The sequence below is a fragment of the Ramlibacter sp. GCM10027632 genome (assembly GCF_042675325.1).
In the GTDB taxonomy this organism is placed as follows: domain Bacteria; phylum Pseudomonadota; class Gammaproteobacteria; order Burkholderiales; family Burkholderiaceae_C; genus Ramlibacter.
In genome coordinates this window covers 161194-215978 of the sequence record NZ_JBHTGW010000005.1, presented here as the reverse complement: position 1 = coordinate 215978, position 54785 = coordinate 161194, and the positions used below count along the sequence as shown (strand labels likewise).

Genomic DNA, 54785 nt, shown 5'->3' with positions numbered 1-54785 from the left:
ATTATTTCCGGTCCCGCAGCTCCCGGCGCAGGATCTTGCCCACGGGCGTCTTGGGCAGGTCGTTGCGGAACTCGATGACCTTGGGCAGCTTGTAGGCGGTGAGGTTGGCGCGGCAGAACTCGCGCACCCGCTCCTCGGTGAGCGCCGGGTCCTTGCGCACGATGACCAGCTTGACGGCCTCGCCGGTCTTCTCGTCGGGCATGCCGACCACGGCGCTCTCCAGCACCCCGGGCAGCTGGCCCACCACGTCCTCGACCTCGTTGGGGTACACGTTGAAGCCGGAGACCAGGATCATGTCCTTCTTGCGGTCGACGATGCGGAACCAGCCGCGCGTGTCCATGATGCCGATGTCGCCGGTCTTGAAGTAGCCGTCGGCCGTCATGACCTTGGCGGTCTCGTCGGGCCGCTGCCAGTAGCCGGCCATGACCTGCGGCCCCTTGATCACGATCTCGCCGGCCTGGCCCGGGGGCAGCTCGTTGCCGGCGTCATCGATGCACTTCATCCAGGTGGAGGGGATCGGCACGCCGATGGTGCCGGTGAACTCGGTGCTGGTCACCGGGTTGCAGCTGGCCGAGGGCGCGGTCTCGGACAGGCCGTAGCCCTCGCAGATGGGGCTGCCGGTCTTCTCCAGCCACAGCTTGGCCACCGCGCCCTGCACCGCCATGCCGCCGCCGACCGAGAGGGTCAGGTTGCGCCAGTTCACGGTGTCGAACTGCGGATGGTGGGCCAGGCCGTTGAACAGCGTGCTGACCGCGGGGAAGACGTGGAAGGTCTCCTTGGACAGGGTCTTGAGCACCCCCGGCAGGTCGCGCGGGTTGGGGATCAGGATCACCTTCCCGCCCAGGCGCATGAACAGCATCATGCAGACCGTGAACGCGAAGATGTGGTACAGCGGCAGCGCGCAGACCACGGTGATCTGCTCGTTGGCCGGCACCTTGCTCATGGCCGGGTGCTTCCAGGCCTGCGACTGCAGCACGTTGGCCACGACGTTGCGATGCAGGAGCACCGCGCCCTTGGCGACGCCGGTGGTGCCGCCGGTGTACTGCAGCAGCGCGATGTCGTCGGGGCCGATGGCCGGCGGCGAGAAGCTGCGGCGCTGGCCCAGCGCCAGGGCGTCGTTGTAGCGGACAGCGCCGGGCAGCTCGAAGGCCGGCACCAGCTTCTTGACGTGGCGCACCACGTAGTTCACCAGAGCGCCCTTGAGCAGGCCGAGGCGGTCGCCCATGGCGGCGAGCACCACGTGCTGCACCTGGGTGTTGGCGATGCAGGCCTGCAGCGTGTGGGCGAAGTTCTCGATGATGACGATGGCCCGGGCGCCCGAATCGCGCAGCTGGTGCTCCAGCTCGCGCGGGGTGTACAGCGGGTTGACGTTCACCACCACCAGGCCGGCGCGCAGGATGGCGGCCACCACCGCCGGGTACTGCGGCACGTTGGGCATCATGATCGCGACGCGGTCGCCCTTGGCCAGGCCCAGCCCCTGAAGGTAGGCGGCGAAGGCGCGGCTGTCGGCGTCGACCGAGGCGTAGTCGTAGGCCTTGCCGAGGAAGCTGAGGAAGGGGCGCGCGGAGAACTTCTGGAAGGCCTCCTCCATCAAGGCCACCAGCGACGGGTACTGGCCGGGGTCGACATCGGCCGGGACACCGGGGGGGTAGGACTCCAGCCAGGGGCGCTCACTCATTCTTTTGTCTCCTGCTTGCGGGCCCGCCGCGCGGGGCGCACCACGGGCTGATTGTGGTCCCGGGCCGCGCCTGCGCGGCCTCTTGTTTTCCCTGAAGGCGGCGGCATCGAACGCTTACTCGACGGCCTTGCCCATGTCCTCGACGACCTTCTTCGCGTCGCCGAAGACCATCATGGTCTTGTCCATGTAGAACAGCTCGTTGTCCAGGCCGGCGTAGCCCGCGGCCATCGAGCGCTTGTTCACGATCACCGTCTTGGCCTTGTAGGCCTCCAGGATCGGCATGCCGTAGATGGGGCTGCCCTTCTGCAGCGCCGCCGGGTTCACCACGTCGTTGGCGCCCAGGATGATGGCCACGTCGGCCTGGCCGAACTCGCCGTTGATGTCCTCCATCTCGAACACCTGGTCGTAGGGCACCTCGGCCTCGGCGAGGAGCACGTTCATGTGGCCCGGCATGCGGCCGGCCACCGGGTGGATCGCGTACTTCACGGTGATGCCCTTGTGCACCAGCTTCTCGGCCAGCTCCTTCACGGCATGCTGCGCGCGCGCCACCGCCAGGCCGTAGCCGGGCACGATCACCACCGTCTCGGCGTTGCCCAGGATGAAGGCGGCGTCGTCGGCGCTGCCGCTCTTGACGGTGCGCTGCACCGCCGCGCCGGCCTGCGCCGCGCCGGCCTCGCCGCCGAAGCCGCCCAGGATCACGTTGAAGAACGAGCGGTTCATGGCCTTGCACATGATGTAGCTCAGGATCGCGCCCGAGCTGCCCACCAGCGAGCCGGCGATGATCAGCATGGAGTTGTTCAACGAGAAGCCGATGCCCGCCGCCGCCCAGCCCGAGTACGAGTTGAGCATGGACACCACCACCGGCATGTCGGCGCCGCCGATCGGGATGATGATCAGCACGCCCATGACAAAGGCCAGCGCCAGCATCGCGAAGAACGCGCTCCAGTTCTCGGTGGCCATGTAGGCCAGCCCCAGCCCCAGCGTGGCCAGGCCCAGCGCCAGGTTCAGCAGGTGCTGGCCGGCGAACACCACCGGCGCGCCCTGGAACAGGCGGAACTTGTACTTGCCCGAGAGCTTGCCGAAGGCGATGACCGAGCCGCTGAACGTGATGGCGCCGATCGCCGCGCCCAGGAACAGCTCCAGGCGGTTGCCCTTGGGGATCTCGCCCACCGCGGGGGCGATGCCGAAGGCCTGGGGCTCGGCCACCGCGGCGATGGCGATGAACACCGCGGCCAGGCCGATCATGCTGTGCATGAAGGCCACCAGCTCGGGCATCTTGGTCATCTCCACGCGCTGGGCCATCACGGCGCCGGCGCCGCCGCCGACCACCAGCCCCAGCAGCACCCAGGCCATGCCCGGACCCGTGCCGCCGGACAGCTCCACGATCAGGGCCGCGGTGGTCAGCACCGCGATCGCCATGCCGGCCATGCCGAACAGGTTGCCGCGGATGGAGGTGGTGGGGTGCGACAGGCCCTTGAGGGCCTGGATGAAGCACACCGACGCCAGCAGGTACAGCAGGGTGACGAGGTTCATGCTCATGCTGCATCCCCCTTGGCCGCGGGCGGGGCGGCGGGCTTCTTGTCCTTCTTCTTGAACATCTCCAGCATCCGGCGCGTGACCAGGAAGCCGCCGAAGACATTGACCGCCGCCAGCGCCACGGCCAGCACGCCCATGGTCTTGGCCAGCCCGCCCTCGGTGAGCGCGGCGGCCAGCATGGCGCCGACGATGACGATGGCCGAGATCGCGTTGGTCACCGCCATCAGCGGCGTGTGCAGCGCGGGGGTGACGGTCCACACCACGTGGTAGCCCACGTAGATGGCCAGCACGAAGATGATCAGGTTGATGACGGTGGGCGACACGACATCCATGGCTCATTTCCTCCGCAGTTCACCGTTGTGGGTCATCAGGCAGGCGGCGACGATGTCGTCGTCCAGGTCCACCTTCAACTGGCCGTCCTTGTCGATCACGAGCTTGAGGAAGTCCAGCACGTTGCGCGCGTAGAGCGCGGAGGCGTCGGCCGCCACCAGCGCGGGCAGGTTGGTCTCGCCCACGATCGTCACGCCGTGCTTGACGACGGTGCGCCCGGCTTCGGTCAGCGGGCAGTTGCCGCCCTGGGCCGCGGCGAGGTCGACGATGACCGAGCCCGGCTTCATGGCCTGCACCATCTCCGGGGTGACGAGCACCGGCGCCGCGCGGCCCGGGATCAGGGCGGTGGTGATCACCACGTCGGCCTGGGCCACGCGCTTGGCGACCTCGGCCTTCTGGCGGTCCAGCCAGCTTTGCGGCATGGGCCGGGCGTAGCCGCCCACGCCCTCGGCCGCCTCCTTCTCCTCGGCGGTCTCGTAGGGCACGTCGATGAACTTGGCGCCCAGCGACTCGACCTGCTCCTTCACGCTGGGGCGCACGTCGGAGGCCTCGATCACCGCGCCCAGGCGCTTGGCCGTGGCGATGGCCTGCAGGCCCGCCACGCCCACGCCCAGGATCACGACGCGGGCGGCCTTCACGGTGCCGGCCGCCGTCATGAGCATGGGGAAGAAGCGCTGGTAGCGGTCGGCCGCGATCATCACGGCCTTGTAGCCGGCGATGTTGGCCTGGGAGGAGAGCACGTCCATGCTCTGCGCCCGGGTGGTGCGCGGCGCCGCCTCCAGCGCGTAGGCCGTCAGGCCTGCGCCCGCCAGGCCCTGCAGTCCGGCGGCATCGAAGGGATTGAGCATGCCCACCAGCGTGGTCCCCGCCCGCATCAGCGCAAGCTCGCCGCCGGAGGGAGCCCTCACCTTCAGCACCAGGTCGCTGCCGAAGGCCCCGGCCGCATCGGTGATCTCGCAGCCGACGGCTTCGTACGCCGCGTCCGGCGCGCTGGCCGCCAGGCCGGCGCCCGACTGCACGCGCACCGCGTGTCCCTGGCCCTTGAGCTTCTTGGCCGTCTCCGGAGTGACGGCAACGCGGGTCTCTCCCGCCGTGGTTTCGGCGGGTACGCCAATCTGCATGGATCTCCTCCTCGCAACAGGGGTGGCGGTAGCAACTGCTTACTGACCCGCAGCTTACATGAAAGCTCGGCGGGGTCACCCCCCTGCGTCGGACGGGAACCGGCACGCAGGCGGGTCCGCGTCCTACACGGATGAGCTGCCTCGAGGTCAAAAACTGCACAGATGGCACGTCCGGCATCCTTCTCATCCGCGGCTAACGGCCCGCGGGCAAGCAACGTGAACTACCTGGGCGCGTCACGCGCACGGCGCAAGTTCGAGCTCTACTACCCCGAAGGTTTCGGGGATGCGGCCTACCTGGTGGCCGAACGCTCGATGAAGGAGCGTGCCCACCTGGAATGGCAGCGCGACCTCGGGCCGGAGACCTGGCGCAAGCTGCTGGCGCGCGGCGAGTACCGGCAGATCGCCGACACCGCGCTGCGCATCGAGGCGCGCACCAACCTGCTGTTCTCGTTCGAGAAGATGGCGCTGCGCGAGGCCTTGCGGCCGGCCGCCGGGGCGCGCCTGTTCGCACACGAGCTGCATTCGTTCGTCTGGGGGCGCGGCCCTGCGCAGCGCCGCTTCGAGGACTGGAGCCAGGCGGTGGCCGAACTGCCGCAGCCGCGCGGGCGCGTGCGCAGCTGGCCGGTCGTCACGGTCTTCGGCTTCCTGGCCCGGCCCGACAAGCACCTGTTCCTCAAGCCGCAGGTCACGCGGCGCGCGGCCCGGGCCTATGGCTTCGACCTGCCGTATGACGCGACGCCGGGCTGGAAGGTGTACGAGGGGCTGATGACGTTCGCCGCGATCATCCGCCGCGACCTGGACCGGCATGTCGGCTTCCACGCGCGCGACATGATCGACGTGCAGTCCTTCATCTGGGTGCAGGGCGCGCAGGAGTACGAGGCCTGATCGGCGCCTGGCCGCCCCGCCCCGGGCCGCTCAGGGCCGCTCAGGGCAGGAACGGCGGCGACAACAGCCGCACGCCCAGGGACATCCAGCGGTTGGAGGTGCCGGGCTGCAGGCGGCTGCCGAGGGTGGCGTCGACCTGCACGCGATCGGGCACCACCCACCAGCGCAGTCCGCCGTGCACGTGGGTGCCGCTGCGGTTCTCGCCGAAGGCCTCGGCGATCAGCTGCACCTGCGGCGCCAGCCGGATCTCGCTGCCCAGGCCCCAGGTGCCGAAGCTGCGGCGGGCCGCGCGGTCGTCGCGCATGCCGAGGTTCAGGTGCAGGACCACGTCGTCGCCCCGCATCGCCCAGCTCGCCGGGACGTAGAAATAGTTGCTGGCCACGGCGGGTGAATCACCCGGCAGGTCGTGGCTGCGGCCCACGGCCAGGCCGATGCCCCAGCCATCCGGCGTCAGCGGCCTGATCAGCGTCTTTCCTTGGAACAGGTTGGCGACGAGGCGGCGCTCGCCGGGGCGCGCCTCGGTCGCACCGAAGCCGCCACCGACCGACAGCTCCAGGTTGCCTGTGGGGTTGCAGGCCGGCACCGCCCAGAAGCGGTTGGGGCCGTCGCGGTTGATCCGCTGCCACGACTCGACCTGGCACGCCTGGGCATCGACGATGCGGGCGTCGTCGGTGATCATGGGCCGTGCGGCCAGGGCGGGCGGGGGGGTGGCGGCAGCGGCGAGGAGCAGGCCAAGGGACCCGGTCAGGGAGGCAAGGCGGCGTGCGAAGGGCATGGCGAGGGCGGAGGGAGCGTGGCGTGGCGTGGCGTGGCGTGGCGTGGCGTGGCGTGGCGTGGCGTGGCGTGGCGCGCGATCCTACCCGCTGCCGGTGACGCGGTGGTGACCCCTATGATCGGCCGATGGACACCCGATGGAAACCCAGCGTCACCGTGGCCGCCGTCATCGAGCGTGACGGCCGCTTCCTCCTGGTGGAGGAACACACCCCCGAAGGCCTGCGCCTGAACAACCCGGCCGGCCACCTGGACCCCGGCGAATCACCCGTGGCCGGCTGCGCCCGCGAGGCGCTGGAGGAGACCTGCCACGCCTTCGAGCCCACCGCCCTGGTGGGCGTGTACCTCTCGCGCTTCCGGCGCGAGGCCACCGGCGAGGACATCACCTACCTGCGCTTCGCCTTCTGCGGCGCGCTGGGCGAGCTCGACCCGGCCCGCCGCCTGGACACCGGCATCGTGCGCACGGTCTGGATGACGCCCGACGAAGTGCGCGCCAGCGCCGGCCGCCACCGCAGCCCGCTGGTGCTGCGCTGCATGGAGGACTACCTGCGCGGGCAGCGCCACCCGCTGGACCTGGTCTACACCGACCCCAGCGTGGCCGGGCTGGGATAATTGCCCCCCTTATGAGTTCGAAGCAGCGCATCGTCGTGGGCCTGAGCGGGGGCGTGGATTCCGCCGTGTCCGCCTACCTGTTGAAGAAGCAAGGCCACGAGGTGGTCGGCATCTTCATGAAGAACTGGGAAGACGACGACGACAGCGAGTACTGCTCCTCGAACGAGGACTTCGTCGACGCCGCCAGCGTGGCCGACGTGATCGGCATCGAGATCGAGCACGTCAACTTCGCCGCCGAGTACAAGGACCGCGTCTTCGCCGAGTTCCTGCGCGAGTACCAGGCCGGCCGCACGCCCAACCCCGACGTGCTGTGCAACGCCGAGATCAAGTTCAAGGCCTTCCTGGACCATGCCATGCGCCTGGGCGCCGAGAAGATCGCCACCGGGCATTACGCCCGGGTTCGCTGGTGCCCGGCGAACCCGGGCGAGCCCGATGGGCCGTTATGGAAATCGCACGCTGGCGCGTGCGATGCGCCCGGGTCGGGAGGGCACTACCAGCTACTGAAGGGCCTGGACCCGGCCAAGGACCAGAGCTACTTCCTGCACCGCCTGAACCAGGCGCAGCTGCGCAAGACGCTGTTCCCGGTGGGCGAGCTGCACAAGACCGAGGTGCGCCGCATCGCCGAGGAAATCGGCCTGCCCAATGCGAAGAAGAAGGACTCCACCGGCATCTGCTTCATCGGCGAGCGGCCGTTCCGCGAGTTCCTGGGCCGCTACCTGAGCAAGGAGCCGGGCCCGATCAAGGACGAAAAGGGCCGCACCCTGGGCCAGCACCAGGGCCTGTCCTTCTACACGCTGGGCCAGCGCCAGGGCCTGGGCATCGGCGGGGTGAAGGCCAAGGGCGCGCAGAAGGGCGCGGGTGACCACGCGCCCTGGTTCGTGGCGCGCAAGGACATCGAGAAAAACACGCTGTACGTGGTGCAGGGGCATGACCACCCCTGGCTGCTCTCGCAGGCGCTGGAAGCCACCGACCTCAGCTGGACCGCCGACACGCCGCCCTCCGCGGGCGCCTACGCCGCCAAGACCCGCTACCGCCAGGCCGACGCGGCCTGCACGCTCTCGCTGCCGCGGGACGGCGCGATCCGCCTGCAGTTCACCGATCCGCAGTGGGCGGTGACGCCGGGGCAGTCCGCCGTGCTGTATGACGGCGAGGTCTGCCTGGGCGGCGGCGTGATCTGCGCGCGCGACTGATCTCGCGGCCCCGGCCGACTTGAATTCGGCCCCGTGATCGACTGAACTTCAGCCTCCCCTTTTCCGGAGGCTCGCCATGCTGATCGCACGCTGGAGCATCAATGCCCGCTTCGGGCACAAGCAGGTCGTCATCGACGCCATGCATCGCTGGCTGGCCGACATCGGGCCGAAAGCCGGCGTCGAGCCGCAACGCACCCGGCTGCTGACCGGGTCCATCGGCGCCCTCGAGGCGACGGTGCAGACCGAGCACGAGGTCGACAGCCTCGCACAGCTCGAGGCCGTGTGGGCCGAGTTGCCCAAGATCCCCGAACACCTCCAATGGAGCAAGGACCTCGAGCCCTACGTGGTCTCGGGCACCAGCCGCTGGGAGATCCTGCGGGCGCTCTGACGCGGGGCCGCGCGGCACGGGTGCGTTGACGTGGGTCAAATAAGGTGCATCTCAAATGCATATTCTGATGACACACACATCGCACCGAGGAACCCGAATGAACGCCGTGCTCGAACCCGCCGTCCCGGCCACCCTGCTGCAGCCCGCCGCCACGCTGGGCGAGATCGCCGCCCGCGTGCCGGGCGCGACCGCCGTCTTCCGCCGCCACAAGCTGGATTTCTGCTGCGGCGGCAACGTCGCCCTGGACCAGGCGGCCCGGGCCAAGGGCCTGGACGCGCAGGCGCTGCTGGCGGAACTGCGCGAGGCCGCGCCGGCCCCTGACGGCCAGGCCGTCCCGACCGAAGCCGGCGCGCTGATCGACCACCTCCTGGCCCGCTACCACGAGGTGCACCGGCGCCAGCTGCCCGAGCTCGAGCGCATGGCGCGCCGGGTGGAGGCGGTGCATGCCGACCACCCGCAGGTGCCCGCCGGGCTGGCGCAGCACCTGGAGGCGATGCAGTCGGAGCTGCTCTCGCACATGGAGAAAGAGGAGCAGGTGCTGTTCCCGGTCCTGCGCCGGGGCGGCCACCCGATGGCGGCCCACCCGATCACCATGATGCGGCACGAGCACCTCGAGCACGGCCAGGCCCTGGAGACGCTGGACCGCCTGACGCAGGAAATGACCCCGCCGCCCGGCGCCTGCAACACCTGGCGCGCGCTGTACACGGGGCTGGCCCAGCTCAAGTCCGACCTGATGGAGCACATCCACCTGGAGAACAACTGCCTGTTCCCGGCTTTCGAGGGCCAGTCGCCGGGGGAGTCGCAGGGCGGCTGCGGGTCAGGCGGGGCCTGCGGCTGCGCCTGAAACGACAACGGCCACCGAGGTGGCCGAAGGGGAGGTCCGGTGCCCGCGGCGCGGGGCGCAAGCCCTGTCGCCGCACAGGCGCGCCAGCGGCGCGGCCGGGCGGGGATCAGAACGGGATGTCGTCGTCCATGTCGTCGAAGCCCGAGTTCGCCTTGGGCGCCGGGGCCGGACGCGGAGCGGCCGCGCGGGGCGCGGGCGCCGGGGCGCGGCGCTGGGGAGCGCCACCGCCGTATTCGTCGTCGCCGCCGCCACCGCCGGCGCCGCCGCCCATGCCTTCACGGCCACCCAGCAGCTGCAGCTCGGTGGCGATGATGTCCACGGTATTGCGCTCGATGCCGTCCTGGCCGGTGTACTTGCCGTACTTCAGGCGACCCTCGACGTAGAGGGGGCGGCCCTTCTTCACGTACTCGCCCGCGATCTCGGCCAGGCGGTCGTAGAAGGTGACGCGGTGCCACTGGGTGTCTTCGACCATCTCGCCGCTGTTCTTGTCCTTGCGGCGGGTGGAGGTGGCAACACTCACGTTGGCCACGGCCTGGCCCGAAGGCAGGTAGCGCATTTCGGGGTCGCGGCCGCAGTTGCCGATGAGGATGACTTTGTTGACGGATGCCATGGGGTTTCCTTGCAGATATCGGCTCGATTATGTCGCCTGCGCCTCGCTGGCCAGGACCTCCGGCGCCGGCCGGGAGGAGGCCGGCGCGCGCATCGGCCAGGCCACCACCAGCCACACCGCCATCAGCGCGGCGCACAGGCCGAAGACGCCCGGCGCGCCGGCCTGCTTCACCAGCCAGCCACCCACCGCGCCCCCGGCGAAGAAGCCCAGGGACTGCAGGGTGTTGTAGACGCCCAGGGCCGCCCCGCGCGCATGGGCCGGGGCCACGCGCGAGGCCATGCTCGGCTGGCTGGCCTCCAGCACGTTGAAGCCGCAGAAGAACAGGAACAGCAGGGCGCCCAGCGCCGCCAGCGAGGGCTGGCCGGCCACGGCCAGCAGCCCCAGCTGCACCAGCCCGATCACACCGACCGAGGACAGGAAGACGGCGCGCAGGTAGCCGCGGCGCTCCAGCGGGAACAGCACCCCGCCCATGACGACGAAGGACCCCAGCATGGCCGGCAGGTAGACCTTCCAGTGGTCGGCCTTGGCCAGGCCGGCGGCCACCAGCAAGGCCGGCACCGCGACCCACATGGCCAGTTGCACCGCGTGCAGCACGAACACGCCCACGTCCAGCCGCAGCAGGCCCGGGTGCGAGAGCACCTCGGACAGGCGCCCGCGCGGCTGGTCCTTGTGCTGGACCGGCTCGGGCGGCGTCCACCACAGCACCACGGCGATGCAGGCCAGGGCCAGGAAGCCGGTGGCGGCGAACAGGCCCGACAGGCCGACCTTCGCCGCCAGCAGGGGCGCGGCGACGAGGGAGACGGCGAACATCAGGCCGATGCTGGCGCCCACCAGGGCCATGGCCTTGGTCCGCACGCTGTCGCGGGTCTGATCGGCCAGCAGGGCGGTGACGGCGGCCGAGACCGCGCCGGCGCCCTGGAGCGAGCGGCCGGCGACCAGGCCCCACAGGGAGGTGGCCGCCGCCGCCATGAAGCTGCCGGCGGCGAACACCAGCAGGCCCAGCACGATCACGCGCTTGCGGCCAAAGCGGTCGGAGGCCATGCCGAAGGGGATCTGCAGCAGGCCCTGGGTCAGGCCATAGATGCCCATGGCCAGGCCGACCAGGGACGGGTCGTCGCCGCCGGGGTAGCGGGCCGCCTCCAGGGCGAACACGGGCAGCACCAGGAACAGGCCCAGCATGCGCGCGGCGAATACGCTGGCCAGCGAGCCGCTGGCCCGGCGCTCGGCGGGGGTCATGCGGCTGGAAGTCGGGTCGGAAGGGGTCACGGGGCGGCTGGAGCGGTCGCGGGCGCGGACGCCCGCGCCTGAAAACCCTGCATTGTCCCGTATCCCGCCCGGGGTCGGGGCCGGCCGGTCAACCCGCCAGGTTCTGGATGCTGTATTCCAGCTGGTACAGCTCGCGGATCACTTCCGCCTTCGCCCCCAGGGCCACCAGGCGCGGGGTCGACAGGAACTGCTCGCCGGCGGCCCGGACACCGTCGGCGCTGGAGCCCTCGATGAGGACGACCAGGTGCGGCAGGGTGATCACGCGCCCGCGCTGGTTGCCCGAGTTGCCGCCGGTGAGGGAGGGGTCGTTGCGCACGAAGTGGGCGGCGGTGACCCGCGGCGCCTGGACCACCGGCGGCATGACCTGGTCGCGCAGCGCCTCGACCAGCGCCGCCTCGCGGCCCGGCTCGGCCTCGAAGCGCAGGGTCAGCACGAAGCCGCCCATGGCGCAGCCCCCGGTGAACTCGATGCGGCAGGCGCCGCGCACGTTGTTGCGAAAACCCGGCAGCGTGGCGGTGGACCAGGGCGTGGGGTGGGTCAGGCGGGTCAGGTAGGCCTCGCTGGTGAGGACGTCCGCGTCCCGCACCTCGTACAGCGTGAGGAATTCCGTGCCCGGGTCGACGGCGACGCAGCGGCGCCCGCGCAGGAAGCCCGGGATGCCGAGGCGTTCGACCATGTGCTCGCGGGGGTGCCATTCGAAGAAGTCCTCGCGCTTCTCGGGCGAGATGTCGTTCCAGATCGCGACCAGCGCGTTGCCGGCGAGTGCCATGCGGGTGTCTCCTGATGGAAAGGGGTGAAACGGACTCAGAGGCCGGTGATGGCGGGCGGAGCCACCGGCGGCAGCGGGCGGGCGCGCAGGCGCGGCGGCTGGCCGGCGAGCCGGTAGGCCTCCTCCATCACGCGCAGCGTCTCGAGCTGGTCGCGGGCGCTGGTCCAGAACGCGCCGCCGGCGCGAACCTGGTCGGCGAAGTGCTGGACGGAGGCGTCGAAGCAGCCCTGGCGCACCTGCGCCTCGTCATACGTGATGCGCGCCTGCTCGGCCCCGGTCAGCGTGAGCACCGCGCCCTCCAGCAGCACGCTGCAGCGGGTGCCGGCGATCTCGAGCCGGTCCGGCGCGCGGGTCTCATGGCCGGCCGCGGTCATGACGCCATCGATGGTGACCGGCACGCCGGCGGCTGAACGCAGCAGGATCATGGCGCTGTCCTCCCCCACGATCTCCTCGCAGGTCTGGGCCGTGGCACAGCCCAGGACCTCGAGCTCGCCAAAGAGCGCGCGCACCACGTCGATCTCGTGCACCAGGGACTCGGCGATCAGCACCCGCCGCTCGCGGGCCAGGAACGGCTGGCGGGTCAGGGAATGGATGCGGCCGTCCTCCGCTCGCGGCAGCATGCTCGATCGCCACAGGCCGATGCGCACCTGGGTCACCGCGCCCAGGCGGCCCTCGGCCAGCCACTGCGCGATCTGGCGGAAGTAGGCGCGGTAACGCCAGTTCTCGTTGACCATGACCCGGATCCTGTCGCCCACCTCCTCCACCAGGGCCACGGCCTCGGCATGGGTGGGACACAGCGGCTTCTCGCACAGCGCATGCACGCCGTGCCGCGCCGCCAGCCGCACCAGGCCGGCATGGGTCTCGCGCGGCGTGATGATGTCCACCATGTCCAGCGCCTCGGCGGCCAGCAGGGCCTCGGGCGAGGTGTAGGTGGCGGGGATGCCGAACTCGGCGGCGCGGGCCTGCGCGCGCTGCGGGTCGGGGTCGCATACCGCCACCACCTGCGCGCCGATGCAGCGGGCCCAGGCCCGGAAGTGGTCGGCGCTGATCATCCCGCAGCCCAGCACCCCCACGCGCAGCAGGCGGTCGGCGGTCATGCGGCCTCCTTCGCGGCGCGGTGGCGGGCGTAGGTGGCCATGAAGGCATCGGCATCCGCGCGGGCCGCGCGGGCCTTCTCGGCCGGCGTGCAGTCCGCCAGGTCCTGGCGGGCCACCTCGTACTCGATCTCCAGGCCCGGCGGCAGCGCGTCGAGGAAGTCGAACAGGGGCAGCTCGCCGGTACCCGCCGGCAGGCGCGCGGTGCGCGCCTCCTGCAGCAGGGCCTCGTCGCTGGGGCGAGCCGCGAGCCGGCGGGCGTCGCACAGCTGCGCGAAGACGATGCGGGCCGGGTCCAGCGCGGCGAGGTCGGCGGGCGTCGCGCCGGAGCGGTCCAGGTGCAAGGCATCCAGCAGCAGGCCGGCGTTCGGCGCGCCGGTGGCCTCGACCACGCGGGCTGCGGCCTCGAGCGAGCGCACGGCGCTGTAGGGGAGGAACTCCAGTGCCACGCGGATGCCGGCCTGCCCCGCCAGCTCGCAGTAGCGTGCGAGCAGGTCGGTGAAGGCCGGCAGGTCCGGGTCGAAGCCGTTGGCCACGACGATGGGCGCGCCCAGTTCGTGGGTGGCCTCGATCGCCGGGGCGATCTGGTCCCAGGTCACGTCGGGATAGAACTGGTAGGCCGAGACATTGGACAGGCGAATGCCCAGGCCGGCGGCGCGGGCCCTCAGCTCGCGGGCCCGCGCCGGGTGACCGACGATCGCGTCGCTGAACGCATCGCCCGGCTTGCGGCCGCAGATGCGAAGGCCGACGGCGCTGAAGCCTGCCTGCGCCGCGGCGTCGAGGGTCAGTTCGGGCGTGGTGCCCAGGCTCAGGTGGGCAAGGGTCAGGGGAGAAAGGGTGGCCATCGTTCAGTGGGAGGCAGGGGATTCGCAAGCGGCTTGCAGGACGGCCGGCACGGGGACATCCAGGCGCCCAGCGAGCGCGCGCAGGTCGGCGGCCACGCCCTGGGGCAGTTCGATGCCCAGCGCCTGCTGGCGCTGCTGCGTGCGCCAGGCGCGCTCGCCCGGCACCAGGATCTCGCGCGCGCCGGGCACCAGCGGCGTGGCCTTGAGCATCGCGACGATGGCGTCGACCCGCTGGCGGAAGGCCGCCGGGTCCACGAAGCGGGCGATGTCGATGGCGATATGGATGTGGCCGTTGCCGATCGCCTGGCTCGTCTGCTGGAACCAGGCCGGGATCTCGCCCAGGATGCGCGAGCCGGTGAGCGCGCCGCACAGGATCTCGCCGAACACGGCCAGGCCGTAGCCCTTGTAGCCCAGGGGCATGAGCGCGCCACCCGCGGTGAGCGCGCCGGGGTCGTCGGTGGGATGGCCCTCGGCATCGACCAGCCAGTCACGCGGGATCTTCTCGCCGTTCTTGGCGGCCAGGCGGACGCGGCCGCCCGCGGCCACGCTCAGGGCCATGTCCAGCACGACAGGGCCATGGCTGTCGCCGGGCGCGGCCATCGCGATCGGGTTGTTGCCGATGGTGTTGCGCCGCCCACCCCAGGGCGCCATCCCCGGGAAGCCATTGGTCCAGGCCAGGCCGATCATGTCGCGCGGCAGGCCCTGCATCGCGTAGTGCGCGCAGGCGCCGATGAAGTCGCTGTTGCGCGCGGCCACCAGGCCCACGCCCTGCGTGGCGGCCTTGTCCAGGGCGAGCTGCATGGCCTGGGTCGCAGTGATCGCGCCAAGGGCGCGGCCGCCATCCAGCAACGCGGTCGCGGGGGACTCCTGCACGACGACAGGCGCGGCATCGGCGCGGGCGCCTCCCTGCAGCAGCCGGTCCACCAGAAACGGGGCGCGCACCACGCCATGCGAGTGGGTGCCGCGCAGGTCGCTCTGCACGAGGCTGTCCGTCACCGTGGCCGCATCGGCCGCCGTCAACCCGGCGCGGGCGAACAGCGCACGCACGAAGGCGGCCAGCTCGCCCTGCGGCACGCGGCCGGTGGGATCATCGTCCATCGCCCACCTCACTCGGCGCGGATGTTGGCGCTGCGGGCGACCTTGCCGAAGGCCTCGTAATCGCTGGCGATGCGCGCGGCGAAGGCCTGTGGCGTGTCGCCGATGGCCTGCACCGCCATCTGCTGCAGGCCGGCCTTCACCGCGTCGGTCTGCAGGCTCTCCACCAGGGCCTTGTGGATCCGCTGGACCACTGCATCGGGCGTGCCGCGCGGCGCGTGCAGGCCGAACCAGTTGCTGCACGCCTCCATCGGGGCGAAGCCGGCCTCGGCGGCGGTGGGCACGTCGGGCAGCTTCGGGTGGCGCTTGCGCCCCACGATCATCAGCGGCCGCAACTTGCCCTGGGCGATGTGGGGCTCGACCACCGAGGGCGCGTTGAGGCTCATCTGGACCCGGTTGGACAGCAGGTCTGGCATCAGCGGGCCGCCACCGCGGTAGTGGACCGACTGCATCTGGATGCCCGCCAGCATCTTGAAGTACTCGAGGTACAGGTGCTGGTTGCCGCCGGCGCCGGCGTCGCCGGTGAACATCTCGTTCGGCCGGCGCTTGGCCAGCGCGATGAACTCGGCCAGGTTGCGTGCCGGCACGTCGGCGTTGATGTTCAGGATCTGGTCGCCCTCGCCCACCATGGCGATGTGGACCAGGTCGGTCAGCGGGTTGACGCCCACGTTGGAGGTATGCGGCAGCACCACGATCTGCCCCACGCCCGAGGCCAGCAGCGTGTAGCCGTCGGCCGGGGACTTGGCCACGAAGGCGGTGGCCAGGTTGCCGGCGGCGCCGACCTTGTTCTCCACCACCACGGGCTGCCCCAGGCGTTCGGCCATCGGGCCGGTGAGCAGGCGAGGCAGGGCGTCGGTCAGGCCACCGGGGGCGAAACCCACGACGAGCTTGATCGGCCGGCTGGGCCAGGACGGGCCCTGGGCCAGGGCAGGCAGCGCCAGGCCGGCGGCCAGGCCCGGGGCGGCGGCGAGCAGGCGGCGGCGGGAGAGGGGGTGCGTCATGGGGACCTCAGGCGTCGGCGAGTTGGCGGGGACGGGCGGGCGGCACGCCGCCGTGCACCAGCCACCCGTTGGTGGCGAGCACGCCGGCGTCCACGGCGATGTTGGCGCCGGTGATGGCGCTGGCGCGATCGGACAGCAGGAAGGCGATCGACTCGGCGACCTCGGCGGGCTCGACCAGCCGGCCCAGCGCGCTCACTTCCGCGGGCGAGATCGCGTAGCGCTTGCCCTCCTGGATGTTGGCCACCATGCGCGGCACCGCGACGAAGCCGGGGCTGACCGCGTTCACGCGCACGCCGCTGCGGCCCCACTCGCCGGCCATGCCCTCGGTGAGCATGTTGACCGCGGCCTTCGCGGAGTAGTACGCGTGGCCGTGGTTGGGGCGCTGGCCCACCATCGACGAGATGTTCACGATGGCGCCGGCGCCGCGCCCCGCCATGCGCTGGCCGAAGGCCACGTCGCACAGGTAGGTCCCACGGTAGCCGGAGTGGACGATGCGGTCCCAGTGCTCGATCGGCAGCTTCTCCGGCGCCATCTGCGGCTGGAAGATGGCCGCGGCGCTGACCATGGCGTAGACCGGGCCGAAGTCCTCGTCGATGCGGCGCGCGGCCTCGTGGATGGAGTCGGCGTCGAGCACGTCGACGCGCAGGGCCATGCCGTCGACGCGGGCCGCGGTGGCGCGGGCGGCGTCCAGGTCGATGTCGGCCACCGCCACGCGCCAGCCGCGCGCATGCAGCAGCTCGCAGGTGGCGGCGCCGATGCCATTGGCGCCGCCGATCACCGCAGCGACGCGGCCGCGGCCTTCCGTGTAGTCAGTCGTCATGGCGTCGTCCTCGCGCTGGGTCAGTTCACCTGGATGCGGGCGGCACTGGCCACCTTGGCGAAGGCCTCGTAGTCGACGGCGATGCGGGCGGAAAACGCGGACTCGCCGTCGCCCACCGGCCGGATCGACTGCGCCGCCAGCGCTGCGCGCAGGGCATCGGTCTTGAGCGCGTCCTGCACCGCCGCCTGGATGCGGCGGCGCACCGGCTCGGGAAGGCCCTTGGGCCCATGCAGGCCGAACCAGTTGGTGCAGGCCTCCAGCGCCTTGAAACCGGCCTCGGCGGCAGTGGGCACCTGGGGCAGCTTGGGCTCGCGCTGGCGGCCTACCACCATCAGCGGGCGCAGCTTGCCCTGCTGGATGTGGCCCTCGATCGCCGGGTAGGCGTTCAGGCTCATCTGCACCTGGTTGGCCACCAGGTCCGGCAGGAGCTGCGCGGTGCCGCGGTAATGCACACCCGTCATCTGCAGGCCCGCCAGCAGGTTGAAGTACTCCATGTACAGGTGCAGGTTGCCGCCCGCGCCGGAGTCGGCGAAGAACAGCTTGCCGGGGTTCTTCTTCACCAGCGCCACGAACTCCTGGATCGTGTTCGCCGGCACCTGGGCGCTCACGGTGAGGATCAGGTCGCCCTCGCCGATCATGGAGATGTGCGCCAGGTCGTTCTTCGGGTTGACGCGCATGTCGGTGTACGTGTGCGGCGACACCACGATCTGCCCCACCGAGGAGAACAGCAGGTTGTAGCCGTCGGCCGGCGCCTTGGCCACGAACTCGGTGGCCAGGTTGCCGGCGGCGCCGGTCTTGTTCTCGACGACCACGGACTGGCCGATGGCGGTCCCCATCGGGGTGGCGAGCAGGCGGGCGAGCACGTCGGTCAGGCCGCCGGCGGAGAAACCCACGTTCAGCTTCAGCGGGCGGGCGGGGAAGTCCTGGGCACGGGCCAGTCCCGGAAGGGCCAGGGCGGCCGCCGCGGCGCCGGCGTGGCGCAGCCAGTGGCGCCGGCTGCGGTCGGATGTCTCCATGTCGTTCTCCTGTTCGCCGGCTCGCGGGGGCTGGCGTGGCATGGATTACAGCGGGCCGCGGCGCCCGCGTCCAAGACCGTTGGTGTCGGCCTGTCCGAAGTTTTTCTTGGGTCCGACCGCAGCCGCCGCCTCAAGGGCGGGCCGGGGCCGGCGCGGGGTGGGCCGCCGCGAGCAGGTCCTCGGGCGTGGCCAGGGCCTCCAGCGGCGCGGCCAGCGGGCCCAGGCGCTCGGCATAGAGGCGGCACACCTGGGACATGAGCCGCAGCACGCCGGCCTCGGCCTGGAACGGCGCGCGCTTGTGGGGCCGCACCAGGTACAGGGTGCGGCGCAGGGGCGGGTTGACGATGCGCCGGCCGCGGATGCGGCCCGAGGCGATGTCCTCGGCCACGTTGCCATAGGGCATGACGGCGCAGGCGTCGCCCATGGCCACCATGTTCTTCATCATCGAGATCGAGGAGACGTCCAGCGTGACGTTGAGGTCCACCGCCAGCCGCCGGGCGGTGGCCAGCACCTGCTGGCGCACGCCGTCACGCGGCCCGGGCATGACCAGGGCATGGCGCGCGATCTCGCTGAACTCGATGGAGGGGACGGACTGCAAGGGCTGCACGTCGCCGCCCTCGCCCCGCGAGACGAACAGCGTCTCCTCCTCAAGCAGCGGCACCCGCAGCAGGCCGGGGCGCTCGTGCACCTCGTAGGCCAGGGCGATGTCGATCTCGTGGCGCTCCAGCGCGTCGACCAGGACCACGCTGCGCTCCTCGACCAGGCTGAGGGAGACATCGGGGATGTCCTGGCGGGCCTGCTGCACGAGGTCGCGGCCGACCACGTTGGCGAACCCGTTGGTCAGGCCCAGGAGGATGCCCTCGCGCTCCTGGCGGCCGGCGGCGATCACCTGGCGCTCGGCCTCGTCGACCAGGCGCAGGATCTCGCAGGCCCGCTCGTACAGCAGCCGCCCGGCGCGGGTGGGCTCGACCCCGCGCGAGTGCCGGTGCAGCAGGCTCACCCCCAGCGCCTCCTCCATCTGCTTGATCTGCAGGCCGAGGGCCGGCTGCGCCACGTACAGCTGCTCGGCGGCGCGTGTCATGTTGCCCGTCTCGACGATGCGGGCGAAGTACTGGAGCTGGCGGAAGTTGATGGGAGCCTCGATGCGGTTCGCGGTACCTGTGACCATTATCCGGGCCCGGTCGCGCCCCCGCTGTCACCCCTGCGCGAACTTGACGTGGATGTTCTTCTGCTGCGTGAAGGCCAGGAGTTCCTCCAGGCACTCCTCGCGCCCGATGCCCGATTGCTTGATGCCGCCGAAGGGCGCGCCCAGGAAATGCTTGCTGACCTCATTGATCCAGACGTAGCCGGCCTGCACGGCATGGGCCGTGCGCAGCGCCGCATGGAGGTCGTTGGTCCAGATCGAGCAGGTCAGGCCGACGTCGACCGCGTTGACATCGCGCAGGAGGGCCGCCTCGTCCTCCCAGCGCAGGACGGACAGCACGGGTCCGAAGATCTCCTCACGCGCGATGCGCATCTGCGGCGACACCTGCGCGAAGACCGTGGGCTCGATGAAGAAGCCCCCCGGCAGGCCGGCCGGCGCGCCGCCGCCGCACACCAGGGACGCGCCTTCGGCCCGGCCCGACTCGATGTACGACAGCACGCGGTCGTACTGCGCCTGGCTGATGATCGCGCCCATGGTCGTGTTCCAGTCGTGCGGGCGGCCGGGCCGGAAGGCGCGGATGCGGACCTTCAGGGCCTCGAGCACCCGGTCGTGGAGGGACGCATGCAGGAAGGCCCGGCTGCAGGAGCCGCAGGACTGTCCGCACCAGGCGAAGTTCATGCCCGCGACCATCGCATCGGCGACCGCCTCCGGGTCGGCATCGGGGAACGCGATCAGCGCGTTCTTGCCGCCCAGCTCCAGCATCACCGGCTTGACGGTGTCGGCCGCACTCTTCATCACGGCCCGCCCGGCGCCGACGCTGCCGATCAGGGCCACCATGTCGACGCCGGGATGGGCCACCAGCGCGGCGCCCGTGTCCCGGCCCGCGCCGGTGACGACGTTGAAGACGCCAGGCGGGAACAGCCCCTCGACCAGCTCCGCGAGCCGCAGCGCGGACAGCGGCGCCTGCTCCGGCGGCTTGATGACGATGGTGTTGCCCGCCGCCAGGGGCGCGGCCGCCTTGCCCGCCGCGAACATGAAGGGGTGGTTGAAGGGGATGACGCGGGCCACCACGCCCAGGGGCTCGCGCACCGAGACGTTCATGCGCCCGGGGCCCATCGGGATCGAGTCGCCCTTCATCTCGGTGACCAGGCCGGCGAAGAAGTCGATCTGCGAGGCGGCGATCTCGGCGTCGCCCACCATGGCGCGCACCGGGTTGCCGCAGTCGATCGCGTCGAGCATCGCCAGCTCCTTCGCGTGCTCGCGGACGATGGCGGCGAAGCGGCGCAGGAGGGCCGCGCGCTCCAGGGGCGGCAGGTCGCGCCAGGCCGGGAAGGCGGCGCGCGCGCTGGCGACGGCTGCATCGACATCGCGCGCGTCGCCGTCGGCCGCCCGGCCCAGGGACTCGCCGGTGCCGGGGCTCGACAGGTCGAAATGGCGGCCCGCATGGGGCGGATGCCAGGCGCCGCCGTAGTAGTGCGCGCGGTGGGTCGGCAGCACGGCGGCCGCGTCGAAGAGGGTGTCGCTCATGGTCGCTGCGGGCTCAGGCGCGGGGCGCATCGAACGGGGGATCGAGCAGCAGCTTCATGGCATCGATCGCGGCCAGCCAGCCGGCGGCGCCAAAGCCGAAGATGACGCCGGTGGCCACCGGCCGCACATGCGACAGCTGCCGGAACTTGCGGTCGGCGTAGCGGTAGGAGTTGTTGAAGTGCAGTTCGATGATGGGGCACTTCAGGATCCGCAAGGCGTCGGGGATGGCGATCGAGGTGTGGGTGTAGGCGCCCGGGTTGATGATCACCCCGTCGATGGCGGGATAGGCCTGCTGGATCCAGGTCACCAGCTCCCCCTCGTGGTTGGACTGGCGGAAGTCGATGGCCAGGCCCAGGCCCGCCGCGCGCTCGCGCACGGCGGCTTCGATCTGGGCCAGCGTGGTGCGCCCATAGAGCTCGGGCTCGCGCACGCCCAGCATGTTGAGGTTGGGCCCGTTGAGGCACAGGAGGGTGCGTTGGGACATGGTGCTCAATGACTCTGGGAAAGGTGGGGGGAAACGGGGGCCGCGCGCCGCGCGCGCGCCTCGGTGAGGAAGCGCCGCGTCGCCTCGCCCGCCCGGCGCAGGCGCTCGGCCACCGGCAGGTGGGCCTGGTGGGCATGGGGCGCTTCCAGGCTGACGGGGATGCCGGCCGGCAGGGCGTCCATCAGCGCCTGGATCGGCAGGCCGCCCTCGCCGGGATAGAGGCGGCCCTGCCGGCTCTCCTCGGTCAGCGCCTGCAGCGGCGGGTCCGGCGCATCGCACAGCTGCACGTAGGCGATGCGCGCGGGATCGACCGCCGCCACCTGGGCGGGCGTGCCGCCCGAGCGCGTGAGGTGCAGGGCGTCGACCAGGATCCGCGCGTTCGGGTGGCCGACCTGGCCGATCACGCGCAAGGCATCGGCCAGCGACTTCATCGGCCGGATCGGCATGAACTCGATGGCCATGCCCAGGCCGAAGCCCTGGGCGGCCTCTGCGAGTTCGGCATAGCGAGCGGCGAGGCGGCCCTCGTCGGGGTCGATGCCGCCCGAGACGATGAAGGCCGCGCCGAGCGCGGCGGCGGCCTCCAGCGCCGGCAGGTAGTCGGCGACACGGGTGTCGGCGTCGATGCCGAAGGACTCGGCCTCGAAGATGCGGATGCCCTGGTCGTCGGCGCGCCGGCGCAGGGCGGCGATGCGGGGCCGGTCGCCGGCGATCACCGCAGTCGGCGCATGCCGGGGCGGGATCACGCGCAGGCCCACGCCGTCGAAGCCGGCCGCCGCCGCGGCGTCGATGAAGGCCTCGGCAGGGGCGTCGATCGCGGTCAGGTGGGAGACGCAGAGCATCAGGTGTCGATCTTGATGTTCGCGCCCTTGAAGATCTCGCCGTAGAGCGCGAGGTCGGACTCGATGCGCTCGGCGAAGGCCTGCGGCGAGCTGGCGATCGGCCGCTGGCCGCTGGCGATGACCTTGTCCCGGAAGGCGTCGACCTTGTAGGCGGCGACCAGGGCCTCGTGCACCTTCTGGATGATGGGCCGGGGCGTGTTCTTCGGCGCATGCAGGCTCAGCCAGAAGGTGATCTGGTCGAGGTCCTTGACCCCCAGTTCAAACGAGGTCGGCACGTTGGGCAGTGGCGCCACGCGCTGCTTGCCCAGGACCATGAGGGCCCCCACCCGCCCCGACTTGATGTAGGGCTCGGCCAGGCCCACCGAGGCGATGGTCAGGTGGACCTGGTTGGCGAGCAGGTCGGGCATGAGCTGCCCGGAGCCGCGATAGTGGGCCGTGATCATCTTGATGCCGGTTCGCAGCGACAGGAGCTCGCCGGCGATGTGGTTGGCCGAGCCGATGCCTGGCGTGGCGTGGATCAGGCTGCCCGGCGACTTCTTCGCCAGCGCGAGGAAGTCCTGGTAGTTCTTCGCCTCCAGCCCGGGGCTGGTGATCAGGACGAACTCGCTCTCGACCGCCATCGTGATGGGCGCGAGGTCCCGCACCGGGTGGGCCGGCATGCGAGGCGTGGCATGCGGCGCGGCGACCACCGCGGAACTCGTCGACAGCAGCAGGGTGTGGCCGTCGGGCCGGGCCTTCGAGACGAAGTCGGTCGCCAGGTTGCCGTTGGCGCCCGTCTTGTTCTCGATCACGATCGACTGCCCGAGCTTGTCCGACAGGTAGGGCGTGAGCAAGCGCGCATAGGCATCGGCGCCGCCGCCCGGGGGAAAGCCCACGATGATGCGGATCGGGCCCGTGGGGAACTCCTGCGCCCGGGCGCCCAGGGGCAGCGCCGTGGCGGCGGCCAGGCCGGCGGCCTGGCGAAGGACCTGTCTGCGGGACGGGCTGGATTTCATCATCGCGTGTCTCCTGGGGTTTCGGGTTCTGGGGGACTCACTCGCCGAGCAGGTCGGCGATGCGGATGGCGCAGCCCGTCGCGGCGGACTGCCGGATCGCCAGCGTCGCGGCGAGGGTGCGGGCGGCATCGGCCGCTGTCACCCGCGACGCGCACTCGCCGCGCAGGAGGGCGGCGAAGTGATCGAGCTGGCGCGTGAAGGCATCGGCGGGCACGTGGTAGAGGCGCCGGCGAATCAGCGGCGCGTCGCGCCCGCCATTGGGCTCGTTGGTCCAGGTCTCGAGCGTGGGCACGGTGATCGAGCCCTGCGTGCCGCAGACGAGGTAGCAGTCCTCGGGGATGGTCGCGAAGCGCGGATCCTCCTGCGAGGTCATCTCCCAGCACCAGGGCGCGGTGGTGGCGTCGGAGACGGTCAGCGTGCCCAGGGCGCCGCTGGCGAAGCGCAGGGTCACGGCCGCCGTGTCCTCCACGCCCAGGCCCCGCGTGGCGTTGGAGGTGACGGCCTGGACCGATTCGATCTCGCCGCACAGCATGCGCAGGCAGTCGATGTCGTGGATGGTGTTGATCAACAGCACGCCCCCGCCCCGGGCCGGGTCGAGCTTCCACAGGTCGCTGAAGTACTCGTCGGGCTTGCGCCGCAGCCACAGGCCGACGACGGCCACCACCCGGCCGATGCCGCCGGCGGCGATGTGCTGCGCCGCCTTCTGCAGCAGGGGGTTGTGGCGGCGGTGGTGGCCGACCAGCACCGGGACCTCGGTGGACTGCAGCACCCGGACCAGGTCGAGCGCGCGCTCCACCGAGTCGGCCACGGGCTTTTCGATCAGCACGCCGACGCCGCGCTCGATGCAGTCGATCGCCGCCGGCACGTGCAGCGAGTTGGGCGTGGCGATCACCACCGCGTCGGGCCATGCGGTGTCCAGCAACTCGAGGTGGCTGGCGAAGGTGGCGATGCCCTGGGCGGCCAGCGGCGCCCGGGCCTTCTCGAAGGGGTCGGCCACGCCCACGACCTCGAAGGCCGGGTGGCGCGAGAGGATGTCGAGATGGGCGCGGCCCATCGCGCCGGCGCCGATGATGCCGATGCGGCAAGGTGAGGTCATGGCTTCTGTCCGCTGGAGTGATTCAGGGCCGTCACCATCGCGGGCGTGTAGCCCGGCTCGGTGATCACGTCGACCACGGCAATGCCGCCGGCGTCCACATGCGCGAGGGCCTGGCGGAAGGCGGCCACGAGCTGGTCCGCGCTCCTGACCGGGCCGATGCCCAGCGCGCCCTGCGACCGCGCCATGCCGGCGATGTCGACCGCCGGGTCGTCGATGCGCTGGCCGATCCACTTGTTCTCGACCGGCCGGCCCCGCAGGCGGGCGACGCGCTCCTGGTGCACCTCGTCGTTGAAGAACGACTGGTTGTTGGCGACGATGTACAGGAGCGGGATGCGGTAGTGGGCCGCCGTCCAGATCGCCGTCGCCCCCATGAGGAAGTCGCCGTCGCCGCCGATGCAGACCGGGATGCGCCCGCTGCCCTTGAGGGCCAGCGCCGCGCCCACCGAGATGCCCGGGCCGCCGCCCACGCCGCCCCCGCCGTCGGAGCCGAGGAAGTCCAGCGGGTGGGTGAAGTCCCAGAACTGGCCGTCCCAGCCCAGGGGCAGGTGGACCAGCGAGGTCTCGCGGGCGCCCACGGCCTCGCGCAGCCCGGTCGCCAGGTGGGCCATGGTGATGGGGCCGTGGCCGAGCGCCGGCCCCTGGAACGGGGGCCGCAGGGAGCCCGGGTCACGCGGGGCCCCGCCGACCGCGTCGGCCAGGGCGATCGCCACCTCGTCGGGGTCGGCCGCGAGCATCAGGTCCACCGGCGGCAGCCCCTGGTAATCCATGCTCCAGCCGTTGTGGAGCGTGTGGTCCTGCGACACCTGGATGATGGTGGCGCGGGGGTCGCCCGGGCCGAAGGCGGCGGCCAGGGTGCCGGCCAGGTCGACCCAGTCGAGCGACAGCACCACGTCGGCGGCGGCGATCGCCTCGCGCGCCTGCGGCGTCGCATAGATGCCCGGCGCGCCGGCGTGGAGCGGGTGGTTCGTCGGGAAGGCGGCGCCCACCTTCAGGTCGGTGACGACGCGGGCCCCCAGGGCCTGCGCCAGCCGCACCCGCGCCTGCCAGGCCGCCTCGCTGCGGGAGGCGCGGCCGGCCAGGATCACCGGCCGCTGCGCCGAGGACAGCAGGCGCGCGACCTCGGCGACCTGCCGGTCCGAGGCGGTGGCGGCCACCGGCGGCATGTAGCGGCGCGGGTCGATCGGCGCCAGCGGCTCGGCCAGGGGCGCCTCCTGGAGCTGGACGTCGAGGTTGACGTAGACCGGCCCCTTGGGCGCGGTCTGCGTGATCCAGCCGGCCCGCAGCAGGGACTCGCGCGCGGCGGCGGGCGAGGCGGGCTGGTCGTCCCATTTGGTGTAGTCCCGCAGCATCGCGCCCTGGTCCCGCGCGGTGTGGATCCACTCGATCCAGGGGCGTCGCTGGGCCGCGTCGAAGGGGCCGGTGGCCCCGATCAGCAGCAGGGGCATGCGGTCGCACCAGGCGTTGAACACCGCCATGGTGGCGTGCATCAGTCCGACATTTGAGTGCGCGGCGGCGGCCATCGGCCGGCCCGTGACCTTGGCGTAGCCATGGGCGATGGCCACCGCATGCTCCTCGTGCAGGCACAGCAGCATCTGGGGCTGCTCGTTGCCGAGGTAGTTGACCAGGCTGTCATGGAAGCCCCGGAAGCTGGCGCCGGGGTTGAGGGCGATGTAGGGAATATCCAGGGCGCGCAGCGCCTCGGCGATCGCATCGCTGCCGAACAGGGCGGTCGGCGGCGCGACGACAGGACGCTCGATCGGGGCAGCGCCCGTGGTGGCCGGGGACAGGTCAGGGAGATCGCGCGAGTCGTTCATGGAGCCGTCGGTGCATCAGGGGACGGCTGCCCACGCAGCCGGGGACCCGTATCTTGTTGATGCACGGCGGCGAAGGCCAACACCGTGTTCTTATGCCTGTCCAAAGAAGAATGTATGGCGGGCGGCCCGCGCCGCCGCCATCCGCCGCCAGGCCCGGGTTGCCAGCCCCCGGGTGCCACGACCTATGATGGCGGGTTGACTTCGACCGCCCCTGCCTTGAACACCGAGACCGCCGGCCAGTACCTGGGCGCCGCCCTGGCCGCGTCGCGCATCGCCATCCGCGGCGCGCGCACGCACAACCTCAAGAACATCGACCTGGACATCCCGCGCAACCAGCTGGTGGTGATCACCGGCCTGTCGGGATCGGGCAAGTCCTCGCTCGCCTTCGACACCCTGTACGCCGAGGGCCAGCGCCGCTACGTGGAAAGCCTGTCGGCCTATGCCCGCCAGTTCCTGCAGCTGATGGACAAGCCCGACGTGGACGTGATCGAGGGCCTGTCGCCCGCCATCTCCATCGAGCAGAAGGCCACCAGCCACAACCCGCGGTCGACGGTGGGCACGGTGACCGAGATCCACGACTACCTGCGCCTGCTGTTCGCCCGCGCCGGCACGCCCTACTGCCCCGACCACGGCCAGCCCCTGGCCGCCCAGACCGTCTCGCAGATGGTGGACGCGGTGCTGGCCCTGCCCGAGGAGACCAAGCTGATGGTGCTGGCGCCGGTGGCGCGCGAGCGCAAGGGCGAGTTCGAGGAGCTGTTCGCCGCCATGCAGGCCCAGGGCTACATCCGCTTCCGGGTCAACGGCCAGAGCTACGAATTCGACCAGCTGCCCAAGCTGAAGAAGAACGAGAAGCACGACATCGACGTGGTGATCGACCGCCTCAAGGTCCGTCCCGACGCGCAGCAGCGCCTGGCCGAGAGCTTCGAGGCCGCCCTGCGCCTGGCCGAGGGCCGCGCCATCGCGGTGGAGATGGACAGCGGCCGCGAGCACCTGTTCAACGCCAAGTTCGCCTGCCCGGTCTGCAGCTACTCCATCAGCGAGCTGGAGCCGCGCCTGTTCTCCTTCAACTCGCCTGTGGGCGCCTGCCCCGCCTGCGACGGCCTGGGCCAGGGCGAGGTGTTCGACCCGCAGCGCGTGGTGGCCTTCCCCTCGCTGTCGCTGGCCTCCGGGGCCATCAAGGGCTGGGACCGCCGCAACGCCTACTACTTCAGCCTGGTCGAAAGCCTGGGCAAGCACTACGGCTTCGACCCCGAGGCGCCCTTCGAGCAGCTGCCGCCCGCGGTGCAGCACGCCATCCTGCACGGCTCGGGCGAGGAGGAGATCCGGTTCTCCTACACGATGGAGTCCGGCCAGTCGTCCGGCCGCAAGGTGACGAAGAAGCACCCCTTCGAGGGCGTCATCCCCAACATGGCCCGCCGCTTCCGCGAGACCGAATCGGGCGCCGTGCGCGAGGAACTCGGCCGCCTGCGCAGCCTCCAGCCCTGCCCCGAGTGCGCGGGCTCGCGCCTGCGCCGCGAGGCGCGCCACGTGAAGGTGGGCCAGGGCGAGCAGGCCCGGGCCATCTACGAGATCAGCCGCGTCACGCTGCGCGAGTGCCTGGGGTATTTCCAGGGCCTGCGGTTGAAGGGCGCGAAGGCCGAGATCGCCGACAAGGTGGTGCGCGAGATCGGCAACCGCCTGAAATTCCTCAATGACGTGGGCCTGAACTACCTGAGCCTCGACCGCAGCGCCGAGACGCTGTCCGGTGGCGAGGCCCAGCGTATCCGCCTGGCCAGCCAGATCGGCTCCGGCCTGACCGGCGTGATGTACGTGCTGGACGAACCCAGCATCGGCCTGCACCAGCGTGACAACGACCGCCTGATCGACACCCTGCGCCACCTGCGCGACATCGGCAACAGCGTGCTGGTGGTGGAACACGACGAGGACATGATCCGCGCCGCCGACCACGTGATCGACATGGGCCCGGGCGCCGGCATCCACGGCGGGCGGGTGATCGCCCAGGGCACGCCAGCGCAGGTGCAGGCCAGCGCCAGCTCGCTCACCGGCCGCTACATGGCCGGCACGCTGAAGATCGAGGTGCCGAAGCGGCGCACCGCCTGGCTGCCGGTCGAGGGCGGCCGGCCCGGCGAAGTGCAGCGCCTGCGCATCACCAACGCGCGGGGCAACAACCTCAAGGGCGTCACCGTCGATATCCCGGTGGGCCTGCTCACCTGCGTGACCGGGGTCTCCGGCTCGGGCAAGTCCACCCTGGTGAACGACACGCTGCATGCCGCGGCGGCGCGCAGCCTGTACCGCGCCCATGAAGAGCCCGCGCCCTACGACGAGATCGAGGGCCTGGAGCACTTCGACAAGGTGATCGCCGTCGACCAGTCCCCCATCGGCCGCACGCCGCGCAGCAACCCTGCCACCTACACCGGCCTGTTCACACCGATCCGCGAGCTGATGGCGGACACCCACACCGCCAAGGAGCGCGGCTACGGCCCCGGGCGCTTCTCGTTCAACGTGCCCGGCGGGCGCTGCGAGGCCTGCGAGGGCGACGGCGTGGTGAAGGTGGAGATGCACTTCCTGCCCGATGTCTACGTGGCCTGCGACGTGTGCCGCGGCATGCGCTACAACCGCGAGACGCTCGAGGTCCAGTGGAAGGGGAAGAACATCGCCCAGATCCTGGACATGACGGTGGAGGCAGCGCACGAGTTCCTCAAGCCGGTGCCCGCCATCGCCCGCAAGCTGCAGACGCTGCTGGACGTGGGACTGTCGTACGTGAAGCTGGGGCAGGCCGCCACCACGCTCTCGGGCGGCGAGGCGCAGCGGGTGAAGCTGGCGCTGGAGCTGTCCAAGCGCGACACCGGCCGCACCCTCTACATCCTGGACGAGCCCACCACCGGCCTGCACTTCGCCGACATCGACCTGCTGCTCAAGGTGCTGCACCAGTTGCGCGACGCGGGCAACACCATCGTCGTTATCGAGCACAACCTGGACGTGATCAAGACGGCCGACTGGCTCGTCGACATGGGCCCCGAGGGCGGCGCCGGCGGCGGCACGGTGGTGGCCACCGGAACGCCCGAGGCGGTCGCCGCGAACCCGGCGAGCCACACCGGCCGCTACCTGGCGCGCCTGCTCTGAGCCGCTGAAGCCCCGCGGGCCGCCGCGGGGCGGGTCGGGCCGCTGTCCCCGGGGATGCATTCGCGCGCCAAAAGCGCGACGATGCGTGCGTGCGCAAGGACCGAGGAGCCCGCATGACCCCCGCCGCCACCGGCCCCACAGCCCGCCTGCCCGATCCCTACCGCCCCGAGGCCCAGGTCCTGGCCGACCGGCTCGCGCGCCTGGAGGGCGCGCTGGACTGGTCGGCCGTGATGCGCGAGGCCACGCCCTGGGTGCAGGCCGTGCGCAGCCACCCGCCGCCGTTCTGGGCGATGGAGAGCCTCCTGCGCGAGTACCCGATCTCCAGCGCCGAGGGCCTGGCCCTGATGCGCCTGGCCGAGGCCCTGCTGCGGGTGCCCGACATCGAGACCGCCATCGCCCTGGCCGCCGACCAGCTCGGGCAGGCCGACTTCGCCGCCGCCGGCGACAGCACGCTGGCGCGCCTGTCCGGCGCCGTCATCGCCCTCTCCCGCCGGCTGCTGCCGGCCGATGGCGAACCGGACGGCCTGTGGGAGCGCCTGGGCGCGCGCACCCTGGTGGCGGCCGCCCTGCGCGCGGTGCAGCTGCTCGGGCACCAGTTCGTGATGGCGCAGGACATCCACCAGGCGCTGGCGTCGGCCTCGCGCCATGGCGGAGGCCTGCACTCGTTCGACATGCTCGGCGAGGGCGCGCGCACCGCGGCCGACGCGCGGCGCTATGCCGACGCCTATGCCCAGGCCCTGCAGGCCATCGCCGCCCGCGCCGAGCCGGCGCGCGGCCCCGGCGGCAACGACGGCCTGTCGATCAAGCTCAGCGCCCTGCACCCGCGCTACGAGGACGCGCAGCGTGACCGGGTGCTCGCCGAGCTGGTGCCGCGCGCCTGGGCGCTGTGCGAGCGCGCCGCCGCCGCCAACCTGAACCTCACCCTCGACGCCGAGGAGGTGGACCGCCTCGAGCTTTCGCTGGACGTGTTCGAGGCGCTGGCGCTGCAGGTGCGCGCGCACTGCCCGCAGTGGTCCGGCCTGGGCCTGGCGCTGCAGGCCTACCAGACCCGCGCGCTCGACCTGGTGGAACAGGTCATCACGCTGGGCCGCCGCCTCGGCCTGCGCTTCACCTGCCGCCTGGTCAAGGGCGCCTACTGGGATGCCGAGGTCAAGCGCGCCCAGGAGCTGGGCCTGCCGCACTACCCGGTGTTCACGCACCGCGCGCACACCGACGTCTCCTACCTCGCCTGCGCCCGGGCCCTGCTCGACGCGGGCGACGTGGTGTTCCCCCAGTTCGCCACGCACAACGCCGCCACGCTCGCGGCGGTGGCGCGCCTGGCCGCGGGCCGGCCGTTCGAGCTGCAGCGGCTGCACGGCATGGGCGAGGGCGTCTACCGTGAGGCGCTCAAGGACGGCGCGCTGCGTTGCCGGGTGTACGCGCCGGTGGGCCGGCACCGCGACCTGCTCGCCTACCTGGTGCGGCGGCTGCTGGAAAACGGCGCCAATTCCTCCTTCGTGCACCAGCTCGCCGACCCGGCGGTGGACCTGCCCGCACTGCTCGCCTCGCCCATGGCGCGCGCCCGCGCCTTCCTCGCCGCGCCGGCGTCGCTGCCGGGCCTGCCGCTGCCGCGTGACCTGCTCGGCGAGCGCCGCAACAGCGAGGGCGTGGACCTGGCCGTGCCCGCGATGCGCGAGCCGCTGCTGGCGGCGCACGCGCGCCTGCAGGTCCCCTTGGTGGCGCCCGCCGACCCGGGACAGGTGGCGGAGGCCGTCGAGCGCGCGCGCGCCGCGTTTCCCGCCTGGGAGGCGATGCCGGTGGCCGAGCGCGCCGCCATCCTCCTGCGCGCCGCCGACACCCTGCAGCAGCGACTGCCCCCGCTGGCCGCGCTGCTGGTGAAGGAAGCGCGCAAGACCTGGGGCGACGCGGTCGCCGAGGTGCGCGAGGCCGTCGACTTCCTGCGCTATTACGCGCTCGAGGCCGGGCGCGTGATGGCGCCCGTTGCCCTGCCGGGCCCCACCGGCGAGTCGAACGCGCTGCGCCTGTGCGGGCGCGGCGCCTGGGTCTGCATCAGCCCCTGGAATTTCCCGCTCGCCATCTTCACCGGCCAGGTGGCCGCGGCCCTGGCCACCGGCAACACCGTGCTGGCCAAGCCCGCCGAGCAGACGCCCGCCATCGCACAGGAAGCGGTGCGGGTGCTGCACGAGGCCGGCGTGCCGGCCGGGGCCCTGCAACTGCTGCATGGCCCGGGCGAGACGGTGGGCGCGGCGCTGGTGGCCCGTGCCGGCATCGCCGGCGTGGCCTTCACCGGCTCCACCGCGGTGGCCCGCGCCATCCAGCGCGCGCTGGCGGCGCAGGACGGGCCCATCCTGCCCCTGGTCGCCGAGACCGGGGGCGTCAACGCCATGCTGGTGGACTCCACCGCGCTGCCCGAGCAGGTGGCCGACGCGGTGGTGCACAGCGCCTTCCGCTCGGCCGGCCAGCGCTGCTCCGCGCTGCGCCTGCTGCTGCTGCACGAGGCCATCGCCGACGAGGTCGTCGCGATGGTGGCGGGCGCCGCGGCCGAACTGCGCACGGGCGAGCCCTCGCAGGTCGCCACCGACATCGGACCGGTGATCGACGACGCCGCCTTCGCCGGCCTGCAGGCGCACATCGCGCGCCTGCGCGCCACCGGGCGCCTGCTCTACGCGCCGCCACCGCTGCCGGGCCAGCCCCCCGGCCTGGTCGGCCCGCACCTGTTCGAGGTGGACGACATCGGCCAGGTGACCGAGGAGGTCTTCGGCCCGGTGCTCCAGGTGGCGCGCTGGCGCGGGGATCCGCTGGCCGTGGTCGACCGGGTCAACGCGCTCGGCTGGGGCCTGACCCTGGGGATCCAGACCCGCATCGAGGGCCGCGCCCGCGCCCTGGCGGCGCGCGCGCGCATCGGCAATGTCTACGTGAACCGCGCCATGACCGGCGCGGTGGTGGGGGTGCAGCCCTTCGGCGGGGAGGGCCTGTCCGGCACCGGGCCCAAGGCGGGCGGGCCGCACTACCTGCCGCGGTTCTGCGTGGAGCGCACGGTGAGCATCAACACCGCCGCCGCCGGCGGCAACGCGGCGCTCATGGCGCGGGTCGACTGAGGGCGGCATTGCGGCCAGCGCGGCGCCGGACACGGGGCCGCGCCGCTGTCCGACTTGACGCCGCGCACTTCATCGCCACACTGAGTCGGCACGCCATCGTGCAGGGCACAGGAGGGCCTCATGGCCTACAGCAGCATCATGGGCGCGGACAAGGCGCCCCTTCAGCCCCGTGGCCGCGGCAGTGACCTGCTCGGCCCGAGCGACAACTCCGACAGCGGCAGCGATGCGCTGGGCACCTCGGAAGTCCACGGCGACAGCGACGCCTACGGCACCGGCGAGCGCGGCGTCGTCTCCGGTACCGACGCCAAGGAGGGCGGCGACATCCTCCCGGACCGCATCGTGCGCCTGGGCGGCGGCGAGGGCGCCGGCGCCGAGGCCGGCGACGACGAGTTCATGGACCTCGACGAAGGCCTCGCCGGCTTCGGCGACGAGGACGAGGAGGAAGACGAGGCGTGAGGCCGGCCCTCAGCGCGCCAGCGTCGACGCGCCGAACAGACTCCGGATGAAATCGACCGCCAGTTCGGCGGTGCGGTTGCGGACATCGAGCGCGGGGTTGATCTCCACGACGTCGAGCGAGGCGAGGCGGCCGGTGTCCGCGATCATCTCCATGCACAGCTGCATCTCGCGGTAGGTCGGCCCGCCGCGCACTGCGGTGCCCACGCCGGGCGCATCCGCGGGGTCCAGGCAGTCGAGGTCGAAGCTCACGTGCAGGTGGGTGTCCTCGTCGATGTCGTGCAGCGCCTCGGCCATGGTGCGCAGCATGCCGTGCTCGTCGATGTGGCGCATGTCGAAGACCTGCAGCCCGAGCTGGCGGATCTCCTGCTTCTCCTGCGCGTCGACGCTGCGGATGCCGATGAAGTCCAGGTCACCGGCCGCCAGGGCCGCGACCTCCCCGCTCCAGCCCGTGAGCTGCGAGGGCCCGTGCCCCAGCAGGCAGGACACCGGCATGCCATGCAGGTTGCCGCTGGGGCTGATGGCCTCGGTGTTGACATCGGTGTGCGCGTCCAGCCACAGCACCCGCAGGCGGCGGCCCTGGCGACGGCAGTGGCGGGCGATGGCACTGATGGAGCCGATGGCCAGGCAGTGGTCGCCCCCCATGAGGAGCGGGAAATGCCCGCGGCCCAGCGCGGCGTCGACCGCCTCGAACACCGCGCGGTTCCAGGCCACCACCTCGGGCAGGTGGCGCACGCCCGCCTCGGGCGTCAGGCCGGGGTTGGGCGGTCCGGCGAGGTTGCCCAGGTCCGTCACCTGCAGGCCCTGGGCGCGCAGGGCCTCGGCCAGGCCGGCCACCCGCAGGGCGTCGGGCCCCATGCCGGCGCCGCGCACGCTGGCGCCCACGTCGGTGGGCGCGCCGATCAGGCTGACGGCGGGAAATGCGGCCATGCGCCCATTGTGCGGCGACGGCGGCGGCCCTGGGAAGCGTGCGGCGCGGCACGCGGCTTGCCCGCCACGCAGCCCGCCCCTTTTTCCAGGAGACCCGTCCATGCTGGCGATGAACTACCGCGGCCCCTACCGGGTGCGCGCCGACCAGAAGCCCGAGCCGCGCATCGAGCACCCCGGCGACGCCATCGTGCGCGTCACCCGCGCCTGCATCTGCGGCTCCGACCTGCACCTGTACCACGGCCTCGTGCCCGACACCCGCGTGGGCAGCACCTTCGGCCACGAGTTCACCGGCATCGTCGAGGCCGTCGGGCCCGAGGTGCGCAGCCTGCAGCCCGGCGATGCGGTGCTGGTGCCGTTCAACATCGCCTGCGGGCGCTGCTATTTCTGCCGCAAGCAGCTGTTCGGCAACTGCCATGACACCAACGCGGAGGCCACCGCGATCGGCGCCATCTACGGCTACTCGCACAGCGCCGGCGGCTACGACGGCGGGCAGGCCGAACTCGTGCGCGTGCCACTGGCCGATGTCGGCCCGATGAAGATCCCGCCCGACATGGACGTGGACGACGCGGTGCTCCTGACCGACGCCTTCCCCACCGGCTGGCAGGCCGCCGAGATGGGCGCCATCACGCAGGGCGATACGGTAGTGGTGTTCGGCGCCGGGCCGGTGGGCCTGTTCGCGGCGCGCTCGGCCTGGCTGTTCGGCGCGGGGCGGGTGATCGTGGTCGACCACCTGGCCTACCGGCTCGAATTCGCGCGCACCTTCGCCCCCTGCGAGGTGGTGAACTTCCGGGAGGTCCGCGACATGGCGGTGCACCTGAAGAAGCTCACCGACGGCCTGGGCCCGGACGTCGCCATCGACGCCGTGGGCGCCGAGGCCGCGGGCAGCGCGATGCAGCGACTGCTCGGCGTGCGCCTGAAGCTGCAGGCCGGCGCCGCCTCCGCGCTGCACTGGGCCATCGCCTCGGTGCGCAAGGGCGGGCATGTCTCGATCGTCGGCGTGTACGGCCCCACCTTCAACGCGGTGCCGATCGGCACCGCCCTGAACAAGGGCCTGACCCTGCGCATGAACCAGGCGAGCGTGAAGCGGCACCTGCCCCGGCTCGTCGAGCTGGTGCAGTCGGGGCAGGTGCGGCCGCGCGAGGTCATCACGCACCGGCTGCCGCTGGAGGACGTGGCCGACGCCTACCACCTGTTCTCCAGCAAGCTCGATGGCTGCATCAAGCCCGTGCTCGTGCCGCCCTCGGCGGCGATCCACTGATCCACTCCTGGAGCCCCGCCATGGACACGCACCCCCCCCCTCACCCGCCAGCCCGAAACGGTGCGGGTGCTGCATTCGAACGAGCGGCCCGGCCTGACGCCGGTTTTCGGCACCAGCGTCCCGCCTGCCGGCCTGAGCGGGCGCCTGCGCGAGTTCGCGTTCCGCTACGCCGAGGGCGACCTGCGCCACTGGATGCTGCTGCTCCTGGCGGACCGGGTGGGCGTGGGCGAAGGCGTGCTGTCCGACCTGGCCCGGGGCCGGGTGCCCAATGTCTTCGCCGAGATGGGCCTGGGAACGGAGTGGCGGCACAACCGCGCCGGCCTGGTGCGCAAGGTGGCGGTGGCCGCGGCGGTGACGGGCGTGGCGGTGTGGCTGCTGCGGCGCCCGCGGCGCCGGCGCCAGGCACCGGCGAATGCCCGCTAAGCTCGGCGGATGCCCGCCACGCTCCAGACCATCGCGCTCCTCATCGCCTCGAACGTCTTCATGACGCTGGCCTGGTACGGCCACCTGCGCAGCCTGGCGGCGGCGCCCTGGTACACGGCGGCCCTCGTGAGCTGGGGCATCGCGCTGGCGGAGTACCTGCTGCAGGTGCCCGCCAACCGCATCGGCTACCGCGACGCGGGCCTGTCGCTGGGGCAGCTGAAGATCATGCAGGAGGTGATCACGCTGGCGGTGTTCGTGCCGTTCGCGGTCCTGTACATGAAGGAACCGCTGAAGCTGGACTACCTGTGGGCCGCGCTGTGCCTGGTGGGCGCCGTGTACTTCATCTTCCGCAGCGCCTGAGGGCGGCAAGGGGGGCGGCCCGCGCCCCGGGGTCGGCTGACCGGGTGATCAGCGACGGTGGCCGCCGGGGGCGCCCGGGGGACGCGCGCGATCCGGCAGGTGGCGGAACATGATGCGGCCCTTGTTCAGGTCGTAGGGCGAGAGCTCCAGCGTCACGTCGTCACCCGCGATGATGCGGATGTGGTTCTTGCGCATCTTGCCGCCACTGTAGGCGATCAGCTCGTGGCCGTTCTCCAGCACCACGCGGTAACGGGAGTCGGGCAGGACTTCGGCCACGCGGCCGCGCATTTCAATGAGTTCTTCCTTGGCCATTGGAAACCTTAGGCAACCTACACAAGCGGCGCCGGGGTCCGGGCCGGCACCCTGCCAGCCGCGCCGCAGCGCCCATGCCGGCGCCACGCCGGCAACCCGCCATTGTAGGCCCATCGGGTGACGCCTGTCCGCAAGGCGCCGCCGCCGGTTATGTCACGAGGGCGACCGCCGCGGAGAAGCTGAGGAAGGCTGCCGCGGTGGTGAGCAGGATGATCCGGGCGATGCGCCCGGTGTCGGCGCCGAAGCGCTCGGCCAGCACCGAGACGTTGCTGGCGCTGGGCAGGGCCGCCACCAGCACCAGCACGGTGGCGGCGAACGGGTCCAGGGGCAGCCCCAGCGCCCGCGCGCCCCAGGCCGCGCCGGCCACCAGCAGCGGGTGCAGCACCAGCTTGGCCAGCGAGACCGGCACGAAGTCGCGCCAGGGCATGGCCGCATCGCCGCGGGCGGCGGCCACCATCTGCGAGCGCGCCAGCACCGCGCCAATGGTGAACAGGGCCACCGGCGAGGCCGCGTCGGCCAGCAGGCCGATGGTGGCGCCCAGCGGCTTGTACGGTTCCAGTCCGAGGGCCGAGGACAGCCCCCCGAGCAGGATGGCCCAGGGCAGGGGGTTGAGGAACACGCCGCGCAGGGCCTTGCGGGCGGCCGCCGCGGCGCCCCCCTGGCCGGCGCCATCGAGCCGCGAGAGCGCGATGCACAGCGAGGAGGTGATCACCATGTCGACCAGGAGGGCGGCGATCGTGGGGCCGGCCGCCCGGGGCCCGAGCAGGGCCACCAGCAGCGGCACGCCCATGAAGCCGGTGTTGGGGAAGGCCGCCACCAGCGCGCCGAAGGAGGCGTCGTTCCAGCGGATGCGGCCGTTCAGGCTGAAACGCACCGCGCCGGCCACCATCAGCAGCGCGCAGGGCAGCCACACCGCCACCACCGCGGGGTCGAACAGGCGGGCCACCGGCATGCTCGCGCCGAAGCGATACAGCATGCAGGGCAGCGAGAAGAACAGGACGAAGGTGTTGAGCCCGCCGATCGCCTCCAGCGGCAGCATGCGCCGGCGCGCGGCGAGGTAGCCGCACAGGACCAGGGCGAAGAAGGGGAAGGTGACCTTGAGGATGTCCAGCACGGCGCGTATTGTCCCTGCATCGCGGCGGCCAGCCCCGGGGGCGCGGCGGGTCGGCCGGTATCATCGGCCGCTTCGCTCCGCTACCCCGATTCCCCCCCGATGTCCGGCCTCAATTTCGCCCAACAGGAAGCCGTCAACTACCTGCATGGGCCCTGCCTGGTGCTGGCCGGCGCCGGCTCCGGCAAGACCCGGGTGATCACGCACAAGATCGCCCGCATGATCCAGACCGGCCTGGAGGCCAACCGGATCCTCGCCATCACCTTCACCAACAAGGCCGCCGCGGAAATGCGCGAGCGCGCCAAGGGCCTGATCGGCAAGCCGGCCAAGGAGGTGGTGATCTGCACCTTCCACGCGCTGGGCGTGCGCCTGCTGCGGCAGGACGGCACCGCGCTGGGCCTGAAGTCGCAGTTCTCCATCCTGGACTCGGACGACGTCACCTCCATCCTGAAGGACGCCGGCGGCACCACCGACGCGGCCACCGCCCGCCAGTGGCAGTGGACCATCAGCCTGTGGAAGAACATGGGCCTGAACGCGGCCCAGGCCGAGGCCCAGGCCAAGGACGACAACGAGCGCATCATCGCCCGCATCATGGCCCGCTACGAGGAGCGCCTGGCCGCCTTCCAGAGCGTGGACTTCGACGACCTGATCGGCCTGCCCCTGAAGCTGCTGCGCGAGCACGACGACGTGCGCACCAAGTGGCAGAAGAACCTGGGCCACGTGCTGGTGGACGAATACCAGGACACCAACGCCACCCAGTACGAGCTGCTCAAGCTGCTGGTGGGCGAACGCGGGCGTTTCACCGCGGTGGGCGACGACGACCAGTCCATCTACGGCTGGCGCGGCGCCACGCTGGACAACCTGCGCAAGCTGCCGGTCGACTTCCCGAGCCTGAAGGTCATCAAGCTGGAGCAGAACTACCGCTCCACCAGCGCCATCCTGCGCGCGGCGAACAACGTGATCCAGCCGAACCCGAAGCTGTTTCCCAAGACCCTGTTCTCCGAGCTGGGCGAGGGCGAGCCGGTGCGCGTGGTCGACTGCGACAACGAGGAGCACGAGGCCGAGCGCGCGGTGGCGCGCATCCAGTCGATCCGCGCCAGCGGCCAGCACAAGGAGTGGAAGGACTTCGCCCTCCTGTACCGCGCCAACCACCAGGCCCGCATCTTCGAGCAGGCCCTGCGCAAGGCGCAGATCCCCTACAAGGTCTCGGGCGGCCAGAGCTTCTTCGACCGCGCCGAGATCCGCGACCTGTGCGCCTGGCTGCGCCTGTGGGTGAACAACGACGACGACCCGGCCTTCCTGCGCTCGGTCACCACGCCCAAGCGCGGCATCGGCCACCAGACGCTGGCCAGCCTGGGCCAGTTCGCCAGCCAGTACAAGCTGAGCCTGTACGAGGCGCTGTTCTCCAGCTCGCTGGGCTCGGTGCTCAACGCCCGCGCGCTGGGCAGCCTGCACGAGTTCGGCCGCTACGTGAACGACCTCGAGTACCGCGCCCGCCACACGATGGGCGCCGAGGATGCCCGCGCCTTCCTGAACGACTGGCTCAAGGACATCGGCTACGAGAAGCACCTGTACGACAGCGAGGACAGCGAGAAGCTCGCCGCCTCGCGCTGGTCGAACGTGATGGAGTTCTGCGACTGGATGGCGCAGCGCTGCGGCGGCCAGATCGACGACGCCGCCGGCGTCACCACCGCCAGCGAGACCAAGAGCCTGCTCGAGGTGGCGCAGACCATCGCGCTGCTGTCCACCATCAGCGAGCGCGAGCAGGACCAGAACGTGGTCACGCTGTCCACGCTGCACGCCTCCAAGGGCCTGGAGTGGCCGCACGTGGTGCTGGTGGGCTGCAACGAGGGCCTGCTGCCGTTCAAGCTCGATGACGACGACGGCAAGGCCGGCGCCGCCAACGAGGGCATCCTGCAGCGCCTGCAGGAGGAGCGCCGCCTGATGTACGTGGGCATCACCCGCGCCCAGCGATCACTCGCGGTGAGCTGGGTCAAGCGCCGCAAGAAGGGGCGCGAGGTCGTCCCCGCGCTGCCGAGCCGCTTCATCGCCGAGATGGCGCTGGACCAGACCACGGTGAAGGAAGACCCGCGCGAGAAGCTCAAGGCGCTGCGCGCCGAGTTCGCCGCACGCAAGGCGCAGGCCGCGGCCGCCGCGTCGAACAACCCATGACGCGCCTGGCGACGCTGCTGGCCCCGGGCCTGCTGGCGCTGGCAGCCACCGGCGCGGCCGCCTGCCCCGCGGCGGCCGACCTGACGGCGGCCGACCTGTACGGGCTGTGGCGCGCCGAGGTCAGCGGCCGCCATGCGGGCACGCTGCTGCTGGAGCCCAACCCGCGCTGGCCGGGCAGCCTCGCGGGCACGATCAACCGTGATGGCGTGAAATCGCAGGTGGCCGGCGACCTGGACGACGGCGAGCTCACGCTGGAGGAATCGGCGGACGGCACGCGCATCAGCGCCACCTGGATTGGCGAGCCGGTGCTGGGCAGCTGCGGGCGCGAGTTCCGCGGCAGCTGGCAGGCCGGGGAGCCCGGCCGGCCGGCCGGGTTCGTCCTGCGGCGCGCCGACGGCGCCCGCTGAGCGCCACGGCATTTTTTTCGCGCCTCCTGCATCCACGGCGCGTGCTGGCGGGTAGAGGCTTGCGTCCCCGGGACATTGCCCCGGTGGGCACGAGCCCTTCCTCCAACCCTCGAAGAAAGCACGCCATGCACACCCCCCTGCGCTTCGCCGCCGTCGCCTCCTGCATCCCCGTCCTGGCCGCCTGCGGCTCGATGGCCACGATGTCCCCGCCCGCCCCGTTCTCGCAGGCCGGCCTGCCCGCCAGCATCCAGGTCCCCGCCGGCCACCGGGTGGCCTGGGAGACCGTGGGCGTCGGCGAGATCACCTACGAGTGCCGCGACAAGGCCAACGCCCCTGGCCAGACCGAGTGGGCCTTCGTCGGTCCCCGGGCCGTCCTGAACGACCGCGCGGGCAAGCAGGTCGGCACCTACTACGGCCCGCCCGCCACCTGGGAGGCCAGCGACGGCTCCCGGGTGACGGCCACCCAGCTGGCCGTGGCGCCGGCCGGCGAGGGCAACCTGCCCCTGCAGCTGGTCAAGGCCAATCCCGCGATGGGCACCGGCGCGATGACGGGCGTGGCCTACATCCAGCGCGTCGCCCTGCGCGGCGGCGTCGCGCCGGCCACGCCGTGCACCGCGGCCAGCAAGGGCGCGCGCGAGCAGGTCCGCTACCAGGCCGACTACATCTTCTGGAAGGCCGTCTGAGCGCCCCGCGGGCGGGCAGGGCGATGGCCGCGCCGCTACGATGCGGCGCATGCGCCCTGCCAGGCCACCCGCAACCCCCATGCCGCCGCCTGCGCCCGGCTTCGACCACGCCCAGGCCCTCGCCCGCTGCGCCCTGGGCGACGCGCGGGCGCTGCACGGCCTGTACCAGGCCGAGGGGCCGTGGCTGCTCGGGGTGGCCCAGCGCATCGTCGGCGACAGGGGCCGGGCGGAAGACATCGTGCACGACGCGTTCGTGAACATCTGGCAGCGGGCCGGCAGCTACGACGCGTCACGGGGCGATGCGCGGGGCTGGATCCTCAGCGTGGTGCGCCACCTCGCCCTCAACGCGGTGCGCGACTCGCAGCGTGACGTGGCGGTGGACGACGACACCGCCGCCATCCTGGACGAGCGCCGCGCGCTGGAGGCCTGGCGCGAACAGGCCGACGCCTTCGAGCTCCATGCCAGCCTGGGCCGCCTGCAGCACTGCCTGCAGGCCCTGGAGCCGGCCCGGCGGCTGTGCGTCCTGCACGCCTACGTGGACGGCCTGTCCCACGACCAGATCGCGCGGAAGCTGGGCGCGCCGCTGGGCACCGTCAAGGCCTGGGTGCGCCGCAGCCTGCTGGCACTGCGGGAGTGCATGACATGAACGCGGCGCCGGGGCCCGAGGATCCGCGGGACGACGACCTCCAGGCTCTGGCGGGCGAGTACGTCCTGGGCACGCTGCCCGCCGGCGAGCGGCGCGAGGTCGCCCGGCGCCTGCGCACCGAACGCGCCCTCCAGGAGGCCGTGGCGCAATGGGAGGCCCGGCTGGCGCCGCTCGCCGGCCTGGTCGACCCCGTCACCCCGTCGCCGGGCCTGTGGCCCCGGATCGTCCGCAGCCTGCCCGCGCCGCACGCCACGGCGCCGGGCTGGTGGCACAGCCTGCGCCTGTGGCGCGGCCTGGCCGGCGCGGGCCTGGCGGCGACGGCGATCCTGGCCAGCGTGCTCGCCACGCGCCTGCAGGCGCCCGCCCCCGCGCCGCAGTACGTGGTGGTGCTGGTGGCGCCGCAGGGCCAGGCGCCGGGGTGGGTGATCCAGGCCGACGCGCGCCGGACCCTGCGCCTGATCCCGCTGGGCGCCGTGGCCATCCCGCCGGACAAGGCGCTGCAGTTCTGGACCAAGGGCGAGGGCTGGAGCGCCCCCGTCTCGCTGGGCCTGGTGACGCCCGGCCAGCCGATGCAGGTCCCCCTCGACCGGTTGCCGCCGCTGCAGCCGGACCAGCTCTTCGAGCTGACCCTCGAACCGCCCACGGGCTCGCCCACCGGCCGGCCCACCGGCCCGATCCAGGCGATCGGCCGCGCGGTCAAGGTGCTGTAGGCGAAGCAATCCTCCCCGCCAGGGTCGGGATAGGCCGGCTGCCTATGATGGCCCCGCGTGATCGCCCGCGCGGTCCACCGCCCCGAAGAACAACCACAGGAGACCCCATGCGAAAGATCCTGGCCGCTGCCGTCGCCGGCGCCGCCCTGCTGCTGCCCGCGCTCGCCCCGGCGCAATCCGCCCGCCCCGAGCCCTATGGCATCGCCCTGGAGGGCTATGCCTACCCCCACCCCGTCAGCCACCTGCCGGTGACCTGGGAGGGCCGCACCCTGCGAATGGCCTACATGGACGTCGCGCCCACCGGCCCGGCCAATGGCCGCACCGTGGTCCTGTTCCACGGCCGCAACTTTCCCGGCAGCTACTGGGCGCCGGTGATCACGGCCCTCGCGGCCGAGGGCTACCGCGTGGTGGCGCCGGACCAGATCCACTTCGGCAAGTCGTCCAAGCCGGACGACCTGCCGGTCAACTTCGACGTGATGGCCGCCCACACCGCCAGCCTGCTGGACCACCTGAAGGTCGGCCAGGTGGACATCGTCGCCCACTCCATGGGCGGCATGGCCGGCACCCGCTTCACCCGCACCTACCCGCAGCGCGTGAACCGGCTGGTGCTGGTGGGCCCGGTGGGCCTGGAGGACTACCGCCAGTACGTGCCCCTGGTGCCGCGTGAGCGCCTGGTCGAACAGGAGATGGCGCTCACCCCCGAGCAGTACTACACGCAGCTGGTGAACACCTACAACCCGCAACTCACGCGCGAGCAGTTCTATCCCTTCGTGGACGTGCGGGCGCGGATGATGGCCTCCGCCGAGTACCCGCGCTGGGTCCGCAGCTACGTCTCGAGCTTCTACGCGATGTGGGGCCAGCCGGTGGTGCACGAGTTCCCCCTGGTGCGCCAGCCCACGCTGATCCTGGTGGGCAGCCGCGACCGCACGGCCACCGGCCGCGCCTTCGCGCCCGCCGAGGTGCGCGAGCGCATGGGCAACTTCCCGGAGCTGGCACGCGCGGTGGCCGGTCGCATGCCCAATGCACGGCACGAGGTGTTCGAGGGCTTCGGCCACATGCTGCACCTGGAGGCGACCGAGCGTTTCAATCGCAGCGTGATCGGCTTCCTCGCCGAGAAATGAGGCCCCCCGGGGGCCGGCCCGTCAGAGGGACAGCTCGTAGTCCACCGTGATGGGGGCGTGGTCCGAGAACTTCTCGTCCTTGTAGATCGACTCCGAGCGCGCCAGCGCCGCCAGTGCCGGCGTGGCCAGGTGGTAGTCCAGGCGCCACCCCACGTTGTTCGCGTAGGCCTGGCCGCGGTTGCTCCACCACGTGTAGCACTCGTGGGTGGTGTCCGGCTTCAGCCGGCGGTAGACGTCCACCAGCCCGGTGTCGGACAGCAGCGCCGTCATCCAGGCGCGCTCCTCGGGCAGGAAGCCGCTGTTCTTCTGGTTGCTGCGCCAGTTCTTCAGGTCGGCCTCCTGGTGGGCGATGTTGATGTCGCCGCACAGGATGAATTCGCGCTGCGCCTTCAGCGCCGCCAGGTGCGGCTCGAAGCCCGCGAGGAAGCGGAACTTGGCCTGCTGGCGCTCCTCGCCCGAGGAACCCGAGGGGAAGTAGGCGCTGATGATGGACAGCTTGCGCCCGGGGGTGTCGAAGCGCAGTTCCACGTAGCGGCCCTCGGCGTCGAACTCGCCGCCGTCCCAGCCCACGACCACGTCGCTGGGTTCGTGCTTGGTGTAGACCGCGACGCCGGAATAGCCTTTCTTCTCGGCGAAATGGAAATGGCCCTTCAGGCCGGCGAGCGCCTCGAAGCGGCCGGCCACGTCCGGGGCCTGGGCCTTGACTTCCTGCACGCAAATACAATCCGGAGCATTCTTCGCCACCCAGGCCTCGACGCCCTTGCTCGCTGCCGAGCGGATGCCATTGAGGTTGAGGCTGGTGAGCTTGAACAAGGAATTTCCCATGGTGGCAAGTGCAAATGCGGGTGGCGGCCAGGACCGCCTGGCCCAGGACTTCGTGCAGTTTTCGGTGGAAGCAGGCGTTCTGCGCTTCGGCAGCTTCAAGACCAAGGCGGGGCGCGAATCCCCCTACTTCTTCAACGCCGGCCTGTTCGACGACGGCGCCAAGCTCGGCCGTCTCGCGCAATTCTATGCACAGCGCATCGTCGCCTCGGGCATCGAGTTCGACATGCTGTTCGGGCCGGCCTACAAGGGCATCCCGCTGGCCGCCGCGGTGGCCATCGAGCTGGCCCGCCTGGGCCGCAACGTGCCTTACGCCTACAACCGCAAGGAAGCCAAGGACCACGGCGAAGGCGGCGTGCTGGTGGGCGCCCCCGTGAAGGGCCGGGTGCTGATCGTCGACGACGTGATGTCCGCCGGCACCGCGGCGCGCGAGTCCATCGCCATCATCCAGGCCGCCGGCGCCACGCCGCACGCGGTGGCCATCGCCCTGGACCGCCAGGAAAAGGCCACCGAGAACGGCCAGGACGTGGACCACAGCGCCGTGCAGTACGTGCGCGACAAGCTGGGCCTGAAGGTTTGCGCAATTGCCCGACTGGCCGACTTGCTGCAATATCTCCACGAGCACGCCGGCGAGGCGCTGGGCGCGCACTACGCCCAGGTGCTCGCCTACCGACAACGTTACGGCGTGGACGACTGAGACCCGACCCAGGACCCCTTTGACACGCACCGGCCACGCCCTCCTGACCGCCGCGAGCCTGCTGCTCGCGGACCAGGCGGCCGCAGCCATCTATACCTGCGTGGACGGCCAGGGCCGCCGCCTCACCGCCGACCGCCCCATCCCCGAGTGCATGGACCGCGAGCAGCGCATGCTCAACCCGAGCGGCACGGTGCGCGAGGTGGTCCCCCCTTCGCAGACCGAATCCGAACGCGCCGCCGCCGACGAGAAGGCCCGGCGCGAGGCGCTGGAGCGCCAGCGCGCGGCGGAAGACCGCACCCGGCTGCGCGCCCTGGTGGCGCGCTACCCGAACCAGGCCGCCCTGGACAAGGACCGCGCCGCCTCGCTGGCGCCGATCGACGAAGTCATCGCCGCGGCCCGCCACCGCGTGGAGGTGCTGGAAGCCGATCGCCGCCGTCTGCTGCTCGAAGGCAAGGCGCCGCAGCGCACGCTGGACCAGCTGGAGCAGCAGCGCGCCGCGCAGGAGCGCTTCGTGGCCGACAAGATGGCCGAGAAGGAATTGATCCGCCTGCGCTTCGCGGACATGCAGCGCAGGCTCGAGGCGGCATGGGCAGCGCCGCCACCCACCACCGCCACCTCGCGGTAGCCCCCGTCAGCCCGCCAGCTTCGCCCGCAGCAGCTCGTTGACCTGCGCCGGGTTGGCCTTGCCCTTGCTGGCCTTCATGGCCTGGCCGACCAGCGCGTTGAACGCCTTGTCCTTGCCGGCCTTGAACTGGGCCACGTTGTCGGGGTTGGCGGCGATCACGTCCTCGATGATCTTCTCCAGCGCGCCGGTGTCGTTCATCTGCTTGAGGCCCTTGGCCTCGATGACGGCGTCGACATCGGTGGCGCCTTCGCTCCACAAGGCCTCGAACACCTGCTTGCCGGCGTTGTTGGAGATGGTCCCGTCGGCGATACGGCCGATCAGGGCGGCCAGGGTCTTCGCGGGCACCGGCGCGTGCTCGATGCCGGTCTCCTGCGCGTTCAGGCGGCGCGAGACCTCGCCCATGATCCAGTTGCTCGCCAGCTTGGGCTGGCCGCAGGCCTTCGCCGCCTCCTCGAAGTAGGCCGCCATGGCCTTGCTCTGGGTGAGCGTGGTGGCGTCGTACTCGGGCAGGCCGTAGTCGGCGACGAAGCGGGCCGCCATCACGCGCGGCAGCTCGGGCATCGAGGCCTTCACCCGCTCGACCCACTCGGGCGCCACCACCAGCGGGGGCAGGTCCGGGTCGGGGAAGTAGCGGTAGTCGGCGGCGTCCTCCTTGGTGCGCATGGCGCGGGTCTCGCCGGTGTCCGGGTCGAACAGCACGGTGGCCTGCTGGATGGCGCGGCCGTCCTCGATCTCCTCGATCTGCCAGCGCACCTCGAAGTCGATGGCCTGCTGCATGAACTTGAAGCTGTTCAGGTTCTTGATCTCGCGGCGCGTGCCCAGGGGCTGGCCGGGCTTGCGCACCGAGACGTTGGCGTCGCAGCGGAAGCTGCCTTCCTGCATGTTGCCGTCGCAGATGCCGATCCAGGTGACGATCTTGTGCAGCTCCTTGGCATAGGCCACGGCTTCTTCCGAGGAGCGGATGTCCGGCTCGGTCACGATCTCCAGCAGCGGCGTACCGGCGCGGTTCAGGTCTATGCCCGACTGGCCGATGAAGTCCTCGTGCAGCGACTTGCCCGCATCCTCCTCGAGGTGGGCGCGCACCAGGCGCACGGTCTTCTTCTCGTCGCCGAGGAAGAAGCTGACCTCGCCGCCCTGCACCACCGGGATCTCGAACTGGCTGATCTGGTAGCCCTTGGGCAGGTCGGGGTAGAAGTAGTTCTTGCGAGCGAAGACGCTGCGCGGCGCGATGTGCGAGCCCACCGCCAGGCCGAACTCGATGGCGCGCTCGACGGCGCCCAGGTTCATCACCGGCAGCGTGCCGGGCAGGGCCATGTCCACCGCGCAGGCCTGGGTGTTCGGCTCGGCGCCGAAGGCGGTGGGGGCGCGGCTGAAGATCTTGGATTGGGTGGACAGCTGGGCGTGCGTCTCGAAGCCGATCACGACTTCATAGCCCTGGACGAGTTTGGCGGTCATCTCAGAAACCCTCCGGGGAGCGGAGGTGGAAATCGGTAGCCTGCTGGAAGCGGTGCGCCGCGTTCAGCAGCCTCGCCTCGCCGAAGTAGTTGCCGATCAGCTGCATCCCCACCGGCATGCCGCCCGCGCCGAAGCCCACCGGCACGCTCATGCCGGGCAGGCCGGCCAGCGAGGCGGGCAGGGTGAAGATGTCGGCCAGGTAGTCGGCCAGCGGGTCGCTGCCATGCTCGCCCAGGTGCCAGGCCACGGTGGGCGCGGCCGGGCCGGCGATGACGTCGCAGGACTTGAAGGCCTGCTGGAAGTCGTCGGCGATCATGCGGCGGATCTTCTGCGCCTGCAGGTAGTAGGCGTCGTAGTAGCCGTGCGAGAGCACGTAGGCGCCCACCATGATGCGCTGCTTGACCTCGGCGCCGAAGCCCTCGGCGCGCGACTTCTTGTACATCTCCAGCAGGTCGGCGTAGTCCTTCGCACGGTGGCCGAACTTCACGCCGTCGAAGCGCGAGAGGTTGGACGAGGCCTCGGCCGGGGCGATGATGTAGTAGACGGGAATGGACAGCTCGGTGCGCGGCAGCGAGATCTCCACCAGCCTCGCGCCCAGCGCCTGGTACTGCTTCAGCGCGGCGTCGATGGCGGCGCGCACGTCGGCGGCCAGGCCCTCGCCGAAGAATTCCTTCGGGATGCCGATGCGCAGGCCCTCGAGCGAGTCGCCCAGGCTGCGGGTGAAGTCCTCGGCGGGCACGTCCAGCGAGGTGGAGTCGCGGTCCGGGTCGGGGCCGCACATGGCGGACAGCAGCAGGGCGCAATCGTGCGCGCTGCGGGCCATGGGGCCGGCCTGGTCCAGGCTGGAGGCGTAGGCGATCATGCCGTAGCGCGAGGCGCGCCCGTAGGTGGGCTTGATGCCGGTGATGCCGCAGAACGAGGCGGGCTGGCGGATCGAGCCGCCGGTGTCGGTGCCGGTGGCGGCGGGTGCCAGGCCGGCGGCCACGGCCACCGCGCTGCCGCCCGAGGAGCCGCCGGGGATGCGGGTGGCGTCCCACGGGTTCTTCGAGGGGAAGTAGGCCGAGTTCTCGTTGGACGAGCCCATGGCGAACTCGTCGCAGTTCAATTTGCCCAGCGTCACCATGCCGGCGTCGGCCAGTTTCGCGACGACGGTGGCGTCGAAGGGCGAGCGGTAACCCTCCAGCATCTTCGAACCGGCCGTGGTCGGGAAAGCGCGGGTAACAAAGATGTCCTTGTGTGCGACCGGCACCCCCAGCAGCGGGGCGCTGTCGCCGGCCGCCAGGCGCTCGTCGGCCGCCCGGGCCTGGGCCAGGGTGGCCTCGGGATCGGTGGCCAGGTAGGCGCCCAGGTCCTGGTGGGCGTCCACGCGCGCCAGGAAGTGGCGGGCCGCCTCGACGGCCGAGACCTGCTTGCCGCGGATCTGCGCGGCCAGCTCGGCCACGCCCAGTTCATGCAATGCCTTGGTACTCATTCGATGACTTTCGGGACCAGGAAAAGGCCGCGCTCGACCGCGGGGGCGCTGCGCTGGTTGGCCTCGCGCTGGTCGGGCTCGCTGGCCACGTCGGCGCGCAGGCGCAGGGCCACGTCCTGGAAGGCGGCCACGGGGTGGGCCAGGGGCTCGATGCCGGTGGTGTCCACGGCCCGCATCTGCTCGACGATGCCGAAGAAGCCGTTGATGCGGGCGAGCATGCGCTCGCCCTCCTCGGGCGCGAGTTCGAGCCGCGCCAGGTTGGCGATCCGGCTGATGTCGTCAGGGGTCAGGGCCATGGGAAATCGGGCGAAAAAAAGGCGTCCGGGACGCATGTTCCGGCCCCTGTGCAGGCCGGGGGATTCAAAGGGGATCGGGTATTATCCCGCCTTCGGGTTTCCCCGGCTGAGGCCACTGCGCGGGCCGGGCCGCTGGAGCCCCCATGCAACGGCCGCGACATGCGGCCGCTTTCGCAAGTTCACGAGGACACCCTGATGTTCGGAGCCTTCCGACGCTACCTTTCCACCGACCTGGCCATCGACCTGGGAACGGCCAACACCCTCATCTACGTTCGGGACAAGGGCATCGTGCTGGACGAGCCCTCGGTCGTGGCGATCCGTCATGAAGGCGGCCCGCAGGGCAAGAAGACGATCCAGGCCGTGGGCCACGAGGCCAAGGCCATGCTGGGCAAGGTGCCCGGCAACATCGAGGCGATCCGCCCGATGAAGGACGGCGTGATCGCCGACTTCACCGTCACCGAGCAGATGCTCAAGCAGTTCATCAAGATGGTCCACCCGCGCTCGGTGCTCAAGCCCAGCCCGCGGATCATCATCTGCGTGCCCTGCGGCTCCACCCAGGTCGAGCGCCGCGCCATCCGCGAGTCCGCCCTCGGCGCTGGCGCCTCCGACGTCTACCTGATCGAGGAACCCATGGCTGCCGCCATCGGCGCCGGCCTGCCGGTCTCCGAGGCCTCCGGCTCCATGGTCGTCGACATCGGCGGCGGCACCACCGAGGTCGGCGTCATCTCCCTGGGCGGCATGGTCTACAAGGGCAGCGTGCGCGTGGGCGGCGACAAGTTCGACGAAGCCATCATCAGCTACATCCGCCGCAACTACGGCATGCTGATCGGCGAGCCCACCGCGGAACTGATCAAGAAGAGCATCGGCTCGGCCTTCCCCGGCTCCGAGGTCAAGGAGATCGAGGTCAAGGGCCGCAACCTGTCCGAGGGCGTGCCGCGTTCCTTCACCATCTCGTCCAACGAGATCCTGGAGGCGCTGACCGACCCGCTGAACAACATCGTCTCCGCCGTGAAGAATGCGCTGGAGAGCACCCCGCCCGAGCTGGGCGCCGACATCGCCGAGCGCGGGATGATGCTCACCGGCGGCGGCGCGCTGCTGCGTGACCTGGACCGCCTGCTGGCCGAGGAAACCGGCCTGCCGGTGCTGGTGGCCGAGGACCCGCTGACCTGCGTGGTGCGCGGCTGCGGCATCGCGCTGGAGCGCATGGAGCGCCTGGGTTCCATCTTCACCAGCGAGTAAGGCTCGCCCCGAAGGACAGCGATGCCGCTCGGTACGCTGGACAGGTCCCCGCCCCCCTTCTTCAAGCAGGGCCCCTCGGCCCTGTCCAAACTCATGGTGTGCAGCGCGCTGGCCGTCTTCCTGATGGTGGCGGACACGCGCTTCAAGATCACCGCGCCGCTGCGCTCGGCGGTGGCCGTGGTGCTGTACCCGGTGCAGTGGCTGGCGATGCAGCCCGTGCAGGCGGCCCAGTGGGCCGGCCGCTACTTCGAATCCCTGAGCAGTGCCCAGGCGTCCGAGGCCCGCGCCCGGGCGCAGCTGGCCACGCAGGCCCTGCGCGCCAACCAGGTCGAGCTGCTGCTGCAGGAGAACGCCCGGCTGCGCCAGCTCATGGCGCTGCGCGAGCGGGTCGCCACGCCGGCCCAGGCCGCCGAGATCCTCTACGAGGCGGCCGACCCCTACACCCGCAAGGTCGTGATCGACAAGGGCCTGGCCCACGGCGTCACGCCCGGCTCCCCGGTGATCGACGAGGCCGGCGTGATCGGCCAGGTGATCCGCGTGCACCCGCTGGTCAGCGAGGTCAGCCTGGTGACCGACCGGGACCAGGCCATCCCGGTGCTGAACGTCCGCACCGGCGCGCGCAGCGTGGCCTACGGCGATGCCGGGGGCAGCCACCCGGGCGCGCTGGAGCTGCGCTTCATGGCGGCCAATGCCGACGTGCAGGCCGGCGACCTGCTCACCACCAGCGGCGTGGACGGCGTCTACCCGCCCGGCCTGCCGGTGGCCAAGGTGGACCGCGTCGAGCGCCGCGCCGACTCGGCCTTCGCCCGCATCTACACCACGCCGCAGGGCGGCGTCTCCGCCGGCCGGCACGTGATGGTGCTGCAGCCCGTGGGCGGCCGGCAGCCGCCGCGCCCGCCCGCCGACGAGGCGCCGGCCGGGCCGCGCGGCAAGGGAGCGCGCAAATGATCATGCGTCCCGGGCAGCCGCTGCTGCTGCCGGCCAACCCCTGGTTCATCTGGGGCAGCCTGCTCGCCGGGCTGCTGGTCAACATGCTGCCCCTGGGCCGCTCCGGCTGGATGCCCGACCTGCTGGCCCTGGTGCTGGTCTTCTGGAGCGTGCACCAGCCGCTGCGCGTGGGCATCGCCACCGCCTTCGCCTTCGGCCTGGCGATGGACGTGCACCAGACCGGGCTGCTGGGACAGCACGCGCTGGCCTACACCGCGCTCACCTACTTCGCCATCACCATCCACCGCCGCCTGCTGTGGTTCACCGTGCCCTCGCAGGCCCTGCAGGTGTTCCCGCTGTTCGCGGCGGCCCATGCCATCGAGCTGGCGGTCCGCGGAATCGCGGGCGACGGCCTGCCCGGCTGGCCGGCCCTGTTCGCGCCGGTGCTCGAGTCAGCGCTGTGGCCGGTCGCCAGCGTGGTCTTGCTCGCGCCGCAACGCCGCGCGCCCGACCCGGACGAGAATCGTCCCCTGTAGGGGCCAGACGCCATGACCGCGCTGCGCAATGTCGAAGCCGACCTGTCGCGCTTTCGCGCGCGCGTCTTCGCGGCCACCGTGGTCGTGCTGGTGTGCTTCTCGCTGCTGGCGATGCGCCTGGTGTGGCTGCAGGTCGTACGCCACGAGGACCTGGACGAGCAGGCCGAGGCGAACCGCACGGCCATCGTGCCCATCGTCCCCAACCGCGGCCTCATCCTGGACCGCAACGGCATCGTGCTGGCCTCCAACTACTCGGCCTACACGCTGGAGATCACCCCCTCGCGCCTGTCGGCGCCGCTGGAGGAGGTGATCGACCGGCTCGCCGAGGTGGTGGAGATCACCCCGCGCGACCGCCGCCGCTTCAAGAAGCTGCGCGAGGAGTCCAAGAGCTTCGAGTCGATCCCGATCCGCACCAAGCTCACCGACGAGGATGTCGCCCGCTTCACCGCGCAGCGCTTCCGCTTCCCCGGCGTGGACATCCGCGCCCGCCTGTTCCGCAGCTACCCCTGGGGCGAGCTCGCCAGCCACGTGATCGGCTACATCGGCCGCATCAACCAGAGCGAGAAGGCGCAGATGGAGGACTGGCCCGAGGAGGAGCAGGCCAACTACCGCGGCACCGAATACATCGGCAAGCTGGGCGTGGAGCAGAGCCTGGAGCGGCAGCTGCATGGCATCACCGGCGTCGAGCAGGTGGAGACCTCGGCCGGCGGCCGCGCCGTGCGCAAGCTGGACAGCCACCCCGCCACCCCGGGCCAGACGGTGATGCTGTCCATCGACATCAAGCTGCAGCACCTGATCGAGCAGATGTATGGCGAGCGCCGCGGCGCGCTGGTGGCGCTGGACCCCAAGACCGGCGAGGTACTGGCCTTCGTCTCCAAGCCCACCTTCGACCCCAACCTGTTCGTCGACGGCATCGACCAGGAGAGCTGGCAGTCGCTCAACGAGTCGATCGACAAGCCGCTGCTCAATCGCGCCCTGCGCGGCACCTACCCGCCCGGCTCCACCTACAAGCCCTTCATGGGCCTGGCGGCGCTGGAGCTGGGCAAGCGCACGGCCGGCCAGGTCATCCAGGACAACGGCTCCTGGTCCTACGGCGGCCACGTGTTCCGCAGCCACGGCGACCATGGCCTGGGGCCGGTGGACCTGCACAAGGCGATCGCGCTGTCATCCAACGTCTACTTCTACTCGCTGGCCAACGACCTGGGCGTGGACGCCATGCACGACTTCATGAAGCCCCTGGGCTTCGGCCAGGTCACCGGCATCGACATCCAGGGCGAGGTGCGCGGCGTGCTCCCCAGCCAGGAGTGGAAGCGCAACTACTACAAGCGCCCCGAGCAGAAGAAGTGGTTTGGCGGCGAGACGATCTCACTGGGCATCGGCCAGGGCTACAACAGCTTCACCATGCTGCAGCTGGCGCAGGCCACCGCCACGCTGGCGAACGACGGCGTTCGCCACAAGCCGCGGCTGGTGATCGGCACGCAGGACCCGCTGACCCGGACCACCGTGCCCGTGCCGCCCGAGCCGCCGGTGAACCTGGGCTACAAGCCGGAGAACATGGCGGTGGTCCGCAACGCCATGGTGGGCGTGGTGCAGGGTGGCACCGGCACCCAGGTGTTCGCGGGCGCGCCCTATGTCTCGGGCGGCAAGACCGGCACCGCGCAGGCAGTGACCATCGGCCAGAAGCAGCGGTACGACGCCGCCCGGCTCGAGGAGCACCAGCGCGACCACGCGCTGTACATCGCCTTCGCCCCGGCCGACAACCCGAAGATCGCGCTGGCGGCCATCGTCGAGAACGCCGGCTTTGGCGCGATGTCGGCCGCGCCGATCACACGCCGGGTGTTCGACTACTGGCTGCTCGGGCAGTACCCCAGCGAGGAGGACCTCGCCGCGGTGCGCAAGGGCCAGGCGAGCCGGCCGATCGGCCAGCCCCGCAGGGCCGAGGACGTGGCCTGGCCGCCAGCCAACGCGGTGCGGCCGGCGCCCTGAGGCTGGCCGCGCTCTCGGCTCTCGGCTCTCGGCTCTCGGCTCTCGGCTCTCGGCCTACGGTCCCAGGTCCCAGGTGCCAGGCCGTCACGCCTGCGCCAGCAGCCACGCCGTCACCGCCTCCGGCATCCAGCGCACGTCCGCCGGCGGCCGGCCGCGCGGGAAGCCCACATGCCCGCCCTGCGCCGGCTGCCAGAGCGTCACGCACGGCCCGACCGTGCCGGGCTCGGGCAGGCTGGCCTCCGGCACGAACGGGTCGTTGCGCGCATTCAGCGCCAGCGCCGGCAGGCGGATGCGGTGCAGGTGCGGCCGGGCCGAGGCGCGGGCGTAGTAGTCGTCGGTGTCGCGGAAGCCGTGCAGGGGTGCGGTGAACAGGTTGTCGAAGGCATACAGGTCGCGCGCGGCCAGCAGCGCCTCGCGGTCGAACAGGCCCGGGTACTGGGCCAGCTTGGCCAGCGCCTTGGGCTTCATCGAGCGCAGGAACATCGTGGTGTAGACCAGCCGGTTGAAGCCGCGCCCGATGGCGCGCCCGCCCGCCGCGAGGTCCAGCGGCGAGCACACCGAAGCGACCGCATCGACGGTGCCCGCCGCGGCCTCGCCGGCCTCGGCGGCCCATCGCATCAGCGCATTGCCGCCCAGGGAAATGCCCACCGCCAGCAGGCGGCCGGCGTGGCGCTCGCGCAGGCGCGCGAGGATCCAGTCGATCTCCTGCCAGTCGCCCGAGTGGTAGGCGCGCGGGGCGTGATTGAGCTCACCGCTGCAGCCGCGGAAATGCGGCACCACGTAGCGCAGGCCGCGCTCGCGGGCCACGTCGGCGAAGGCCTCGGCGTAGTGGCTGCGGGAGGATCCCTCCAGGCCGTGGAACAGGACCAGCAGCGGCGCGCCCGGCGGGGCGGGGGCGTCGAGCCAGTCGGCGTCGACGAAGTCGCCATCCGGGGTGGTCCAGCGCTCGCGGCGCCAGGCGAGCGGGCCGCCGGCCCCGCGGCGCGCGTAGAGCGCGGGCCAGATCGTCTGCAGGTTGCCGCCCGGCAACCAGGCCGGCGCGCGGTACGGAAAGCCGCGCCCGCTCAATGCAGCACCGGCGGCGTGTCGGCAACCTCCTGGATCTCGCTGGGAGTGCCGGGGCTGGCATGGTGGGCCACCAGTCGCCAGCCCTGCGCGGTCTTCTGGTAGACGTTGGTCGCGATGACCCAGGCCTTGCGCGGGCCCTGGGGCGAGGGCACCTCGACCCGCTCGATCAGGTGGTGCACCGCGCTGCCCAGCGCCTCCACCTTGCGCAGGCGCTCGGGCCAGGCGCGGATGCCGCCATTGGCGAACATCGCCTCGAAGGTGGCGCGGATCGCGGTGGCGCCGACCACGCGCGGGCCGCCAGGGTGGACGCAGGCGATCTCGTCCTCGTCGGCCCAGCAGGCCATCAGCTTCTCGATGTCGGCCTCGCGCAGCGCGTCGTAGAACGCGGCTTCGACGTCGTCGGCGCTGCCGCCGAGGGCGGCGGCCAGGAGTGGGTTCTTGCGCATCGCACCCCGGATTGTGCAGGAGCGCGCCCCCTCGCCGCACGCGAAGGCCTGTGCTAACGTGCCGGCCAACCACTTCCGGGAGTTCCGCATGATGCTTCGCTGGCTCGCCCTCCTCGCCCTGGCGCTGTCGCTCACGGGTTGCGGCTACAACGACTTCCAGCGGCTGGACGAACAGACCCAGTCCTCCTGGAGCGAGGTCCTGAACCAGTACCAGCGCCGCGCCGACCTGGTGCCGAACCTGGTGGCCACGGTCAAGGGCGAGGCGAACTTCGAGCAGGAGACGCTGGGCCGGGTGATCGAGGCCCGCGCCAAGGCCACCTCGATCCAGGTCACGCCCGAGACCCTGAACAATCCGCAGGCCTTCCAGCAGTTCCAGCAGGCGCAGGGCGAGCTGTCCTCGGCGCTGAGCCGGCTGATGGTGGTCAGCGAACGCTACCCGGACCTCAAGGCCAACCAGGGGTTCCGCGACCTGCGGGTGCAGCTCGAGGGAACCGAGAACCGCATCACCGTGGCCCGCAACCGCTACATCCAGGCGGTGCAGGAGTACAACGTGCTGGCGCGCAGCTTCCCGAGCAACCTCACCGCCATGGTCTTCGGCTACCAGCCCAAGCCCAACTTCGCCGTGCAGAACGAGGCCCAG

54 protein-coding genes (1 of these 54 running past the window's edge) are annotated in these 54785 nt (G+C 71.6%); 24 read left to right on the top strand and 30 right to left on the bottom strand.

What is annotated here, in order from left to right; genetic code table 11:
• Window position 1: 1 nt before the first annotated feature.
• From ACFQZY_RS09990 to ACFQZY_RS09975, 4 genes are all read right to left on the bottom strand, one after another.
• Window positions 2-1678 (bottom strand): long-chain-fatty-acid--CoA ligase, encoded by a 1677-nt coding sequence (locus tag ACFQZY_RS09990; protein ID WP_377415479.1) that lies wholly within the window; start codon window positions 1676-1678, stop codon window positions 2-4.
• A 114-nt stretch (window positions 1679-1792) separates the two neighbouring features.
• Entirely contained in the window at window positions 1793-3217 is a 1425-nt protein-coding gene (locus ACFQZY_RS09985; RefSeq protein ID WP_377415478.1) for an NAD(P)(+) transhydrogenase (Re/Si-specific) subunit beta, read from the bottom strand.
• Complete coding sequence (locus ACFQZY_RS09980; RefSeq protein ID WP_377415477.1) at window positions 3214-3546, bottom strand: NAD(P) transhydrogenase subunit alpha; 333 nt, start codon at window positions 3544-3546, stop codon at window positions 3214-3216. Before ACFQZY_RS09980 ends, ACFQZY_RS09985 begins: the two co-directional genes overlap by 4 nt.
• A gap of 3 nt (window positions 3547-3549) precedes the next feature.
• Window positions 3550-4665, bottom strand: a complete 1116-nt coding sequence (locus ACFQZY_RS09975; RefSeq protein WP_377415476.1) for a Re/Si-specific NAD(P)(+) transhydrogenase subunit alpha — start codon at window positions 4663-4665, stop codon at window positions 3550-3552.
• A 216-nt stretch (window positions 4666-4881) separates the two neighbouring features.
• Between ACFQZY_RS09975 and ACFQZY_RS09970 the strand changes: the two genes are divergently transcribed.
• Window positions 4882-5550, top strand: coding sequence for a hypothetical protein (locus ACFQZY_RS09970; RefSeq protein ID WP_377415475.1), 669 nt, complete (start codon window positions 4882-4884; stop codon window positions 5548-5550).
• Window positions 5551-5590: 40 nt separating this feature from the next.
• Here the strand turns inward: ACFQZY_RS09970 and ACFQZY_RS09965 are convergent, their stop codons facing one another.
• The gene (locus ACFQZY_RS09965; RefSeq protein WP_377415474.1) at window positions 5591-6325 is read right to left on the bottom strand and encodes a hypothetical protein; all 735 of its coding nucleotides are present in this window, start codon (window positions 6323-6325) and stop codon (window positions 5591-5593) included.
• Window positions 6326-6450: 125 nt separating this feature from the next.
• Here ACFQZY_RS09965 and ACFQZY_RS09960 point away from each other — a divergent pair, with 125 nt between their 5' ends.
• From ACFQZY_RS09960 to ytfE, 4 genes are all read left to right on the top strand, one after another.
• Complete coding sequence (locus ACFQZY_RS09960; RefSeq protein ID WP_377415473.1) at window positions 6451-6933, top strand: NUDIX hydrolase; 483 nt, start codon at window positions 6451-6453, stop codon at window positions 6931-6933.
• An 11-nt stretch (window positions 6934-6944) separates the two neighbouring features.
• Window positions 6945-8123: a tRNA 2-thiouridine(34) synthase MnmA gene (gene mnmA, locus ACFQZY_RS09955; protein ID WP_377415472.1), complete on the top strand. Its 1179-nt coding sequence runs from the start codon at window positions 6945-6947 to the stop codon at window positions 8121-8123.
• 76 nt (window positions 8124-8199) lie between these two features.
• A complete protein-coding gene (locus ACFQZY_RS09950; protein WP_377415471.1) occupies window positions 8200-8511 on the top strand; it encodes a hypothetical protein in 312 nt (103 codons plus the stop codon).
• 97 nt (window positions 8512-8608) lie between these two features.
• Window positions 8609-9355 (top strand): iron-sulfur cluster repair protein YtfE, encoded by a 747-nt coding sequence (gene ytfE / locus ACFQZY_RS09945; protein WP_377415470.1) that lies wholly within the window; start codon window positions 8609-8611, stop codon window positions 9353-9355.
• A 106-nt stretch (window positions 9356-9461) separates the two neighbouring features.
• Here the strand turns inward: ytfE and ssb are convergent, their stop codons facing one another.
• From ssb to ACFQZY_RS09865, 16 genes are all read right to left on the bottom strand, one after another.
• Window positions 9462-9965, bottom strand: a complete 504-nt coding sequence (ssb, locus tag ACFQZY_RS09940; protein ID WP_377415469.1) for a single-stranded DNA-binding protein — start codon at window positions 9963-9965, stop codon at window positions 9462-9464.
• A 27-nt stretch (window positions 9966-9992) separates the two neighbouring features.
• Window positions 9993-11201: an MFS transporter gene (locus tag ACFQZY_RS09935; protein ID WP_377415556.1), complete on the bottom strand. Its 1209-nt coding sequence runs from the start codon at window positions 11199-11201 to the stop codon at window positions 9993-9995.
• 118 nt (window positions 11202-11319) lie between these two features.
• A complete protein-coding gene (locus ACFQZY_RS09930; protein ID WP_377415468.1) occupies window positions 11320-12000 on the bottom strand; it encodes a hypothetical protein in 681 nt (226 codons plus the stop codon).
• Between the two features lie 35 nt (window positions 12001-12035).
• A complete protein-coding gene (locus ACFQZY_RS09925) occupies window positions 12036-13097 on the bottom strand; it encodes a Gfo/Idh/MocA family protein (protein ID WP_377415467.1) in 1062 nt (353 codons plus the stop codon).
• The gene (locus ACFQZY_RS09920) at window positions 13094-13939 is read right to left on the bottom strand and encodes a sugar phosphate isomerase/epimerase family protein (protein WP_377415466.1); all 846 of its coding nucleotides are present in this window, start codon (window positions 13937-13939) and stop codon (window positions 13094-13096) included. The genes ACFQZY_RS09925 and ACFQZY_RS09920 overlap by 4 nt, the downstream gene beginning before the upstream one ends.
• 3 nt (window positions 13940-13942) lie before the next feature.
• On the bottom strand, window positions 13943-15037 hold the full coding sequence (locus tag ACFQZY_RS09915) for an Ldh family oxidoreductase (protein ID WP_377415465.1): 1095 nt from the start codon (window positions 15035-15037) through the stop codon (window positions 13943-13945).
• Between the two features lie 8 nt (window positions 15038-15045).
• A complete protein-coding gene (locus ACFQZY_RS09910; protein ID WP_377415464.1) occupies window positions 15046-16035 on the bottom strand; it encodes a Bug family tripartite tricarboxylate transporter substrate binding protein in 990 nt (329 codons plus the stop codon).
• A gap of 7 nt (window positions 16036-16042) precedes the next feature.
• Entirely contained in the window at window positions 16043-16855 is an 813-nt protein-coding gene (locus ACFQZY_RS09905) for an SDR family NAD(P)-dependent oxidoreductase (protein WP_377415463.1), read from the bottom strand.
• A gap of 20 nt (window positions 16856-16875) precedes the next feature.
• Window positions 16876-17871 carry a Bug family tripartite tricarboxylate transporter substrate binding protein gene (locus tag ACFQZY_RS09900; protein ID WP_377415462.1) on the bottom strand — a complete coding sequence of 332 codons (996 nt, stop codon included), beginning with the start codon at window positions 17869-17871 and terminating at the stop codon, window positions 16876-16878.
• Between the two features lie 130 nt (window positions 17872-18001).
• On the bottom strand, window positions 18002-19039 hold the full coding sequence (locus ACFQZY_RS09895) for a LysR family transcriptional regulator (protein WP_377415461.1): 1038 nt from the start codon (window positions 19037-19039) through the stop codon (window positions 18002-18004).
• Between the two features lie 27 nt (window positions 19040-19066).
• Window positions 19067-20542, bottom strand: coding sequence for an aldehyde dehydrogenase family protein (locus ACFQZY_RS09890; RefSeq protein WP_377415460.1), 1476 nt, complete (start codon window positions 20540-20542; stop codon window positions 19067-19069).
• A gap of 13 nt (window positions 20543-20555) precedes the next feature.
• On the bottom strand, window positions 20556-21026 hold the full coding sequence (locus tag ACFQZY_RS09885) for a type II 3-dehydroquinate dehydratase (RefSeq protein ID WP_377415459.1): 471 nt from the start codon (window positions 21024-21026) through the stop codon (window positions 20556-20558).
• Window positions 21027-21031: 5 nt separating this feature from the next.
• Entirely contained in the window at window positions 21032-21865 is an 834-nt protein-coding gene (locus ACFQZY_RS09880; protein ID WP_377415458.1) for a sugar phosphate isomerase/epimerase family protein, read from the bottom strand.
• Complete coding sequence (locus ACFQZY_RS09875) at window positions 21865-22863, bottom strand: Bug family tripartite tricarboxylate transporter substrate binding protein (RefSeq protein WP_377415457.1); 999 nt, start codon at window positions 22861-22863, stop codon at window positions 21865-21867. Before ACFQZY_RS09875 ends, ACFQZY_RS09880 begins: the two co-directional genes overlap by 1 nt.
• Before the next feature lie 34 nt (window positions 22864-22897).
• Window positions 22898-23956 (bottom strand): Gfo/Idh/MocA family protein, encoded by a 1059-nt coding sequence (locus ACFQZY_RS09870; protein WP_377415456.1) that lies wholly within the window; start codon window positions 23954-23956, stop codon window positions 22898-22900.
• Window positions 23953-25770: a thiamine pyrophosphate-binding protein gene (locus ACFQZY_RS09865; protein WP_377415455.1), complete on the bottom strand. Its 1818-nt coding sequence runs from the start codon at window positions 25768-25770 to the stop codon at window positions 23953-23955. The genes ACFQZY_RS09870 and ACFQZY_RS09865 overlap by 4 nt, the downstream gene beginning before the upstream one ends.
• A gap of 114 nt (window positions 25771-25884) precedes the next feature.
• Between ACFQZY_RS09865 and uvrA the strand changes: the two genes are divergently transcribed.
• The 3 genes from uvrA to ACFQZY_RS09850 all read left to right on the top strand — a co-directional run bounded on the left by uvrA (window position 25885) and on the right by ACFQZY_RS09850 (window position 32447).
• Window positions 25885-28893: an excinuclease ABC subunit UvrA gene (gene uvrA, locus ACFQZY_RS09860; protein WP_377415454.1), complete on the top strand. Its 3009-nt coding sequence runs from the start codon at window positions 25885-25887 to the stop codon at window positions 28891-28893.
• A gap of 113 nt (window positions 28894-29006) precedes the next feature.
• Window positions 29007-31991, top strand: a complete 2985-nt coding sequence (locus ACFQZY_RS09855) for an L-glutamate gamma-semialdehyde dehydrogenase (protein WP_377415453.1) — start codon at window positions 29007-29009, stop codon at window positions 31989-31991.
• A 120-nt stretch (window positions 31992-32111) separates the two neighbouring features.
• Complete coding sequence (locus tag ACFQZY_RS09850) at window positions 32112-32447, top strand: hypothetical protein (RefSeq protein ID WP_377415452.1); 336 nt, start codon at window positions 32112-32114, stop codon at window positions 32445-32447.
• A gap of 9 nt (window positions 32448-32456) precedes the next feature.
• Here the strand turns inward: ACFQZY_RS09850 and rocF are convergent, their stop codons facing one another.
• A complete protein-coding gene (gene rocF / locus ACFQZY_RS09845) occupies window positions 32457-33374 on the bottom strand; it encodes an arginase (RefSeq protein ID WP_377415451.1) in 918 nt (305 codons plus the stop codon).
• Window positions 33375-33474: 100 nt separating this feature from the next.
• Between rocF and ACFQZY_RS09840 the strand changes: the two genes are divergently transcribed.
• From ACFQZY_RS09840 to ACFQZY_RS09830, 3 genes are all read left to right on the top strand, one after another.
• Window positions 33475-34632, top strand: coding sequence for a zinc-dependent alcohol dehydrogenase (locus ACFQZY_RS09840; RefSeq protein ID WP_377415450.1), 1158 nt, complete (start codon window positions 33475-33477; stop codon window positions 34630-34632).
• A 66-nt stretch (window positions 34633-34698) separates the two neighbouring features.
• Window positions 34699-35055 (top strand): hypothetical protein, encoded by a 357-nt coding sequence (locus ACFQZY_RS09835; RefSeq protein ID WP_377415449.1) that lies wholly within the window; start codon window positions 34699-34701, stop codon window positions 35053-35055.
• Window positions 35056-35064: 9 nt separating this feature from the next.
• On the top strand, window positions 35065-35415 hold the full coding sequence (locus tag ACFQZY_RS09830; protein WP_377415448.1) for a DMT family protein: 351 nt from the start codon (window positions 35065-35067) through the stop codon (window positions 35413-35415).
• 48 nt (window positions 35416-35463) lie between these two features.
• Here ACFQZY_RS09830 and infA read toward each other — a convergent pair whose 3' ends face one another.
• Window positions 35464-35727 carry a translation initiation factor IF-1 gene (gene infA, locus ACFQZY_RS09825; protein ID WP_377415447.1) on the bottom strand — a complete coding sequence of 88 codons (264 nt, stop codon included), beginning with the start codon at window positions 35725-35727 and terminating at the stop codon, window positions 35464-35466.
• Window positions 35728-35875: 148 nt separating this feature from the next.
• Window positions 35876-36841 carry an AEC family transporter gene (locus tag ACFQZY_RS09820; protein WP_377415446.1) on the bottom strand — a complete coding sequence of 322 codons (966 nt, stop codon included), beginning with the start codon at window positions 36839-36841 and terminating at the stop codon, window positions 35876-35878.
• A gap of 99 nt (window positions 36842-36940) precedes the next feature.
• On the opposite strand from ACFQZY_RS09820, the gene ACFQZY_RS09815 reads away from it, so the two are divergent.
• The 6 genes from ACFQZY_RS09815 (at window position 36941) to ACFQZY_RS09790 (ending at window position 42577) form a co-directional block, all read left to right on the top strand.
• Window positions 36941-39010, top strand: coding sequence for an ATP-dependent helicase (locus tag ACFQZY_RS09815; RefSeq protein WP_377415445.1), 2070 nt, complete (start codon window positions 36941-36943; stop codon window positions 39008-39010).
• A complete protein-coding gene (locus ACFQZY_RS09810; RefSeq protein ID WP_377415444.1) occupies window positions 39007-39417 on the top strand; it encodes a hypothetical protein in 411 nt (136 codons plus the stop codon). The genes ACFQZY_RS09815 and ACFQZY_RS09810 overlap by 4 nt, the downstream gene beginning before the upstream one ends.
• Before the next feature lie 125 nt (window positions 39418-39542).
• Window positions 39543-40100: a DUF3455 domain-containing protein gene (locus ACFQZY_RS09805; protein WP_377415443.1), complete on the top strand. Its 558-nt coding sequence runs from the start codon at window positions 39543-39545 to the stop codon at window positions 40098-40100.
• 79 nt (window positions 40101-40179) lie between these two features.
• Window positions 40180-40746: a sigma-70 family RNA polymerase sigma factor gene (locus ACFQZY_RS09800; protein ID WP_377415442.1), complete on the top strand. Its 567-nt coding sequence runs from the start codon at window positions 40180-40182 to the stop codon at window positions 40744-40746.
• Window positions 40743-41456: an anti-sigma factor domain-containing protein gene (locus ACFQZY_RS09795; protein WP_377415441.1), complete on the top strand. Its 714-nt coding sequence runs from the start codon at window positions 40743-40745 to the stop codon at window positions 41454-41456. The genes ACFQZY_RS09800 and ACFQZY_RS09795 overlap by 4 nt, the downstream gene beginning before the upstream one ends.
• 107 nt (window positions 41457-41563) lie before the next feature.
• Complete coding sequence (locus ACFQZY_RS09790) at window positions 41564-42577, top strand: alpha/beta fold hydrolase (protein ID WP_377415440.1); 1014 nt, start codon at window positions 41564-41566, stop codon at window positions 42575-42577.
• Between the two features lie 21 nt (window positions 42578-42598).
• Here the strand turns inward: ACFQZY_RS09790 and ACFQZY_RS09785 are convergent, their stop codons facing one another.
• Window positions 42599-43402, bottom strand: coding sequence for an exodeoxyribonuclease III (locus ACFQZY_RS09785; protein WP_377415439.1), 804 nt, complete (start codon window positions 43400-43402; stop codon window positions 42599-42601).
• On the opposite strand from ACFQZY_RS09785, the gene pyrE reads away from it, so the two are divergent.
• A complete protein-coding gene (gene pyrE, locus ACFQZY_RS09780; protein ID WP_377415438.1) occupies window positions 43401-44096 on the top strand; it encodes an orotate phosphoribosyltransferase in 696 nt (231 codons plus the stop codon). The two genes, ACFQZY_RS09785 and pyrE, sit on opposite strands and share 2 nt — an antisense overlap.
• 19 nt (window positions 44097-44115) lie before the next feature.
• Complete coding sequence (locus ACFQZY_RS09775; protein ID WP_377415437.1) at window positions 44116-44721, top strand: DUF4124 domain-containing protein; 606 nt, start codon at window positions 44116-44118, stop codon at window positions 44719-44721.
• Between the two features lie 6 nt (window positions 44722-44727).
• Here the strand turns inward: ACFQZY_RS09775 and gatB are convergent, their stop codons facing one another.
• From gatB to gatC, 3 genes are read right to left on the bottom strand one after another with little or no spacing between them, the layout of a single operon-like run.
• The gene (gene gatB, locus ACFQZY_RS09770) at window positions 44728-46176 is read right to left on the bottom strand and encodes an Asp-tRNA(Asn)/Glu-tRNA(Gln) amidotransferase subunit GatB (RefSeq protein ID WP_377415436.1); all 1449 of its coding nucleotides are present in this window, start codon (window positions 46174-46176) and stop codon (window positions 44728-44730) included.
• Between the two features lies 1 nt (window position 46177).
• Complete coding sequence (gatA, locus tag ACFQZY_RS09765) at window positions 46178-47647, bottom strand: Asp-tRNA(Asn)/Glu-tRNA(Gln) amidotransferase subunit GatA (protein WP_377415435.1); 1470 nt, start codon at window positions 47645-47647, stop codon at window positions 46178-46180.
• Entirely contained in the window at window positions 47644-47943 is a 300-nt protein-coding gene (gene gatC, locus ACFQZY_RS09760; protein ID WP_377415434.1) for an Asp-tRNA(Asn)/Glu-tRNA(Gln) amidotransferase subunit GatC, read from the bottom strand. Before gatC ends, gatA begins: the two co-directional genes overlap by 4 nt.
• Before the next feature lie 195 nt (window positions 47944-48138).
• On the opposite strand from gatC, the gene ACFQZY_RS09755 reads away from it, so the two are divergent.
• Genes ACFQZY_RS09755 through mrdA form a run of 4 tightly spaced genes read left to right on the top strand, consistent with a single transcriptional unit; the run spans window position 48139 to window position 52631 of the window.
• The gene (locus ACFQZY_RS09755; protein ID WP_377415433.1) at window positions 48139-49182 is read left to right on the top strand and encodes a rod shape-determining protein; all 1044 of its coding nucleotides are present in this window, start codon (window positions 48139-48141) and stop codon (window positions 49180-49182) included.
• A gap of 21 nt (window positions 49183-49203) precedes the next feature.
• A complete protein-coding gene (mreC, locus tag ACFQZY_RS09750; protein ID WP_377415432.1) occupies window positions 49204-50130 on the top strand; it encodes a rod shape-determining protein MreC in 927 nt (308 codons plus the stop codon).
• On the top strand, window positions 50127-50645 hold the full coding sequence (mreD, locus tag ACFQZY_RS09745) for a rod shape-determining protein MreD (RefSeq protein ID WP_377415431.1): 519 nt from the start codon (window positions 50127-50129) through the stop codon (window positions 50643-50645). The genes mreC and mreD overlap by 4 nt, the downstream gene beginning before the upstream one ends.
• Before the next feature lie 12 nt (window positions 50646-50657).
• Window positions 50658-52631, top strand: coding sequence for a penicillin-binding protein 2 (gene mrdA, locus ACFQZY_RS09740; RefSeq protein WP_377415430.1), 1974 nt, complete (start codon window positions 50658-50660; stop codon window positions 52629-52631).
• Between the two features lie 84 nt (window positions 52632-52715).
• Here mrdA and ACFQZY_RS09735 read toward each other — a convergent pair whose 3' ends face one another.
• The gene (locus tag ACFQZY_RS09735) at window positions 52716-53699 is read right to left on the bottom strand and encodes a YheT family hydrolase (protein WP_377415429.1); all 984 of its coding nucleotides are present in this window, start codon (window positions 53697-53699) and stop codon (window positions 52716-52718) included.
• Window positions 53696-54145, bottom strand: coding sequence for a YybH family protein (locus ACFQZY_RS09730; RefSeq protein ID WP_377415428.1), 450 nt, complete (start codon window positions 54143-54145; stop codon window positions 53696-53698). Before ACFQZY_RS09730 ends, ACFQZY_RS09735 begins: the two co-directional genes overlap by 4 nt.
• Before the next feature lie 88 nt (window positions 54146-54233).
• On the opposite strand from ACFQZY_RS09730, the gene ACFQZY_RS09725 reads away from it, so the two are divergent.
• On the top strand, window positions 54234-54785 hold the 5' portion of the coding sequence (locus ACFQZY_RS09725) for a LemA family protein (protein WP_377415555.1). The gene runs 45 nt beyond the window's last position; 552 of the gene's 597 nt are visible here — the first part of the coding sequence; the start codon lies at window positions 54234-54236; its stop codon lies beyond the right edge, outside the window.

Coding starts and splice junctions, on each gene's coding strand:
- ACFQZY_RS09755 (WP_377415433.1), top strand. CDS start 48,139: ATGTTCGGAGCCTTCCGACGCTACCTTTCCACCGACCTGGCCATCGAC.
- ACFQZY_RS09895 (WP_377415461.1), bottom strand. CDS start 19,039: ATGGTCACAGGTACCGCGAACCGCATCGAGGCTCCCATCAACTTCCGC.
- pyrE (WP_377415438.1), top strand. CDS start 43,401: ATGGTGGCAAGTGCAAATGCGGGTGGCGGCCAGGACCGCCTGGCCCAG.
- infA (WP_377415447.1), bottom strand. CDS start 35,727: ATGGCCAAGGAAGAACTCATTGAAATGCGCGGCCGCGTGGCCGAAGTC.
- ACFQZY_RS09830 (WP_377415448.1), top strand. CDS start 35,065: ATGCCCGCCACGCTCCAGACCATCGCGCTCCTCATCGCCTCGAACGTC.
- uvrA (WP_377415454.1), top strand. CDS start 25,885: ATGGCGGGCGGCCCGCGCCGCCGCCATCCGCCGCCAGGCCCGGGTTGC.
- ACFQZY_RS09985 (WP_377415478.1), bottom strand. CDS start 3,217: ATGAGCATGAACCTCGTCACCCTGCTGTACCTGCTGGCGTCGGTGTGC.
- ACFQZY_RS09875 (WP_377415457.1), bottom strand. CDS start 22,863: ATGATGAAATCCAGCCCGTCCCGCAGACAGGTCCTTCGCCAGGCCGCC.
- ACFQZY_RS09905 (WP_377415463.1), bottom strand. CDS start 16,855: ATGACGACTGACTACACGGAAGGCCGCGGCCGCGTCGCTGCGGTGATC.
- ACFQZY_RS09990 (WP_377415479.1), bottom strand. CDS start 1,678: ATGAGTGAGCGCCCCTGGCTGGAGTCCTACCCCCCCGGTGTCCCGGCC.
- ACFQZY_RS09975 (WP_377415476.1), bottom strand. CDS start 4,665: ATGCAGATTGGCGTACCCGCCGAAACCACGGCGGGAGAGACCCGCGTT.
- ACFQZY_RS09920 (WP_377415466.1), bottom strand. CDS start 13,939: ATGGCCACCCTTTCTCCCCTGACCCTTGCCCACCTGAGCCTGGGCACC.
- ACFQZY_RS09960 (WP_377415473.1), top strand. CDS start 6,451: ATGGACACCCGATGGAAACCCAGCGTCACCGTGGCCGCCGTCATCGAG.
- ACFQZY_RS09850 (WP_377415452.1), top strand. CDS start 32,112: ATGGCCTACAGCAGCATCATGGGCGCGGACAAGGCGCCCCTTCAGCCC.
- ACFQZY_RS09965 (WP_377415474.1), bottom strand. CDS start 6,325: ATGCCCTTCGCACGCCGCCTTGCCTCCCTGACCGGGTCCCTTGGCCTG.
- ACFQZY_RS09805 (WP_377415443.1), top strand. CDS start 39,543: ATGCACACCCCCCTGCGCTTCGCCGCCGTCGCCTCCTGCATCCCCGTC.
- gatA (WP_377415435.1), bottom strand. CDS start 47,647: ATGAGTACCAAGGCATTGCATGAACTGGGCGTGGCCGAGCTGGCCGCG.
- mnmA (WP_377415472.1), top strand. CDS start 6,945: ATGAGTTCGAAGCAGCGCATCGTCGTGGGCCTGAGCGGGGGCGTGGAT.
- ACFQZY_RS09950 (WP_377415471.1), top strand. CDS start 8,200: ATGCTGATCGCACGCTGGAGCATCAATGCCCGCTTCGGGCACAAGCAG.
- ACFQZY_RS09930 (WP_377415468.1), bottom strand. CDS start 12,000: ATGGCACTCGCCGGCAACGCGCTGGTCGCGATCTGGAACGACATCTCG.
- ACFQZY_RS09790 (WP_377415440.1), top strand. CDS start 41,564: ATGCGAAAGATCCTGGCCGCTGCCGTCGCCGGCGCCGCCCTGCTGCTG.
- ACFQZY_RS09980 (WP_377415477.1), bottom strand. CDS start 3,546: ATGGATGTCGTGTCGCCCACCGTCATCAACCTGATCATCTTCGTGCTG.
- ACFQZY_RS09810 (WP_377415444.1), top strand. CDS start 39,007: ATGACGCGCCTGGCGACGCTGCTGGCCCCGGGCCTGCTGGCGCTGGCA.
- ACFQZY_RS09800 (WP_377415442.1), top strand. CDS start 40,180: ATGCCGCCGCCTGCGCCCGGCTTCGACCACGCCCAGGCCCTCGCCCGC.
- mreD (WP_377415431.1), top strand. CDS start 50,127: ATGATCATGCGTCCCGGGCAGCCGCTGCTGCTGCCGGCCAACCCCTGG.
- ACFQZY_RS09815 (WP_377415445.1), top strand. CDS start 36,941: ATGTCCGGCCTCAATTTCGCCCAACAGGAAGCCGTCAACTACCTGCAT.
- ACFQZY_RS09900 (WP_377415462.1), bottom strand. CDS start 17,871: ATGGAGACATCCGACCGCAGCCGGCGCCACTGGCTGCGCCACGCCGGC.
- ACFQZY_RS09885 (WP_377415459.1), bottom strand. CDS start 21,026: ATGTCCCAACGCACCCTCCTGTGCCTCAACGGGCCCAACCTCAACATG.
- ACFQZY_RS09785 (WP_377415439.1), bottom strand. CDS start 43,402: ATGGGAAATTCCTTGTTCAAGCTCACCAGCCTCAACCTCAATGGCATC.
- ACFQZY_RS09870 (WP_377415456.1), bottom strand. CDS start 23,956: ATGACCTCACCTTGCCGCATCGGCATCATCGGCGCCGGCGCGATGGGC.
- ACFQZY_RS09890 (WP_377415460.1), bottom strand. CDS start 20,542: ATGAGCGACACCCTCTTCGACGCGGCCGCCGTGCTGCCGACCCACCGC.
- ACFQZY_RS09865 (WP_377415455.1), bottom strand. CDS start 25,770: ATGAACGACTCGCGCGATCTCCCTGACCTGTCCCCGGCCACCACGGGC.
- ACFQZY_RS09795 (WP_377415441.1), top strand. CDS start 40,743: ATGAACGCGGCGCCGGGGCCCGAGGATCCGCGGGACGACGACCTCCAG.
- gatC (WP_377415434.1), bottom strand. CDS start 47,943: ATGGCCCTGACCCCTGACGACATCAGCCGGATCGCCAACCTGGCGCGG.
- gatB (WP_377415436.1), bottom strand. CDS start 46,176: ATGACCGCCAAACTCGTCCAGGGCTATGAAGTCGTGATCGGCTTCGAG.
- ACFQZY_RS09730 (WP_377415428.1), bottom strand. CDS start 54,145: ATGCGCAAGAACCCACTCCTGGCCGCCGCCCTCGGCGGCAGCGCCGAC.
- ACFQZY_RS09910 (WP_377415464.1), bottom strand. CDS start 16,035: ATGACGCACCCCCTCTCCCGCCGCCGCCTGCTCGCCGCCGCCCCGGGC.
- ACFQZY_RS09915 (WP_377415465.1), bottom strand. CDS start 15,037: ATGGACGATGATCCCACCGGCCGCGTGCCGCAGGGCGAGCTGGCCGCC.
- mreC (WP_377415432.1), top strand. CDS start 49,204: ATGCCGCTCGGTACGCTGGACAGGTCCCCGCCCCCCTTCTTCAAGCAG.
- ytfE (WP_377415470.1), top strand. CDS start 8,609: ATGAACGCCGTGCTCGAACCCGCCGTCCCGGCCACCCTGCTGCAGCCC.
- rocF (WP_377415451.1), bottom strand. CDS start 33,374: ATGGCCGCATTTCCCGCCGTCAGCCTGATCGGCGCGCCCACCGACGTG.
- ACFQZY_RS09880 (WP_377415458.1), bottom strand. CDS start 21,865: ATGCTCTGCGTCTCCCACCTGACCGCGATCGACGCCCCTGCCGAGGCC.
- ACFQZY_RS09840 (WP_377415450.1), top strand. CDS start 33,475: ATGCTGGCGATGAACTACCGCGGCCCCTACCGGGTGCGCGCCGACCAG.
- ACFQZY_RS09925 (WP_377415467.1), bottom strand. CDS start 13,097: ATGACCGCCGACCGCCTGCTGCGCGTGGGGGTGCTGGGCTGCGGGATG.
- ssb (WP_377415469.1), bottom strand. CDS start 9,965: ATGGCATCCGTCAACAAAGTCATCCTCATCGGCAACTGCGGCCGCGAC.
- ACFQZY_RS09935 (WP_377415556.1), bottom strand. CDS start 11,201: ATGACCCCCGCCGAGCGCCGGGCCAGCGGCTCGCTGGCCAGCGTATTC.
- mrdA (WP_377415430.1), top strand. CDS start 50,658: ATGACCGCGCTGCGCAATGTCGAAGCCGACCTGTCGCGCTTTCGCGCG.
- ACFQZY_RS09855 (WP_377415453.1), top strand. CDS start 29,007: ATGACCCCCGCCGCCACCGGCCCCACAGCCCGCCTGCCCGATCCCTAC.